This window comes from Streptomyces sp. NPDC002602, assembly GCF_042889445.1.
In the GTDB taxonomy this organism is placed as follows: Bacteria; Actinomycetota; Actinomycetes; order Streptomycetales; family Streptomycetaceae; genus Streptomyces.
In genome coordinates, this window is the sequence record NZ_JBIAQX010000005.1 from 167,636 (window position 1) to 223,000 (window position 55,365).

Genomic DNA, 55,365 nt, shown 5'->3' on the forward strand with positions numbered 1-55,365 from the left:
GGACGAGCACCATGTCGTGGGTGACCTCGACGCCCTGCGCGTCCGGCTGGACAAGCTGGTCGCGACCGTGGAGTCGCGGCGCGAGGAGCGCAAGCTCCAGAAGGCCCGGCAGGCGGACGAGGCCCGTGCGGCCAAGGACGCCCTGGTCGTCGAGGCCGAGGAGCTGGCGCAGAGCGACCAGTGGCGCAGTGCCGGTGAGCGGCTGCGCGCCCTGGTGGACATCTGGAAGGGCCTGCCCCGACTCGACCGCAAGTCGGACGACGAGCTGTGGCACCGCTTCTCGCACGCCCGCTCCGCCTTCTCCAAGCGTCGAAAGGCGCACTTCGCCTCGCTCGACGCGCAGCGCGAGGACGCCCGCAAGGCCAAGGAGAAGCTGGTCTCGGAGGCCGAGTCGCTGTCGAAGTCGACGGACTGGGGTCCGACGGCGGCCCGTTACCGCGAGCTGATGGACAGTTGGAAGGCGGCGGGTCGGGCGCAGCGCGAGTCCGAGGACGACCTGTGGAACCGTTTCCGCGGTGCGCAGGACGTCTTCTTCGCCGCTCGCAGCGAGGTCTTCGCCGAGCGCGACGCCGAGCAGACGGAGAACCTCAAGCTCAAGGAGGAGCTGGCCGACGAGGCCGAGAAGCTCGTCCCGATCACGGACCTGAAGGCGGCCCGTGCCGGCTTCCGCTCCCTGAACGAGCGCTGGGAGGCCATCGGCCACGTACCGCGCGACGCCCGTCCCAAGGTCGAGGGTCGGATGCACGCCGTGGAGCGGGCCATCCAGGAGGCCGAGGATGGCGAGTGGCGCCGTACGAACCCTGAGGCCCGGGCGCGTGCGGCCGGTCTGACGGGTCAGCTGCAGGCGGCGGTCGACAAGCTGCGCGGGCAGATCGACGCGGCGCGGGCCTCGGGCAACAACGCGCGGGCCGACAAGCTCTCCCGGGAGCTGGAGGGCCGCCAGGCCCTGCTGGACCAGGCGCTGAAGGGCCTGGAGGAGTTCGGCGGCTGACGCCGGCTCACCACGTCGATACGGGCACCACCGGAGGATTCCGGTGGTGCCCGTTCGGTGTTCGGCTCCGGGGCCCGCGGGCTACGGCCTGCGGGCCGAGGTGACGCGGTAGACGTCGTAGACGCCCTCGACGCCGCGTACGGCCTTCAGGACGTGTCCCAGGTGCTTCGGGTCGCCCATCTCGAAGGTGAACCGGGAAGTGGCGACCCGGTCGCGCGAGGTCTGTACGGCCGCCGACAGGATGTTGACGTGCTGGTCGGACAGGACCCGGGTGACGTCGGACAGCAGTCGGGACCGGTCCAGCGCCTCGACCTGGATGGCGACGAGGAAGACGGAGGACTGGGTGGGCGCCCACTCGACTTCCAGCATCCGCTCGGGCTGCTGGGAGAGGGAGTCCACGTTGACGCAGTCCGCGCGGTGCACGGACACGCCGCTGCCCCGCGTGACGAACCCGATGATGGGGTCGCCCGGCACCGGGGTGCAGCAGCGGGCCAGCTTGACCCAGACGTCTTCCACGCCCTTGACGACCACGCCCGGATCGGCGTTGGCGCGGCGCTTGGACTTGCCGCGCGCCGGCGGGATGCTCTCCTCGATGTCCTCGTTGGCGGCTTCCTCGCCGCCGAGGGCCTGCACCAGCTTCTGGACGACGCCCTGCGCGGCCACGTGGCCCTCGCCGATCGCCGCGTACAGGGAGGAGATGTCGGGGTAGCGCATCTCGTGCGCCAGGGTGACGAGCGAGTCTCCCGTCAGGATCCGCTGGATCGGCAGGTTCTGCTTGCGCATGGCCCGCGCGATGGCGTCCTTGCCGTGCTCGATCGCCTCGTCGCGGCGTTCCTTGGAGAACCAGGCCCGGATCTTGTTGCGGGCCCGCGGGGACTTGACGAAGCCCAGCCAGTCCCGGGACGGTCCGGCGCCCTCGGCCTTGGAGGTGAACACCTCGACCAGGTCGCCGTTGTCGAGGGTCGATTCGAGCGGCACCAGCCGCCCGTTGACCCGCGCTCCTATCGTTCGGTGACCGACCTCGGTGTGCACGGCGTACGCGAAGTCCACCGAGGTGGCGCCCGCCGGCAGCGCTATGACATCGCCCTTGGGCGTGAAGACGAAGACCTCGTTGCGGGAGAGGTCGAAGCGCAGCGAGTCCAGGAACTCGCCCGGGTCCTCGGTCTCCTTCTGCCAGTCCAGCAGTTGCCGCAGCCACGCCATGTCGTTGACGGTGTCCTGGCCGGCGCTGCCCTTGGCCGCCTGCGGCACGTCGGTGCGCACCTTGGAGGTGCCGGCGACGGTCTGCTGCTTGTACTTCCAGTGGGCGGCGATGCCGTACTCGGCGCGGCGGTGCATGTCGAACGTGCGGATCTGGAGTTCGACCGGCTTGCCGCTGGGCCCGATGACCGTCGTGTGCAGCGACTGGTACATGTTGAACTTGGGCATCGCGATGTAGTCCTTGAACCGGCCGGGGACCGGGTTCCATCGCGCGTGCACGGTGCCCAGGGCCGCGTAGCAGTCCCGGACGGTGTCCACCAGGACCCGGATGCCGACCAGGTCGTAGATCTCCGCGAAGTCGCGACCGCGCACGATCATCTTCTGGTAGACGCTGTAGTAGTGCTTGGGCCGGCCGGTGACGGTGGCCTTGATGCGGGCCGCCCTGAGGTCGGTCTGCACCTCGTCCGTGACGACGGTGAGGTACTCGTCGCGCTTGGGCGCCCGCTCCGCGACCAGACGCACGATCTCGTCGTACATCTTGGGGTAGAGGATCGCGAAGGCGAGGTCCTCCAGCTCCCACTTGATCGTGTTCATGCCCAGCCGGTGGGCCAGGGGCGCGTAGATCTCCAGCGTCTCGCGGGCCTTCTTCTCCTGCTTCTCCCGCTTGAGGTAGCGCATGGTGCGCATGTTGTGCAGGCGGTCGGCGAGCTTGATGACCAGGACCCGGGGGTCCTTGGCCATGGCGACGACCATCTTGCGCACGGTCTCGGCCTGCGCGGCCTCGCCGAACTTGACCCGGTCGAGCTTGGTGACCCCGTCGACGAGCAGCGCGACCGCGTCGCCGAAGTCGCGTCTGAGCTGGTCCAGCCCGTACTCGGTGTCCTCCACGGTGTCGTGCAGCAGGCCCGCCATCAGCGTCGCCGGGTCCATGCCCAGCTCGGCGAGGATCGTGGTCACCGCGAGCGGGTGCGTGATGTACGGGTCGCCGCTCTTGCGCTTCTGGCCGCGGTGCCAGCGCTCCGCGACCTGGTACGCCTGCTCGATCTGACGCAGCGTCGCCGACTCGATCTTCGGGTCGTTGCCGCGGACTATGCGGAGCAGGGGTTCCAGTACCGGGTTGTACGGGTTGGAACGCTGTACGCCGAGGCGCGCGAGCCGGGCGCGCACCCGGTTGGAGGACCCGGCCGGCTTCGCCTGGGCGGGCTTGACCGGTGGGGCCGGCGGGGGCGTGGCTGCGGCCGCCGCGGCCTCCTCGGGCTGCGGATCGGGCTGCGCGGCGGAGATTGGCTGGACCTCGTCTGGCAAGAGCGCTCCTCAAGCGGATCCGGTGCCCCGGTCAGGTCCGGACAACCCATGGTAGCGAGGGTTGCGCCGGCTCGTTCCCCTCGGCCCCGGCTCCCCCGCCGCCGCCCGGGCACGCCCGGATCCGCCGGCTTTCGCAGGCACCGGGCCCGCGGTGGAGTGCGCCGCGCGCCCCCGCGAAAGCCGGAGCGGGCGGGGTACCGGGTCGCCCCGGTACCCCGCCCGCTCCGTGTGACGCGAGGGTCAGACCACGATCAGCGCGTCCAGCGGAGCGCCGTCGAGGCCCGGCTCCAGCCGGGCGCGGCCCGGCAGGAACGACAGTTCCATCAGGACCGCCACGCCGGCGACCTCGGCGCCGGCGCGCCGGATCAGCGAGAGCGAGGCGTCGGCCGTGCCGCCGGTCGCCAGGACGTCGTCGATGACCATGACCCGGTCACCGGCCGACAGGTCCTCGGCGTGGACCTCGATCTCCGCGGTCCCGTACTCCAGCTCGTACGACTGCGAGAGCGTCGCTCCGGGCAGCTTCCCGGCCTTGCGGACGGGCACGAAGCCGATCCCGGCCTGGACGGCCACCGGGGCCGCCAGGATGAACCCGCGCGCCTCCAGTCCGACGATCTTCGTCGCGCCGTACCGGGCCGCGAGGTCCACCAGCGCGTCCGTCAGGGCCGCGAAGGCCTTCGGGTCGGCCAGCAGCGGGGTGATGTCCTTGAACATCACCCCCGGCTTCGGGTAGTCCGGGACGTCCTTGATCCGGCTGAGCAGCAGCTCGCGGACCTCGGGTGCACACGCGGTCATCGGCGCCGCCGTCCGTGGCCCTCGGCCTGGCCCTGGGCCACGACCTGCGGGGAGCCCTCGGAGGCCTGGCCCTCGTCGACGGACTCGCCCTTGGCCGCCGCGGCGGCCCGCTTCGCGAGCACCCGCTTCTTGAGGGCCTTCATGGCGGGCTCGCGCTCCTTCAGGTCCACGACCAGCGGGGTCGCGATGAAGATCGAGGAGTACGCACCGGCCGCGAGACCGACGAACAGCGACAGCGAGATGTCGTTGAGCATGCCCGCGCCCAGGAAGCCACCGCCGATGAAGAGCAGGGCCCCGACCGGGAGCAGCGCCACGACGGTGGTGTTGATCGAGCGGACCAACGTGCCGTTGATGCTGCGGTTGGCGATCTCGCTGTAGGTGTAGCGGGTCTGCTTGGTGATGTCCTTCGACCCCTCCTTGAGACCGTCGAAGACGACGACGGTGTCGTAGAGGGAGTAACCGAGGATCGTGAGCAGACCGATCACGGTGCCCGGCGTGACCTCGAACCCGACGAGCGCGTACACGCCGACGGTGATGGTGAGGTCGTGGATCAGCGCGACCAGCGCGGCGACCGCCATCCGCCACTCGAAGGCGATGGCGAGGTAGATCACCACGAGGACCATGAAGATGGCGAGGCCGGTCCAGGCCTTGTTCGCGATCTGCTCGCCCCAGCTCGGGCCGACCAGGTCCGCGTTGATGTCGGCGGCCGACACCTTCAGCTCGGCCGCCAGGTCCTTCTTCACGTCGGCGGCGGCGGCGGTGTCCAGACCGGAGATCTGGATGCGCATGCCGCCGGTGCCGAGTTCCTGGACGATCGCGTCGTGCCCGGAGGCCTTCTCCGCGATCTCCGTCGTCTGGGCGACGGAGGCGACCGCCTTCGGGGTGGTGAAGACGGCACCGCCCTTGAATTCGATGCCCATGTTGAGACCCTGAACGGCCAGGGCCACGATCGCCGTGATGGTGATCAGGATGGAAACGCCGTACCAGAGGAAACGCTTGCCGACGAAGTCGTAGCCGACCTCACCGCGGTACAGCCTGGCGCCGAGATCTCCCAGCTTCGACATCTCTCACGCCTCCTTCGAGTCGACGGGGGCGGACACGGTGGCGGCACTCGCACCGGTACCGGTGCGGGACCGGCGCAGCGGGGGCTTGGCCCCGAGCCGCTTCGGGTCCAGCCCGGACCACGGGTGACCGCTGGAGAAGAACGTCGTACGGGCCATCAGGGTCATGATCGGCTTGGTGAAGAGGAACACCACGACCACGTCGAGCAGGGTGGTCAGACCCAGCGTGAAGGCGAAGCCCTGGACCTTGCCCACGGTGACGATGAACAGCACCGCGGCGGCGAGGAACGACACGAAGTCGGAGACCAGGATGGTGCGTCGGGCTCGCGGCCAGGCGCGCTCCACGGCCGGGCGCAGGGTGCGACCTTCGCGGATCTCGTCACGGATGCGTTCGAAGTACACGATGAACGAGTCCGCCGTGATGCCGATCGCGACGATGGCACCACAGACGGCGGGCAGGTTCAGCGCGAACCCGATGCCCTTTCCGAGCAGCGCCATGATCGTGTAGGTGAGGATCGCGGACACCAGGAGGCTGACGATCGCGATGAACGCCAGGCCCCGGTAGTAGACCAGCAGGTAGATCACCACGAGGAGCAGGCCGATGGCGCCGGCGATCAGACCGGCCTTCAGCTGCTCGCCGCCGAGGGCGGGGGTGACGGTGGTGACGCTGTCCTCCTGGAAGGAGAGCGGCAGGGCGCCGTACGAGAGCATGTTGCCCAGGTCCGTGGCGGTCTCCTGGTTGAAACCACCACCGGAGATCTCGGCGTTGCCGCCGGTCAGCGCCTGGTTCACGGACGGGTCGGAGATCACCGAGCCGTCGAGCACGATCGCGAACTGGTTCTGCGGCATCTGCTTGGTGGCGAGCTCACCGGTGATCTTGGCGAACTTGTCCGCGCCCTTGTCGGTGAACTGCATCGCGACGATCCACTCGCCGGTCTGCGAGTTGATCTGGGCCTTGGCCTCGTCGACGTCCTGACCGTTCACGACGGCCGGGCCGAGCACCCACTTGCCGCGGTCGCCACAGGCGACCATCGGGTCCTCGGGCTTGGCGCCCTTGCCGGCCTCGGCGCGCTGCGCCGGGTCGGCGCAGTTCAGCGCCGCGAACTTGGCCTGCAGGTCGGCCACGGCGGCATCGGCACCGGACGGAACCGGTGCGGGCGTGGTGGCCGGGGTGGTGGCCTTGTTGTCGTCTGCCTTCTTCGACCCGCTCGCCGACGGCGTGGGAGAGGGGGCGCTCGGGGCCTTGAGGCCCTCGCTGAGCGCGCGGCCCTGGGAAGTGGCGCTGGACGACGGGGTGGCCGACGGCTTGCCGTCTTCGGCCTTGGGGGCGCCGGAGCCGCTCGCGGAGGGCTTCGCGGACGGACTGCCGGAGGGCTTCGCGGACGGGCTGCCGGACGGCTTCGGCGTGGCGTTGGGCGTGGCCGGGTCACTGGGGGTGAACGCCAGGACCGGGCGGAAGTAGAGCTGGGCGGTGGTACCGACCTGCTCGCGCGCCTGCTGCTCGTTCACTCCCTTGGGGATGTTCACGATGATGTGGTCGCGGCCCTGCGTCTGGACCTCGGCCTCCGACACGCCGAGACCGTTGACACGACGGTCGATGATGCCGACCGCGGTGTTCATGTTGGTCTCGTTGATCGCGTCCGGCTTGCCGGGCTCGCTCTTCGCCTTGAGCGTGATGCTCGTACCGCCGGCGAGGTCGATGCCCAGTCGGGGAGTCGTCTGCTTGGAGATGAACATCCCCGCGGTGAGCGCCACCATCGCGATCAGGATGATCGCCAGGGCGCGCCCCGGCCTCCCCTGAGCCCCCGTGGGCCGCCGGCCCTTCTTCGGTGCTGCCACCTTGTCGTATCTCCCTGTCCAACCGTCCCGCGCCGGGTCAGCACGCGGACGGCCACGAAATGTGTGGTGGGGACCCCTGCCCCCCGCAGAAGTGTCACTCACGGGAACCGCGGCGGCCGCCGATCAGGCGCCTCCGCGGTTCCCGGCCGAGCGCTACTTCGCGCCGGCCTCGCCGTCGGTCTTGCCGTCCTTCGGCTCGTCGGCGGGCCCGTCGCCGGGCTCGTCCTTCTTGCCCAGGTCGAGCTTGGGAGCCTCGTCCTCGTCCTTCGACAGGTCGGTCTTCGGCGTCTCGCCCGCGGTCAGCGAGGAGGCGTCGTCCGGGACGACCGGCGTGTCGATGGTCAGATCATCGGTGGCGCCGTGGACGATGCGGTTGTACTCGGCGTCCTCCAGCACGGCGCCGATGGAGTTCTTCGCGTAGATGGCGTGGACGCCGGGGGCCACCTCGAGGGTGACGGTGTCCTCACCGATCTCCTTCACGGTGGCGTACATGCCACCGATGGTGCGGACCCCGGTACCGGGCGCCATTTCGTTGCGCATCTGCGCGGCCGCCTGCTGCTTCTTCTTGGCGGAGCGGGTCATCAGGAACATCGCCCCGATGAGCACGATGAACGGGAGGAGTGTCACGAGATTCACGGGACGGAGATCCTTCGCACGACCGTACGGGAGACGGCCTTCTTCTACGGGGGTGGGCATGCCGACCCGGAGGGTCGGCATCGGCGGAGTCTAGGCGAGTCCGCACCGATGGAACAACGCCCAGCATGGCACCGCAGTTCCTGAGCGGTCGAACCTCCGCGCCGTCAGGCCCTGAACAACCCCTGTTGTCCACTTGATCCACTACCGTCCTGCCGGGGCGGTACAAGCCCCAGGTGGGCCCAGGCGGCGGGGGTCGCGACCCGGCCCCTGGGCGTCCGTGCCAGCAGCCCCTCGCGCACCAGGAAGGGCTCGGCCACCTCCTCGACGGTCTCCCGCTCCTCCCCGACGGCCACGGCGAGGGTGGACAGGCCCACGGGTCCGCCGCCGAACAGCTTGAGCAGGGCCTCCAGCACGGCCCGGTCGAGCCGGTCGAGCCCGCGCGCGTCCACCTCGTACAGCTGGAGGGCGGTGCCGGCCACCTCGCGGTTGATCACTCCGTCGGCCCTGACCTGGGCGTAGTCCCGGACTCGGCGCAGGAGCCGGTTGGCGATGCGCGGCGTGCCCCGGGAGCGGCCGGCGATCTCCGCCGCGCCGGCGGTGTCGATCTCCACGTCGAGGAGGCGGGCCGAGCGGTGAATGACCCGTTCGAGTTCCTCCGGTACGTAGAACTCCATGTGTCCGGTGAAGCCGAAGCGGTCGCGCAGCGGCGGGGGCAGCAGTCCGGCCCGGGTGGTGGCACCGACCAGGGTGAAGGGCGGAAGCTCCAGCGGAATGGCCGTCGCGCCCGGGCCCTTGCCGACGATCACGTCGACGCGGAAGTCCTCCATGGCCATGTACAGCATCTCCTCGGCGGGCCGGGACATGCGGTGGATCTCGTCGAGGAAGAGGACCTCGCCCTCCTGGAGGGAGGACAGGATCGCGGCGAGGTCGCCGGCGTGCTGGATGGCGGGACCGGAGGTGATCCGGATGGGTGCCTCCATCTCGGCGGCGATGATCATGGAGAGGGTGGTCTTGCCGAGGCCGGGCGCGCCCGAGAGCAGGACGTGATCGGCGGTGGCTCCGCGCTGGCGGGCCGCCTTGAGGACGAGGTCGAGCTGTCGGCGGACCTTCTCCTGGCCGACGAACTCGCCGAGGTCCTTGGGCCTCAGGGCCGCCTCGACGGCGGTGTCCTCGCCGCCGGCCGCCGCCGCGACAAGACGGTCGGTCTCGGCTGCGTCGGTCTCGTCGTCCCAGTTCACGGTGTCAGTCTGCCTTCTCGGTCGGTGCGGTGGTCATCGTGCCCCCGTGGGGCGGCCCGGTACGGGGACGCCGTCGGTGCCGCCACCGCGTGTGCCCGCCCGCCGTGCGGGGCGCCGGCGGCCGACCGGGGCCGCGGGGCGCGGCGGTCGCGGTCGGATCGCGGTCGGGTCATGCGGCGGTCCCGGTCGGGTCGTGCGGTGGTCCCGGTCGGTCGCCGTCAGCCGGCCGGGGCCGCCGGTCCGGGCGGGCCGGTGCCCCGCCAAGGTGCGGAGTAGGTGCGGGGCGCCCCCGTACCGGCATCGGTTCGCGTCGCCGGGTCGGTCGTGGGGTCAGCGGGCCCGGTTCAGGGACTGGAGGGCGGCGCGCAGGAGCTGCGGCACGGGAGCCGAGCCGCCGGCGGCGATGGCCTCCTCGGCCTGCGGGGTGACGGCCGAGACCGCCTCCTCCGCGTCCCGGGAGGCGTACCCCAACCCGATCAGCGCCGCGGCGAGTTGCTCCGTCCACGGCGCGGGTCCGGTCGCGGCGGCCCGCTGGGCCCCGACCAGGCCGCTGGTGCCCAGCGGTGCGCCCAGCTTGTCCTTGAGTTCCAGCAGCAGCTTCTGCGCCCCCTTCTTGCCGATGCCGGGCACCGCCATCAGGGACTTCTCGTCGCCCGTGGAGACGGCCAGTCGGAGCGCGTCCGGGCTGTGCACGCCCAGCATGGCCTGAGCCAGCCTCGGCCCGACCCCGCTGGCGGTCTGCAGCAGCTCGAAGACCTGTCGCTCGTCGTCGTCGGCGAAGCCGTACAGCGTCAGCGAGTCCTCCCGTACGACCAGGGAGGTCGCCAGTCGCGCGGGTTCACCCAGCCGGAGCCCCGAGACGGTGTTCGGCGTGCAGTGCACGGCCATGCCCACGCCCCCGACCTCGATCACGGCGAGGGTGGGGGCGAGGGCGGCGACCTGGCCACTGACGAAGGCGATCATCGGGTACGGCCTTTCCGGGCGGAGACGGGGGCGGAGCCGCGCGCGGCGGTCGCGGCGTGCAGGGCGACCGCCTGCTGGAGACGGTTCTGGGCGGGGGCCCGCCAGATGTGGCAGATGGCGAGGGCCAGGGCGTCGGCGGCGTCGGCCGGCTTCGGTGGCGCGTCGAGCCGCAGCAGGCGGGTGACCATGGCTCCCACCTGTGCCTTGTCGGCGCGGCCGCTGCCGGTGACGGCGGCCTTGACCTCGCTGGGGGTGTGCAGGGCGACGGGCAGTCCGCGGCGGGCGGCGCAGAGCATGGCGACCGCGCTGGCCTGCGCGGTCCCCATGACGGTGCTGACGTTGTGCTGGCTGAACACCCTTTCCACCGCGACGAGTTCGGGTCGGTGTTCGTCGAGCCAGCTCTCGATGCCCTGCTCGATGGCGACGAGCCGCAGCCCGATCTCGGCGTCCGCCGGAGTCCGTACGACCCCCACGCCCAGCATCGTCAGCGGGCGACCCGCGACGCCCTCGACCACGCCGATACCGCACCGGGTCAACCCCGGGTCCACACCGAGCACTCGCAACGTCCCCTCCTCCTTCACGCAGGTGTGCAGGCTACCGGCCGGCACCGACAGCGGCGGTGACCGCACGGGACGGGCCCGCCGCGTTCGGCGGCGGGCGAGCGATCGGCGAGCGGCGGTCGAGCGGACGGCAGGCGTCGACGAGCGGTCGGCGAGCGGCCGGAGGGAGGAGACGTCGAGGGAACGGGCGGCCAACGAAACGGCCCGCCGGATGAATCCGGCGGGCCGTTCACGTCTGTTGCGGCGAGAGTCCGCGGCTCAGGCGTCGACCTTCTCCATGACCTCGTCCGGTACGTCGAAGTTGGCGAAGACGTTCTGCACGTCGTCGCTGTCCTCCAGCGCGTCGATCAGCTTGAAGATCTTGCGCGCGCCCTCTTCGTCCAGCTCGACCTGCATGGTCGGCAGGAAGTTGGAGTCGGCCGAGTCGTAGTCGATGCCGGCCTGCTGGAGCGCGGTGCGGACCGCGACCATGTCGGTGGCCTCGCTGATGATCTCGAAGCTGTCCCCGAGGTCGTTGACCTCTTCGGCTCCGGCTTCCAGCACCGTCTCCAGGACGTCGTCCTCGGAGAGCTCGCCCTTGGGCAGGAGGACGACACCCTTGCGGTTGAACAGGTACGAGACCGAGCCCGGGTCGGCCATCGAGCCGCCGTTGCGGGTCATGGCGACACGCACGTCGGACGCGGCACGGTTGCGGTTGTCGGTGAGGCACTCGATGAGCACCGCGACGCCGTTCGGGCCGTAGCCCTCGTACATGATCGTCTCGTAGTCGGCGCCGCCGGCTTCGAGGCCGCCGCCGCGCTTGACCGCGGAGTCGATGTTCTTGTTCGGGACCGAGCTCTTCTTGGCCTTCTGGATGGCGTCGAAGAGCGTCGGGTTGCCATCGATGTCGGCGCCGCCCATGCGGGCCGCGACCTCGATGTTCTTGATCAGCTTCGCGAAGAGCTTGCCGCGCTTGGCGTCAACCACGGCCTTCTTGTGCTTCGTCGTAGCCCATTTAGAGTGGCCGGACATCTGCCTGTCTCCTTCGCGTCACCAACAGTGTTCGCTCAGATCCTACCGGGACGCCGTTACAGCCCCGCGCGCACCATGTCGACGAAGTACGCGTGAACGCGGTCGTCGCCGGTCAGTTCCGGGTGGAAGGACGTGGCGAGCACGTTCCCCTGCCGTACCGCGACGGTGTGACCGTCGTACGTGGCGAGCACCTCGGCCGAGGCGCCGACCGACTCCACCCACGGGGCGCGGATGAAGACACCCTCGACCGGGTCGCCGGCTATGCCCGCGAAGTCGATCCGTGCCTCGAAGGACTCGTTCTGGCGCCCGAAGGCGTTGCGGCGGACGATCATGTCGATGCCGCCCAGCGTCTCCTGGTCCTCGCGACCGTCCAGGAGCTTGTCCGCGAGCATGATCATGCCGGCGCAGGTGCCGTAGACCGGCATCCCGGCCCGCACGCGCTCGCGCAGCGGCTCCAGCATGCCGAACAGCACGGCGAGCTTCGACATGGTCGTGGACTCGCCGCCGGGGATCACCAGGGCGTCGACGTCGGCGAGTTCCTCGGGACGCCGGACCGGCCTGGCCACGGCGTCCGCCGCGGCCAGGGCGATCAGGTGCTCCCGTACATCGCCCTGAAGTGCCAGGACACCAATGACGGGGGTGCTGCTCATGCTTGTTACCAGCCCCGGTTGGCGTAGCGCTCGGACTCGGGGAGGGTGTCGCAGTTGATGCCGACCATGGCCTCGCCCAGGTTGCGGGAGGCGTCCGCGATGATCTTCGGGTCGTCGTAGAAGGTGGTGGCCTTCACGATGGCGGCGGCGCGCTTGGCCGGGTCGCCGGACTTGAAGATGCCGGAGCCGACGAAGACGCCCTCGGCGCCGAGCTGGCGCATCAGCGCGGCGTCGGCCGGGGTGGCGACGCCACCGGCGGAGAACAGCACGACCGGGAGCTTGCCGAGCTCGGCGACCTCCTTGACCAGCTCGTACGGGGCGCGCAGGTCCTTGGCGGCGGCGAACAGCTCGTTGTTGTCGAAGCCGCGCAGGCGGGCGATCTCGTTCTTGATCTGGCGCAGGTGGCGGACGGCCTCGACGACGTTGCCGGTGCCGGCCTCACCCTTGGAACGGATCATGGCCGCGCCCTCGGCGATGCGGCGCAGGGCCTCGCCCAGGTTGGTGGCGCCACAGACGAAGGGGGTGGTGAACGCCCACTTGTCGGAGTGGTTGACCTCGTCGGCCGGGGTCAGGACCTCGGACTCGTCGATGTAGTCGACGCCGAGGGACTGCAGCACCTGCGCCTCGACGAAGTGGCCGATGCGGGACTTGGCCATGACGGGGATGGAGACGGCCTCGATGATCTCTTCGATCATGTTGGGGTCGGACATCCGGGCCACTCCGCCGTCCTTGCGGATGTCGGCGGGGACCCGCTCCAGGGCCATGACGGCCACGGCGCCGGCGTCTTCGGCGATCTTCGCCTGCTCGGCGTTGACCACGTCCATGATCACGCCGCCCTTGAGCTGCTCGGCCATGCCGCGCTTGACGCGGGACGTGCCGATCGCGGACTCAGCGGACTGCGGGGTGGAGGGAAGCGTGCTCACGGATTGACCTCACTCGAAGGAAGACGGGTGCTGCGGTGGTACTGCGGTGAGCAAACCCCCCACGACCAGTCCACTGCAAGGGCCAATGAGGAGCCGGTGGCTCCTTCCGATTTGGCCATTGGGTACAAGTGGGGCCGCTACGGCCGTTCCGCAAGATCCACCGGGGGCTCGTCGTCCATCTCGAAGGCGAGCGGGAAGGGGGCGTGTCCGGCCAAGCGGAACCAGCGGACCTTGCGGTGCCTGCGCAGCGCGCGGGCCGCGCGTACCGCGTCGTTGTGGAAGCGGCGGGCCATCGGCACCCGGCGGACGGCGGCCGCCAGCTCCTCGGTGGCCTCCGCGCCGCCGGGGGCGGCCTTCAGCACCTCGACCTGGTCCACGTCGGAGAACACCGCGCGCAACGCCTGGCTCAGTTCGCTCTCGGCCACCTCGCGGTGCTCCTCCTCGGCCTGTCGGGCCCCGTGCGCGGCCTCGTACAGCACCAGCGACGAGGCCGGGTCGAGCACGCCCGAGGTGGCCACCTCCAGCACCACCGACGCCCGCCGCACGAGCTGCGCGTCGAGGGCGGCCCGGGCGGCGTCCATCCGTGAGTGCAGCCGGTCGAGGCGACCGGCGGTCCAACTGAGGTAGACCCCGATGACGCCGAGGCCCAGGGCAATCCAGACAAGGGTTTCGATCACGGGCCGCGACTCTACCTTTCGCGGGCCCCCGACCCCGGCCCGGCCCGGGGGCGGCCCCCGGCGGCCGGGGGACGCCGCAGACGGCGCGGGTCACGGCACCGGGCCGTCTCTTTCGGATCTTGCCTGACCCGCGCCGCCCGGCAAGATCCGAAAGAGACGGCCTATGGGCTGTCCCGCAATCCCTGGTGGATCAGCGCACGGCGTCGGACGCGGTGCATCGCAAGGCGGAGGGACGTCCTCATACTGGGCGTATTCGGGCGTTCCGACAACGCGGCGAGGTGCCGTGGCCGGTGTCGTGCGCCCGCCAGGGATTGCGGGACAGCCCTTAGTCCCGCGCGAAGCCCAGCCGTGCGCGCAGGCCGACGCGTTCGTCCTCCGCGACCGCCGCCGCGCCGTCGGTCACGGTCTCGTAGACGGCCAGGATGTCCGCTCCCACCGTCGACCAGTCGAAGCGCCGCACGTGCGCGGAGCCGCGGGTGCTCAGTTCCGCCCGGCGTTCGGGGTCCCGCAGGAGGGCGATGGCACCCGCCGCCAGGGAGTCGGCGTCCTCGTTGGTGAAGAGGTCGCCCGCGCGTCCCTGGTCCAGTACCTGCGCGAAGGCGTCCAGGTCCGAGGCCAGGACCGCGGCCCCCGCCGAGAGGGCCTCGACGAGGATGATGCCGAAGCTCTCGCCGCCGGTGTTGGGGGCGACGTACGCGTCGACGCTGCGCAGCAGCCGCGCCTTGTCCTCGTCCGAGACCATGCCGAGGAACTCGACCCGGGAGCGGAGGTCGGCCGGCAGCGAGGCCACGGCCTCCTCCTCGTCGCCGCGGCCGGCCACGAGGAGCCGTACGTCCGGGCAGGCCTCCACGATCTTGGGGAAGGCCGCCATGAGCACGGGCATGCCCTTGCGGGGCTCGTCGATCCGGCCGATGAAGCCGAGGGTCTGACCGCTCCACTCGACCTTGGGTTCGGCCTTGGCGAAGAAGTCCACGTCGACCCCGTTGGGGATCACGACGGCGTCCCCGCCCAGGTGTTCCACGAGGGTCCGGCGCGCGTACTCGCTCACCGCGATGCGGGCGCTGATCTTCTCCAGCGCCGGCTGGAGGATCGGGTACGCGGCGACCATCGCGCGCGAGCGGGGGTTGGAGGTGTGGAAGGTGGCCACGATGGGTCCCTGCGCCGCCCAGCAGGACAGCAGGCCGAGGGACGGCGAGGCGGGTTCGTGGATGTGGATGACGTCGAAGACGCCGTCGTGCAGCCAGCGTCGTACGCGGGCCGCGGACAGGAAGCCGAAGCTCAGCCGGGCCACCGACCCGTTGTACGGCACCGGGACCGCTCGTCCCGCCGAGACCACGTAGGGCGGCAGCGGAGTCTCGTCGTCCGCGGGGGCGAGCACCGACACCTCGTGGCCGCTGCGGATCAGGTGTTCCGCGAGGTCACGGATGTGGAACTGGACGCCGCCCGGTACGTCCCACGAGTACGGGCACACGATGCCGATCTTCACTGAGCGCGTTCCTCCAGGTCGTCCAGCCACAGCCGCTGCAGCATGTGCCAGTCCTCGGGGTGCTCGGCGATCCCCTGGGCGAACACGTCGGCGACGGCCTGGGTCATGACGGCCGTCTTCTCGACCCGGGTGCCGTTCTTCGGCACGGGCACCTCGGGGTGTATCCGGCCGTACATCTTCGGGGTGTCCCCGTAGTACAGGGTGGCCGGGAGCAGCACCGCGCCCGTCTGCTGGGCCAGCAGCGCCGGTCCCGCCGGCATGCGCGCCGTGGAGCCGAAGAAGTCCACCTCGACGCCGGAGGCCGACAGGTCCCGGTCGGCGACCAGGCAGACCAGTCCCCCGGAGCGGAGCCGTCGGGCCAGGGTGCCGAAGGCGGCGCCGCCGCTGTGCGGGAGCACCTCCATGCCGAGGCTTTCCCGGTAGGCCACGAAGCGGTCGTACAGGCTTTCGGGCTTGAGCCGTTCGGCGACCGTGGTGAACGGCACGCCGATGTGGCCGGTGGCCCAGGCGCCGGCGAGGTCCCAGTTCGCGAGGTGCGGCAGGGCGACCACGACCCCGCGCCCGGTGGCCAGCGCCTCGCGCAGGACGTGGTCGTCCTTCATCTCGACGTCCGTGCCGAACCGCTTCGGGTCCATGGTCGGCAGCCGGAAGGACTCCATCCAGTACCGCATGTAGGAGCGCATGCCGGCACGCGACAGTTCCCGCAGGGCTTCGGGGGTCGCGTCCGGGACCACCCGGGCCAGGTTCGACTCCAGGCGCAGCACGCTCTTGCCGCGCCGCTTCCAGGCGTAGTCCGCGATCCGGCGGCCGAGGGCCACCGCCGCGGGCTCGGGGAGCTTCTTCACGCCCGCCCAGCCGAGCCCGTAGAGCCCGTCGACGAGCTTGTCCTGTGCGGCGCCCATCAGGCGGCACCGCCTTCGGCCGCGGCCTCGGCCGCGTCGGCCTCCGCCGCCTCGCGGCGTACGGTGACCACCCGCTGGATCAGCGTGACGAGGGAGCCCGCCGCGACCACCCACAGGGCGATCGGCAGGAGCACCCCGATCCAGGAGGGGACGCCGAAGGTCTGCAGCCCGGACAGGCCGGCCGCGACGAGGGTGATCACCAGGCGTTCGGCTCGTTCGATGAGCCCGTTGACGGCCACCGGCAGCCCGATCGACTCGCCGCGGGCCTTGGTGTAGGAGACCACCTGGCCGCTGGCCAGGCAGAAGATGGACACGGCGCAGAGCACGTTGTGGTTCCCGAAGCCCGCGTACCAGAGCGCGAGTCCGCCGAAGATGGCCGCGTCGGCCACCCGGTCGAGCGTCGAGTCGAGGAACGCCCCCCACCGGCTGGAGACGCCGGCCTGGCGGGCCATGTTCCCGTCGACCAGGTCGGAGAAGACGAAGAGGGTGATGGTGATCGTGCCCCAGAAGAACTCGCCCCGGGGGAAGAAGACCAGCGCTCCGGCCACCACTCCGGCGGTGCCGATCAGGGTGACGGCGTCCGGGCTCACCCCCCGACGGAGGAGAAATGCGGCGAACGGCGTGAGAACACGCGTGAAGAATGCACGCGCGTACTTGTTCAGCATGGCCTTCCCGGAGGGTCGCTGGGCCGTGCGGCCACAGCGGCCACCGGCTGGCCCATCGTAGCCGGCGCCTCGCGCCCCGGGTGCCGCGCACCCACCGGTTCGCCCCGGACAATCCCCGCGCCGGCTCCACGTCGGCTCCGCGCCGGCCGCTCGTCGTGCTCCGGACGGCTGCGGGTACGACGTATGGACGTGGTGTGACACCGGTGCAAAGCTCGAAGGACCCCGATCACCCTCCTCACCGCGACACCGGGAGGCACGAGCATCATGGGAGCCACATCACACCAAGCCGGGGCCGCCGGCAGGGCACTGACGGCCGACCGGCCCACTTCCGTACGGAACGTCGTGTTGGTCGGCCACAGCGGCGCCGGCAAGACCACCCTGGTCGAGGCCCTGGCGCTGACCGCCGGGGCCGTCAATCGAGCCGGCCGGGTCGAGGACGGTTCGACCGTCTCCGATCACGACGAGATCGAACATCGTCGCCACCGGTCCGTCCAGCTCTCCCTCGTCCCCGTCGAATGGGGCGGGATCAAGATCAATATCCTGGACACTCCGGGATACGCCGACTTCGTCGGTGAACTCAGGGCCGGTCTGCGCGCCGCGGACGCGGCCCTTTTCGTCGTCTCGGCCGCCGACGGGATCGACGGCGCCACCCGCATGGTCTGGGACGAGTGCGAGGCCGTCGGCATGCCCCGGGCCATCGTCGTCACCCACCTGGAGGCGGCCCGGTCCGACTACGCCCAGATGGCCGGCGTCTGCGGGGAGATCTTCGGCGCCGAGGACCCGGACGCCGTCGTACCGCTCTACCTGCCCCTGCACGGGCCCGCGGGCCCGGACGGGCACGCCCCCGTCACCGGGCTGCTCGGCCTGCTCTCCCGGCGCGTGTACGACTACGGCTCCGGGGAACGCGTCGAACGCGACCCGGACCCGGCGGAACTCGCCCTCATCGCCGACGCCCGCTCCCGCCTGATCGAGGGGATCATCGCGGAGAGCGAGGACGAGAGCCTCATGGACCGCTATCTCGGCGGCGAGGACATCGACCTCAAGACCCTCGTGGACGACCTGGAGCGGGCCGTTGCCCGGGGCACCTTCCACCCCGTGCTGATGGCGGCGCCCGCGGCCGAGGGAGCCCGTCAGGGCCTCGGGACGGTGGAACTCCTCGAACTGGTCACCGGCGGCTTCCCCACCCCCGCGGAACGCGCGCCGCTCGCCGTCACCGCCCCCGACGGTTCCGACCGCCCCCCGGTCACCTGCGATCCCGACGGGCCCCTCGTGGCCGAGGTCGTCAAGACCTCCTCCGACCCCTACGTCGGCCGCGTCTCCCTCGTCCGCGTCTTCTCCGGCACCCTGCTCCCCGAGGCGACGGTGCACGTGTCCGGCCACGGGCTCGCGGACCGCGGGCACGAGGACCACGACGTGGACGAGCGGATCGGTGCCCTCTCCTCCCCCTTCGGCAAGCAGCAGCGGCCCCTCGGCCGGTGCATCGCCGGCGACCTCGCCTGCGTGGCGAAGCTCACCCGCGCGGAGACGGGCGACACCCTCTCCGCCAAGGACCGGCCCCTGCTGATGGAGCCCTGGTCGATGCCCGATCCCCTGCTGCCCCTCGCCGTCGAGGCCCATGGCAAGGCCGACGAGGACAAGCTCTCGCAGGCGCTGGCCCGTCTCGTGGCCGAGGACCCGACGCTGCGGCTGGAGCAGAACCCGCACACGCGTCAGCTCGTCCTGTGGTGCCTGGGCGAGGCCCACCAGGACCTGGTGCTCGAACGCCTGCGGACCCGCTACGGGGTCCAGGTGGACCCGGTCCCCCACAAGGTCAGCCTGCGTGAGACCTTCGGCGCCGAGGCGACCGGCCGCGGGCGCCACGTCAAGCAGTCCGGGGGCCACGGCCAGTTCGCCATCTGCGAGATCCGGGTGGAGCCGCTGCCGGCCGGCAGCGGCGTGGAGTTCGTCGACAAGGTGGTCGGCGGTTCGGTGCCCCGCCAGTTCATCCCGTCCGTGGAGAAGGGCGTCCGCGCCCAGGCCGCGCGCGGGGTCGCGGCCGGATACCCGCTGGTGGACGTACGGATCACCCTGCTCGACGGCAAGGCGCACTCGGTGGACTCCTCCGACGCCGCCTTCCAGACCGCGGGCGCGCTCGCCCTGCGGGAGGCCGCCGCCGAGGCGACCATGCACCTCCTGGAGCCCGTCGCGGAACTGGACGTACTGGTGCCCGACGAGTACGTCGGCCCGGTCATGAGCGACCTCGCGGGGCGCCGAGGTCGCGTCGTCGGCTCCGACCAGGCCGGGCCGGGCCGGACGCGGGTGCGGGCGGAGATCCCGGAGATCGAGATCGGCCGGTACGCGGTGGAGTTGCGGTCCGTGTCGCACGGCACGGGCGGGTTCCGTCGCAGCTACGCCCGCCACGAACCCATGCCACCACAATTGGCGGAAAGGATTCGCGAACAGGCCGAGAAAGGAACGTAGTTGACAAAGCGCTGCGGCGACCGCCCACCCAAGCCGCTTGCGGTGGGCGGTATTTCCCTGTCCCATGACCATGGGGCAGGCCGCGCCGCTAGGCTTTTCGGCGGCGCGGGGCAGGACGACGGCAGGCGCGAGCCGGCAGTGGGCACAGGCGCACGGTGATGGGGGCAACGGTGGCGGACGACGGTTTCGACTTCAGGCCCGGGGCGCAGGTTCCGCTCCAGGGAGGCGGTGGGCAGACCGCCGCGACCAACGCGTTGGCGTCCGCCGCGTACCGCGACGGCAAGCTGGAGGAGATCCTCAAGGCCAACAACGACCTCCACGAGTCGAAGGTCAAGGCCCCCAGGATCTCCCTCTTCGAACCCAACCTGGGCGAGGCCTTCTGCCGCGCGGTCGAGGTACGCACCCTCGGCGCCGGCCGCAAGCCGCTCATCCAGTCCTTCGGCGCCGACCCGCAGACCGTCGTCGAGCACTGCCTGGCCGCTTCCCGCATCCGCAAGGAGCGCGACCGCAAGCTGCGCATGATCGTGCTGGTCTGCGGGGTGGTCTTCCTGCCCGGGCTGCTGCTGTGGCTGGGCCTGTTCCAGCTCCGCAAGTCCCTGGGCAAGGGCGAGGGCAAGCGGTCCTGGCTGGTCACCGCCCTGCTCGTGGGCGTCGCCGTGGTGGTGGCGGTGTTGATGTTCCGGTTGCCCTTCACCGGGTTCCTCGGGATATACCTGCGGGCGATGATCATCGCTCCGGCTCTGGGCTGGTTCCTGGCCCGCCGGATCTGCGAGGCCACCGCGGTCGACATGCGGTCCCGCTGGGACGGGCTGCTGGGCGGCGGGGGCGTCGCCGCCAAGATCCCCGAGGCGGTGCCGGGCAACCCCGACGAGAAGGCGCGTGAGGACCTGCGCCACCAACTGGCGAAGCTCACCGCCGAGGACCGCAGCAACTCCGCCTTCTACGCCGGCCCCAAGGGGATCCTCGGCATGGGCACCCGCTGGGGCAGTTGGCAGATGGCCGAGGAGCTGACCCCGAGGACCGAGGGCGCCGACATCCACCCCTTCCGCAGTTGGGACGTCATACGCGCGATCGACACCCAGCTCCGCAAGCTGGAGCGCGGCCCGCTGCACACGGGGGGCTTCCCGACCGCGTCGATCCAGCACTGGATCGTCACCCCGATCGGCGAGGGCGCGGCCGAGGTGGCCCGGCCCACCGGCGAGGACGTGGACACCTTCCTGGTGAAGCCGCACGAGATCACCCGGATCTGCAACGAGCAGCAGTTCAGCGCCGGCAACCGGCACTATCTGGGCATCCAGTACCCGCTCTGGGACGGGCAGCTCGTCATCACGATGCTGGTGACGGTCACGGTGCTGTACAAGACCCTGCGGGTGGACGTCACCGCCCACGCCCTGGGTCCCGTGCACGGCCTGTTCACCACGAAGTCCGCGCCCAAGACGGTCGAGGTGGCCAAGTCCGTCCGCTTCTGGGAGACGGTGGAGCGACAGCTCCCGCTGGTGGACGCGACGGAGGTCGTCCGGCTGGCCGTGCGTGCCTCGCTGACCTGGTACCCGCCGGTCCTGGAGTACTTCGGCGGCAAGCTGATCCTGCCCGAGCCGTTCGGGTTGCGGCACGTGTGGGCCGGTTCGATGTGGCGCCACCGCTTCATGGCGGACGACGCCCTGCGCACCGTGGCCCCGGTCCTGCGGTCGGTGCACACCGCCGCGTTCAAGGTCCTGGAGGAGAACGGCGTCGACACGGACCGCTTCACCAACCGCTCCTCGATCATGAGCGGCTTGATCCAGGAGCCGTCGCCGCGCAAGGCGGACGTCTACGACGCGTAGGCGCGGACGGTACGACGCGAGGGCCGGGGGGGGGGGGGGGGCCCCCCCCCCCCCCCCCCCCCCGGCCCTCGCGTCTCAGTCGGTGGGCCAGGCGTCCGCGAGCATCTGGCGGGTGTCCGCGAGCAGTTGCGGCAGAACCTTGGTGTGGCCGACGACCGGCATGAAGTTCGTGTCCCCACCCCAGCGCGGCACGATGTGTTGGTGCAGGTGCGCGGCGATGCCGGCGCCGGCCGCCGCGCCCTGGTTCATGCCGATGTTGAATCCGTGCGCCCCGGACGCCTTGCGCAGGGCGGTCATGGCCCGCTTGGTCAGGTCGGCGAGCTCGGCGGTCTCGGCGGCGTCGAGTTCCGTGTAGTCGGCGACGTGCCGGTAGGGGACGACCATCAGGTGGCCACCGTTGTACGGGTACAGATTGAGCACGGCGTAGACGTGCCGGCCCCGGGCGACCACGAGCCCGTCCTCGTCCGACATGTCCGGAATCCCGCAGAAGGGACAGCCGTCACCGGCCTCCGGACCGGTCGGCTTGTTCTCCCCCTGGATGTAGGCCATCCGGTGGGGCGTCCACAGACGCTGGAACGCGTCCTGCGTGCCCACACCGATCTGCTGCTCCGGCTCAATCGTCATGGGATGCAGCATATGACCTTGCCCCCGCAGGGCGTGTCGCCGGGGCGAAGACGGGAGGCGGGCCCGCGATGCTGGGTCCATGCACGCAGAAGCCGAGAGCCGCGACGTCGCCTGGGAACGCCGCACCGAGATCCCGCTCTTCTACCTCTCACTGGTGTTCCTCGCCGGGTACGCGGTCCGCGTGCTCGCCCACGCCCACTCCCTGTGGCGCGACATCGCCGCGATCACCGTCGCACTGACCTGGCTCTGCTTCATCGTGGACTACGTGGTGCGGCTGGTCCTGAGCCGCCAGCGGCCGCTGCGGTTCGTCCGCCGCCACTGGCTGGACACGGTGATCGTCATCCTGCCGACGCTGCGGGCGCTGCGCATGGTCAAGGTCCACGACGCGGTCATGGCCAAGAGACGGAAACGCCCGCGCCGCGGCCTGTACCCGCGCGTGATCACGTACGCGGGCCTCTCGTCGCTGCTGCTCGGATTCTCCGGCTCGCTGGGCCTGTACGACTCCGAGCGGCGGGACCCGCACTCCCCGATCCAGACGTTCGGGGACTCGCTGTGGTGCGTGGTCCAGACGCTGACGACGGTCGGTTACGGAGACGTGGCCCCCGTGACCATGTCGGGGCGGCTGATCGCGACCACTTTGATGATGTTCGGTCTGGGTCTGCTGGGGGCGGTGACCGGTTCCTTCTCGTCCTGGCTGATCCAGATCTTCCGCCGGGACGACGAGGAGGAGCCCCCGGGGGACGAACCGTCCCCGGGGGCTCCTCACTGATCCGACCGCGTCGGTCAGACCTGGACGCGGTCCGCGACGACCTTGGCCAGCTTGGCCAGGGCCTCGTCCTTGGCCACGCCGTTCTCCTGCGAACCGTCGCGGTAGCGGAAGGAGACGGTGCCGGCGGCCATGTCCTCGTCACCGACGATGATCATGAACGGGACCTTGAGCTTCTGGTGGTTGCGGATCTTCTTCTGCATCCGGTCCGAGGAGGCGTCCACCTCGACGCGCAGCCCCTGCTTCTTCGCCTCGGCGGCGAACTCCTGGAGGTACTCCACGTGCCCGTCGCCGATCGGGATGCCGACGGCCTGGACGGGGGCCAGCCACGGCGGCATGGCCCCCGCGTAGTGCTCCAGCAGCACGGCGAAGAAGCGCTCGATGGAACCGAACAGCGCACGGTGGATCATGACCGGGCGCTGACGCGAACCGTCGGGGCCGGTGTACTCCAGGTTGAAGCGCTCCGGCAGGTTGAAGTCGAGCTGCACGGTCGACATCTGCCAGGTGCGGCCGATCGCGTCACGGCACTGGACGGAGATCTTCGGGCCGTAGAACGCGGCGCCGCCCGGGTCCGGGACCAGGGGCAGGCCCTGCTTCTCGGCGACCGACTGGAGGACGGCGGTGGCCTCCTCCCAGACCTCGTCCGAGCCGACGAACTTCTCCGGGTCCTTGGTCGACAGCTCCAGGTAGAAGTCGGTCAGACCGTAGTCGCGGAGCAGGTTCAGCACGAAGGTCAGGGTGCGGTCGAGTTCCTCCGCCATCTGCTCCTTGGTGCAGTAGATGTGCGCGTCGTCCTGGGTGAAGCCGCGCGAGCGGGTCAGACCGTGCACCACACCGGACTTCTCGTACCGGTACACGGTGCCGAACTCGAAGAGGCGCAGGGGCAGTTCGCGGTAGGAGCGGCCGCGCGCGTCGAAGATCAGGTTGTGCATCGGGCAGTTCATGGGCTTGAGGTAGTAGTCGGTGCCACCGTCGAGCTGCATGGGGGGGTACATGCCCTCCGCGTACCAGTCCAGGTGCCCGCTCTTCTCGAAGAGGGCGCCCTTGGTGGCGTGCGGGGTGTAGACGAACTCGTAGCCCTCTTCCTCGTGCCGCTTGCGCGAGTAGTCCTCCATGGTGCGACGAATGACGCCGCCCCGCGGGTGGAAGACGGCCAGGCCGGAGCCGATCTCGTCCTGTACGGAGAACAGGTCGAGTTCGGTGCCGAGCCGGCGGTGGTCGCGCTTCTCGGCCTCGGCGAGGAAGTCGAGGTGGGCCTTCAGCTCGTCCTTCGACGGCCACGCGGTGCCGTAGATGCGCTGGAGCATCGGGTTCTTCTCGCTGCCGCGCCAGTAGGCGGCCGCGTTGCGCATGAGCTTGAAGGCGGGGATGTTGCGGGTGGTGGGCAGGTGGGGACCGCGACAGAGGTCCTTCCAGCACAGTTCGCCGGTCTTGCCGTCGAGGTTGTCGTAGATGGTCAGCTCGCCGCCGCCCACCTCGACGTTCGCACCGTCGTCGGTCGAGGCCGAACCCTTGATGCCGATGAGTTCCAGCTTGTACGGCTCGTCCGCGAGCTCCTCGCGGGCCGCCTCGTCGGTGACCACGCGGCGGGCGAACTTCTGCCCGCGCTTCTGGATCTCCTGCATCTTCTTCTCGATGGCCTTGAGGTCATCGGGGGTGAAGGGGCGGGCGACGTCGAAGTCGTAGTAGAAGCCGTCGCGGACCGGCGGGCCGATGCCCAGCTTGGCCTCGGGGAAGAGTTCCTGCACGGCCTGCGCCATGACGTGCGCGGTCGAGTGGCGCAGGATGTTCAGGCCGTCCTCGGAGGAGATCTCCACCGGCTCGACGGTCTCGCCGTCCTTCACCTCGTACGCGAGGTCCTTCAGCTCCCCCGCGACGCGCGCGGCGACGATGGTGCGCTCGCCGGCGAAGAGCTCGGCCGCCGTAGTGCCCGTGGCCACCACGCGCTCGTCCCGCTCGGAATCGCGTTGGATGATCACACGGACGTCTGACACCGGTCTCTCCTGACTCAGGGGGTGCGCGAGCGAACACTGCGCGCCTGAATCGTACCGAGCCGGGGGGCGCCATCGCTAAACGGTTGTTCGCCGGAGCCGGACGCCCACCTCGGCGGCGACCGGCCGGGGTACCGTTTCGCCGCGTCCCGACCCCCTGGAGCGAACCGCCATGCCGCTCGTGCTCGTCCGCCCGCTGGACCTTGACCACGACCCCACCGCCGCCGCCGTCCACCGCGTGGGTCGGGCGGCGTACGCCGTGGAGGCCGCGCTCATCGGCTTCGACGGCATCCCCGCCCTGCGGGAGAGCCTCGCCGAGATGCGGGAGCGGCCGTTGAACTGGATCGGCGCGGTCGCGCGGGACGGCGCGGTCGCCGGGTTCCTCGCGTGGGAGGACACGCGGGACGGCGGCGTGTGCGTCGACCGGCTGTGCGTGGATCCGGCCTGGTTCCGTCGGGGCATCGCCTCGCTGCTGTGCGCGCGGCTGCCGGCCGACCGCCGCGTCACCGTCACCACCGGCGCCGCGAACGCCCCCGCCGTGGCCCTGTACGAACGCCTCGGCTTCCTGCGCGGCGAGGACTTCGAGCCCGTCCCGGGGCTGCGGATGGCCTCGTTCTCCCGCCGTTCCACTCCCCCCGCTCCCCCGACCCGTTGACATCCCAAAGTGTGAGTGGTTTATTACTCACATGAACACGGAACGACGTCGACAGCTCTCCTCCGCGGAGGAACGCCGGGACACGGTGCTGCGCACGGCCATCGGGGCCTTCGCCTCGCGCGGCTACTTCGGCACCACGACCACGGAGGTGGCCAAGGCCGCCGGCATCTCGCAGTCGTACGTCTACCGGCTCTTCCCCAACAAGGAGGCGCTCTTCACCGCGGTCGTCGACCACTGCTTCACCCGGGTGCGGGCCAGCCTGGAGGAGGGCGCGGCGAACGCCGCCGGCAGTGCGCCCGAGGCGGTGCTCAGCGCCATGGGCGACGCCTACGCCCACCTGATCGCGGACAAGGACCTGCTGCTCGTCCTCACCCACGCCCAAGCGGCGGCCGTGTCGGAGACCGCGGTCCGGGACGCCGTGCGGGCCGGCTACGCCCGCCTGGTGGAGTACGTGCGCGGCGCCTCGGGCGGCAGCGAACCCGAGGTGCAGCGGTTCTTCGCGACCGGCATGCTCTGCCACCTGCTGGTGTCGATGGACACGCAGGCAGTGGACGCGCCATGGACACGAACCCTCTCGGCCGGCGTCCGGCACTACTGACGACACCGACGCCCGAGGACGAACGACGGAACAGGGCGGGCCCCGGAGCCCGCCCTTCTTCCGACCCAAAGAGTGAGTGGTCAACCACACACACCATCCGGCGACCACCTGCCGACCGAACCCTGGAGCACCGTCATGACCACGAACAACACCCGCCCCACCAGGATCGACGAGAACGCCCCCGCCGTCGTCCGTCTGGAGACCACCGTCGCGGCCCCCCTCGCCACGGTGTGGGACCTGCACGCCGACATCGCCGGCTGGTCCGACTGGCACACCGGCATCGACCGGGTCGAGTTCGTGGGTCCCCTCGCCGCGGGCACCCGTTTCCGCTGGCTCACCCACGGGCTCGACATCACCTCGACCGTCCTCGACGTGACGCCCGGCGAGCGGATCGCCTGGGGCGGCCCCGCCCACGGGATCGACGGAGTCCACGTCTGGACCTTCCACGAGAACGCCGCGGGTGTCACCGTCCGCACCGAGGAGTCCTGGGCCGGCGCCCCCGTCGAGGCGCGCCCCACCGAGATGGAGGCGGCGCTGCGCCAGTCGCTGGAGGAATGGCTCCACCTCCTGAAGACCACCGCCGAAGCCCGCTGAAGCCACCGAGGCCGGCCGAACACCCCGCCGGCGCCCCGCCCCGCCCCACCCATCGAGAGCCGAGGCCCTCCGTGCCGACCACACAGGACGTGAAGACGATGAACGAAGCCAAGAAGCCCTACCTGACCGGCCACTACGCCCCCGTGGTCGACGAGGTCACCGCGACCGACCTGACGGTGGAGGGCACCCTCCCGCCCGAGCTGACCGGCCGGCTGCTCCGCAACAGCCACAACCCCAAGCCCGGCATCACCCCCACCCACTGGTTCAAGGGCAGCGGCATGGTCCACGGCATCCGGCTGCGGGACGGCCGCGCCGAGTGGTACCGCAACCGGTGGGTGCACACTCCCGCCCTGGACGGCGCCCCCTACATGACCGAACACGGCCCCGACCTGACCGCGAGCACCGCCGGCACCCATGTGATCGAGCATGCCGGCCGGCTGCTGGCCCTCAGCGAGGCCGCCCTGCCCTTCGAGCTCACCGCCGACCTGGAGACCGTGGGCGCCTACGACTTCGGCGGCAAGCTGACCTCGGCGATGACCGCCCACCCCAAGGAGGACCCCGTCACCGGGGAGCTCCACTTCTTCGCCTCCTCACCGTTCCCGCCGTTCCTGATCCACCACGTGGCCTCGGCCGACGGGAAGGTCCTCGACAGCCGGGAGGTGCCGGGGGCGAGCGCGGCGCTGAAGCACGACTTCGCGCTGACCGCGCACCACGTGGTCTTCCTGGAGGGGTCGGTGACCTTCGACCCCACCGAGCACTCCGGCATCCCGTACGGCTGGAGCGAGGACCAGGTCTCCCGGATCGGAGTGATGCCCCGGGGCGCGGGCGGCGCGGCCCGCATCCGCTGGTTCGAGATCGCCCCCGGCTACGGAATGCACTTCGCCAACGCGTTCGAGGACGCGCGCGGCCGGATCGTCGTGGAGGGCCCGACCGTCGGCCGCACGGGCTGGCAGCGCTCCTGGAACTGGTGGGTCGGCGCCCCCGACCGCGGCGCCGAGCCCAACTCGGGCTCCCGTGGCCGCCGCTGGACCGTCGACCTGGCCGCCGGGAGGGTCACCGAGGAGCAGACGGACGACCTGACCGTGGAGTTCCCCACCATCAACGACGCCTACCTGGGCCGGGAACACCGCTACCAGTACGCCCTGTCGTTCCCGGACGACCTCGGCGTCGGCAACCACAGTCTGGTCAAGTACGACCGCACCACCGGCGAACGCCAGGTCCTGCCCTTCGGTACCGGCCGGTTGCCCGGCGAGGCCGTGTTCGTGCCGGCCGCCGACGCGGGCGCCGGCGACGAGGACGCCGGCTACCTGCTGACCGTGGTCAGCGATCTGAACGCCGACGCCTCGCAGTTGCTCGTCCTGGACGCGACCGACCTCGCCCTCCCGCCGGTCGCCACCGTGCACCTCCCCCGCCGGGTCCCCGCCCAGATCCACGGCTCCTGGATCCCCGACACCGCGCGAGGGTCGGAGGCGGAGGCGGAGGCGGAGGCGGCCTAGTCGTCGGAGGGAAGCACCTCCGAGGGGTCGAAGGCCTCGTCGAGCGACTTCATCAGCCGGTCCCGTTCGACCTCGTCGAGCGGGACCGGCCGCACGTCCACCGCGTCCGTCAGCCTCCGGAACCCGCCCCGCCGCTGGAGCCGCCCGCTGACCCGGATCGGCAGTCCCACCAGGTGGGCGTGGCCGGCGACCCGGTACGACTCCTCGTCCAGGGCGGCCCGTACGTACGGCACCTCGGCCCCGGACAGCACCCGCAGCCGCACCGTCCCGCCGCCGCCCGCCGCCGAGCGCCGCATCCGGACCACGGCCCCGGCCAGCCGGACGGGGATCGCCGGCTCGTCCCGGGTGTACCGGTCGGCCGCCTCGCGCAGCACCGGCAGGTCGCCCGGGGAGAACTCCACCGCCTCGGGCCGGGCCGCGCACCCGGCCGGGACGCCCGCCGCCGGAGCCCATGCCAACGCGATCCGGGCCCCCTCCGAGCCCCGTACGAGGGCGATCAGGGCGTCGGCGAGTTCGCGGCTGACGCCGGCCTCCACCGCCGCGTCGAAGGCCTCCATGCCGCCGGTGGCCCGCCGGTAGTCCACGGCCTCGCGGGCGGCGTGCAGCGCGTGGTGCAGCCGGGCGGTGATGCCCCGCCCGCCGTCCACCGGGACGTACGCGGCGAGTCGCCGGCCGCCCGGCGAGGGCCCCACCAACACCCCGTCCAGGGCCCGTTCGGCCTGCGCCCGGTGACGCGCCCCGTAGTACCCGGCGCGGGCGTGCGCCGCCAGGGCGCCGGCGAGCAGCAGTTGCCGGGCCGCCGAGCGGAGTTGCTCCTGCACGGGCCAGGCCTCGGCGCCCCGCGCCGGGTACGTCCCCTCGGGGAACTCCCGTTCCCAGCGGATCTCGTCGCTCGGCACGCTCAACCCGAACAGCACCTCCCGCGCCGAGGGCAGCCCGCTGTGCGCCAGCGCGGCCAACGCCTCGTCCAGCAGGTCCGCGCAGTCGGGGAAGGTCCGGCTCTCGGGGACGAGCAGGCTGGTGCCGGGGTGCCCGGGCGGCGCCCACCTTCCGTACCGACCGGCGGCCCCGCCGCGCCGCAGCCAGCCGTGCCGGTGCAGCAGCGCGCCCAGCACGGCGGGATCGACCTTCGCGGGGTCGGGCGTGGCGGCGTCCGCGTACCCGGTGGGATCCGGGGGCGTCAGCGGCTCCGGGCGCGGTGAGTACCGTTCCATCAAGGTGTCCCTCCCGACCCGACCCGGGTCATGATCTCGCACAGCGCCCGGTCGTCGAAGATCCGCGCGGTCGGGATCCGTACGGTGGTCCGGCGCCGGCCGGTCACGGGCTGTCCGGCGAGGTTGGTCCAGTAGCAGCAGTGCCGCAGGTCGAGCCGGTCGTGTCCGGCGGCCAGCCACTGTTCGCGCTCCCTCGGTACGAGCATCACCACGAGGATCTTGTGGACGGCGACGGGAGTGCGCGCCAGTTTCACGAGGTGCTCGTTGTCGAGGGTGAAGCCGAAGGTGGCCCCGGCCGGCCGGGGCGGTGTCTGGTAGGTCGCCTTCAACTGCACCTTGATGGTGACCTCGTCGTCGACGACGTGCTCGGGGGCGCCGTGGCTGACGTGCCAGTCGATGCCGTTGTCCGGAAAGGGCTGGGACAGCGAGCAGCCGGCCGCGGCCGCGACGGCGTGCAGGTATCCCACCTGGAGGGTCTCCATGCAGGCGGTGGTGGCGAGTGTGCCGCGCAACGGTCCGGTTCCCGCGTCCGACCGCGGGCCGATCCGCGCCGGCGGCACCCCGAACGGTTCGGGCTGTGTGAGCGCCATGGCGGCTCCCCCATGCCTTCCGGGCTCCGCGGAGTGAGGATGTCGGGGTGACGACCGGTCATGCGTGCGTTCCCCCGCAGAAGTTGTCTCCGCAGCGGACGCGTCGCAAACGGCGTACGGGGCAAACAGCCCGGGTATCACCGATTCGGGCAAGGGCGGCGTGAACCGGGTGCGCCCCACCTGCCGACCGGGGACGAGGAGTTCGCCATGACACGCTGGTACGAGGGCCCGCTGGCCGCATTCGACACGGAGACCACCGGAGTGGACGTCGAGCAGGATCGGATCGTGTCCGCCGCGCTCGTCGTGCAGGAGTGTGCGGGCGGTCGTGTCCGCTCCACGCGCTGGCTGGTCAATCCCGGCGTCCCGGTACCCCCGGGCGCCACGGAAGTGCACGGTCTGACCGATGAGCACCTGCAGCGCCACGGCCGTTGGCCGGCGCCGGTGGTGGAGGAGATAGCCCGCGCGCTGGCCGAGCAGCAGGTGGCGGGCCGGCCGGTGGTGGTGATGAACGCGCCCTTCGATCTGACGCTGCTGGACCGGGAGTTGCGCCGGCACCGGGCGTCGTCGCTGGGGCGCTATCTGGACAACCGGCCGCTGACGGTGCTGGATCCGCGGGTGCTGGACAAGCACCTGGACCGCTACCGCAAGGGTCGCCGGACGCTGACGGACCTGTGCGAGCACTACGGCATAGAGCTGGAGGGCGCCCACGACGCGTCGGCGGACGCACTGGCCTCGCTGGAGGTCGTCCGGGCGGTCGGGCGCCGGTTCTCGGGTCGGCTGGAGCGGCTGACACCGGCCGAGCTGCACACGCTGCAGGCGGTGTGGCACGCGGCGCAGGCGCGGGGGCTCCAGGCCTGGTTCGCCCGCCAGGGCACTCCCGAGTCGGTGGATCCGCACTGGCCGCTGCGACCGGAACTGGGGGCGGCGGCCTGAGGGCCGGGAATGCGGAAGGCCGGTCCGTCAGTGACGGACCGGCCTGTCCCGGTGGGCGATACTGGGATCGAACCAGTGACCCCTTCGGTGTGAACGAAGTGCTCTCCCGCTGAGCTAATCGCCCGGGAACGGACTGAACAATACAAGAGCCTCGGGGTCTGTTCAAACCGCTTCCGGTCGGGCCTCGGGCCGGCGGCTCGCGGCGCCCGATCCCGTTCCGCGCACCGGGTGTACTCAGGCGGATCTGAGTACGCACGCCCATGCCCCGACGGAGTGACGGGCACCACACTCCGAGCATGAACACGCCCCTGTCGCCCGCCGAGGAACTGGCGCTCATCGCCGGTGAACTCGCCCGACTCGACGCCCGTCGGGCCCATCTGGCGGCCCGCCGCGACTGGTTGCTGCGCCTGCCCCCGATCCCGTGGCCGTCGGCGCCCGCTCCCTCGCCGCCCTCGCTCCCCGTCAAGGACGCCTCGGGACGGGGCGCGCAGAACGTACTGCTGACGTTGGGCGCCGTGCTGCTCTCGGTGGCCGCGCTCACCTTCACCCTGGTCAGCTGGGGTTCCCTCGGCATCGCCGGGCGGGCCGCCGCGCTGGCCGTGGTGACGGCGGGGGCGCTCGTCGCGCCGCTGCCGCTGCTGCGTCGCGGGCTGCGGTCCACGGCCGAGTCGGTCGCCGCGCTGGGGCTGTTGCTGACGGTGCTGGACGCGTACGCGGTGCACGCCGTCGGGCTGTCGACGGTCGACGCCGCCGCGTACGCGTCGGGGGCGGCCGGTGTCCTGGCGGCGCTCTGGGCCGGGTACGGGTTCGCGTTGCCCGGGTTGTGGCTGCCGCTGCCCGTCGCCGTGGCGGCGGCGCAGCTCCCGCTGCCGCTGGCGGCGCTCGCCTGCGCGGCGAACCCGGTGGGGCTCGGTTGGGCGCTGCTGGCGACGGCCGCGCTCGACGTGGTGGCGGCGATGACGGTGCCCCGGGCGCGGGCCGCGTGGCCGGCGGGGGCCGCGCTGGGCGTGGCCGCGCTGGGGGTCGGGTGGGTGGAGTCGGCGGCCGGCCCGGGCGCGGCGGCTCCGGCGCTGTTGCTCGCGGCGGGTGCCGCGCTCGGCGTGGCGGTGGCCTGGCGGGTGCCCCGGGCTTCCGCCGCCGCCCTCGCGGGCGGTCTGGCCGCGGTCGTGGCGGTGGCCGGCCCGCTCTCCCCGCGCGGGGACACGGGCTGGGCGGCGCCGACGCACCTGGCGGTGGCCCTGGCGCTGACCCTGCCGGCGGTGGTGGGGACGGCCTCGGTCCCGGCGGCGGTGCGGCGGGGCCTGGCCCGCGCGGGGCTGGGCGTGGCCGCGGTGGCGGCGCTGTGGGCCCTGGCGTCGGTGGTCCCGGTGCTCGCGGCCCGGCTGCGGGGGCTCGGCGAGGTGTGGGCGGCGACGACCCCGGAGGTGGACCGGCCCGGTACGGGCGCGGCGGTGGCGGTGACGCTGCTGGTGACGGCGGGCGCGGCCGCCGGGGCGGCCCGGCTGCTCCCGGCCCGACCCGAGCCCGGGGTGCTCGCGGTGGTCCTGGGCTGGGCCGGGCTGTTCGCGGCCCCGGTGCTGCTCGGGTTCCCGGTGGCGGCCGTGCTCGCGGCGCAACTGTCGGTGACGGTGGCCGCGGGGGCGCTCGCGCTGCGACCCCGGCCCGACGGTTCCGGTCCCGGTTCCGGCCTCGGCATCGCGGCTGCCGGGTGCGCGCTCCTGGGGGCCGGGAACGTGGCTGTGGGGGCGCTGGACGGCCGACTGGCCACGGTCCTGGTGCTGGGGGCCCTGACGGCCGCCGGTGCGGCGGGAGCGGCGTACCGGCCCGGGCCGGGGTGGGCGCGGTCCGGGGCCGCCGTGCTCGCCGTCGGTTGGGCCACGGCGCTGGTGGTGACGCTGTGCGCCCTGTCGGACCTCGCGGTGGTGTGGTGGGCGCCGCCGGTGCTGGCGGTCCCGGCCGCGGTGGTGGCGTTCGGCCCCCGGTGGGGGGCGGTACGGCTTCCCGCCGAGGCGGCGTCGATCGCGCCGGGGATGCTCGCCCTGGCGTTGGCGGCCCCCGACCGGCCCGCGCTGGCCGTGGCGCTGGCCCTGGCCGGGGTGGTCTGCGCGACCGCGGCGGTCCGTGCGGACCGGCGCCGGCTGGGCTGGGCGGCCTGGGCGCTGTTCGTGGCGGCGACGTGGGTCCGGCTGAGCGTGTCCGGGGTGGTCTGGCCGGAGGCGTACACGCTGCCCGTGACGATCCCGGCGCTGGTGGTGGGCTTCGTACGGCGCCGCCGGGATCCGGCCGCATCGTCCTGGACGGCGTACGCGCCCGGACTGGCGGCGACCCTGCTGCCCGCCCTGATCGCGACCTGGGGCGACCCGCACTGGCAGCGACCGCTGCTGCTGGGTCTGGCATCGCCGGCCCTCACGCTGCTCGGAGCGCACCGGCGGCTCCAGGCACCGCTCCTGCTGGGCGGGGCGACGCTCGCGGCGGTGGCCCTGCACGAGCTCGCCCCGTACGTGGTCCAGGTCGTCGGCGCGCTGCCCAGGTGGCTGCCGGCGGCGCTGGTGGGCCTGTTGCTGCTGGCGGTGGGGGCGACGTACGAACGGCGGTTGCGCGACGCCCGCCGGCTGCGGGCCGCGTTCGGCCGGCTGGGGTGACGCCGCCGGGAAACGCAGAAGGCCCGGAGACGGTGAAGTCTCCGGGCCTCTGGTCCGGGTGGGCGATACTGGGTTCGAACCAGTGACCCCTTCGGTGTGAACGAAGTGCTCTCCCACTGAGCTAATCGCCCGGACGCACCGCAAACATTACCGCATGTCAGCGGTGCTCCCCGCCATCAGGGACGGATCACTGGTCCTTGATGTTCCACGGCAGCATCAGGCCGTACTTCCACAGGTAGAAGCCGACCAGCACGCCGGCGATCACGAGGCCGACGCTGGTCAGGATGATGTTGCGGCGGCGCACCTTCGGGTCGAGGGCCTTCTGGGCCGCCTCGTCCACCTTGCGCTTGGTCCAGCGCAGCACGACCTGCGCCCAGGCGAACTCGGTGCCCCAGATGAGCAGGCCGGCGAAGATCGCGAACCAGCCCGGGCCCGGCAGGACGAGCATCGCCACGCCGGCGGCGATGACGGCCAGGCCGACGATGAAGACGCCGACCTGCCAGCTCAGGTGCAGACTGCGCCGGGCCTTGATGAAGGCCGGCGCCCTCGACACGTGCGGCTGCTCTTCCGATTCCGTCTCACTGGTCGCGGACTCATGGGTCTCGCGGTCACTCCCCGTATTCATGCCACCGAATCTACCCGAGCGGGATACACGCGTGAACGGTGGTTTGGATCCGCCGTTCGAGGGACCCAGAGGTCCGCAAAACGGTCAGAGGGGTTTACAACGGCACCGTAGGTGGCATGTCGATTTCGCCGACGTGCGAATCCCCGAGCGCACACTGAGCGAAAGGCCCTGGCGCTTATGAACACCACGGTCAGCTGCGAGCTGCACCTGCGCCTCGTTGTGTCGAGCGAGTCCTCACTGCCTGTTCCCGCGGGCCTGCGGTATGACACGGCCGACCCCTACGCCGTGCACGCCACCTTCCACACCGGCGCCGAGGAGACGGTCGAATGGGTATTCGCCCGTGATCTCCTCGCCGAGGGCCTCCACCGGCCCACCGGTACCGGCGACGTCCGCGTCTGGCCGTCCCGCAGCCACGGTCAGGGCGTCGTCTGCATCGCCCTGAGCTCACCGGAGGGAGAAGCGCTGCTCGAAGCACCCGCCCGAGCACTCGAGTCGTTCCTCAAGCGGACGGACGCCGCGGTCCCACCCGGGACCGAGCACCGGCACTTCGACCTCGACAAGGAGCTCTCCCACATCCTGGCCGAAAGCTGAGCCAGGCCCACACCGGCGCGACACCGTCCGACTCGGGGCGACGGTGCGCGTCGGACAACCACATACGGTCGTGCCGGCGCTGTTCTCGCGGAAGCCAACCGCGAGAGCGGCGCCGCCGCGCTGCACGGGGGACCCGCTAGAGTCGGCCCCCAAGTGACGGCAGGCCGGTCGTCGCAGGCCCGCCCTCCAGGGAGACCTCGTGCAGATCCCCCACGACACCCGTCGCGCGCTCGACGTCGTCGTCGCGCTGGTGAACACCGCGGCCGAGCCCGGCCGCACGGACGGGCTGTCGGACCTGGGCGCACTGCGCGGATTCGTCCGCGAGTACGCGATCAGCGACGTCGGCGAGCTCGGCGCCCGCGACCTGTCCGGGGTGCGCACGGTACGCGGGAAGTTCGCCCAGGTGTTCGCGGCACCGACCTCACGCGCGGCCGCCACGCAGATCAACGAACTGGTGGCCACGGCGGGCACCACCCCCCGCCTGACCGACCACGACGGCTACGACTGGCACGTGCACTACTTCGCGCCGGGCGCCTCGCTGGGTGACCACCTGGCCGCGGACGGCGGCATGGCGCTGGCCTTCATCGTGGTCTCCGGGGAACAGGAGCGGCTTCGCCGCTGCGAGGCCCCCGACTGTCGGCGCGCCTTCGTGGACCTGTCCCGGAACCGTTCGCGTCGCTACTGCGACAGCCGGACCTGCGGGAACCGGTTGCACGTGGCCGCGTACCGGGCGCGCCGAAAGGAAGCGGACGCGCACGGCTCAGAGCAGGAAGAGGTCGTGCACGGCGGCGAGCAGCAGCAGCGTTCCGATCACCCCTAGGAAGATCATCAGGGGCGGCTGGGAGAGCGCGTAGAGACAACCGCGTCCTTCTTCGGCGACGGGGGCCTCGGCGACGGGGGCGGGAGCCTGCGGCTCACCCTGCGATGTGTCGAGCATGTCGGGGCGATGATCGCGCAGCGCGACCCGATCCGGCGATCAACACGCCAACGAACACGCGGGAGTTCGTCAGTTCCCGTCCGTTCGTACACGCCCCGTCCTCACCCCCGGGGCCGGCCCCGGGGGGGCCCGACCGGATCAGATGCCGTGCTTCTTGAGGATCGCCTCGATGTCGGAGAAGTCGTCCGCGGGCGCCGCCGGGGCCCGGCCCGCGGCGGGTCGGGGCGCACCGGCGCCGAGGGAGGGTGCGGAGGCGTTCGGGGCGACGGCCTCGGGCGCCTGCCGCCCCTTGGCGGCCCTGGGCTCCTTCGGCGGCTTCCCGCCCTTGGCGAGCGCACGGCGTTCGACGGCGCGGGTGGTCATGAAGAGCAGCCAGGACAGGCCCAGGAGCCCGAAGCCGATCCAGACGGACGGCTTGAAGACCATCCCGGACACCCACTCCACGACGCCCGTCAGCACCAGGGCCACCGGGACCAGCGAGTAGGCGGCGATCCGGGTGGCGGCCAGGAAGCGCTTGCGGTAGGCCGTCACCGCGGCCAAGCCCAGGCCCGCCGCGGACACCGCGGAACATATGGTCTCGGCAAGCATGCTGTCCTCCAGGGCAGGGCTGTGAGTCAGGCTTGGGCGTTCTGTCCCTATCCATCCTGCACCGGGCGGCACCGCCACGGCCACGCCCGGAACGGATCCCGCGCCGATCTCCGGGACATCTCCGGGTCGCGCCTCCTCCCCGGGTACCGGTGGGTGGGGGTGCTCGGAGGTCCGGACCCTGCTGGGAGACTGTCCCCATGACCGATTCCCACGCCCCCGCCGCCACCTCCGCCACCGCCTCCGTCGTCCTGGAGGTGTGGTGCGAGCTCCAGTGCCCGGACTGCCACGCCGCCCTGGACGACGTGCGCGCCCTGCGGGCCCGTTACGGCGACCGGCTGGACATCGTGCTGCGCCATTTCCCGCTGGAGAAGCACAAGCACTCCTTCGCCGCCGCGCAGGCCGCCGAGGAGGCCGTGGAGCAGGGCCAGGGCTGGCCGTACGTGGAGGCCGTACTGGCCCGCACCGCGGAACTCACCCGGGTCGGCGAGCCCGTCCTGCTGGACGTGGCACGCGAACTCGGCCTGGATGTCGAGGAGTTCGACACCGCCCTGGTCGACGGGCGGCACATCCTGATCGTCGACGCCGACCAGGCCGAGGGCAAGGCGATCGGCGTGACCGGCACCCCGACGTACGTGATCGGTGGCGAACGCCTCGACGGCGGCAAGAGCCAGGACGGGCTGCGCGCCCGCATCGAGGAGATCGCCGACCGCCTGCTGGCCGTCTGACCGAGCTCCGGCTCAGATCAGGTCCTTGGCGAGGTTGAGACGGGTCGTGCGGTAGCCGAGGGACTCGTAGAGCCGTCGGGCCGGGGTGTTGGTGGTGAAGACGTGGAGCCCCAGGGTCCGTTGGCCGTCGGCGAGGGCGACACGCTCGGCGAGCAGCATCAGGTCCCGGCCGTGACCGCGCCCGCGGTGCTCTTCGGCCACCTCGACGTCGAAGACGTACGCGCCACCGTCGAGCCGCGCGACCCACAGCGTCCCGACGGTGGCGTCGCCCGCCTCCAGGACGGACAGCGAGACTCCCGGACTGGCCAGTCCCCGGGGCAGGTTGGTGTCGTGGTCGGCCTCCGCCTTGGCGGCCGCGGCCTGCGGGGACATGCCGCGCTCGACCCAGAGCGCGGCGTAACTCGCGCGGGCGAGGGCCTCCCACTCCTCGTACTCGGCCGGCGTCATGGGCCGGCCCGTCACCCCCTCACGCGCGGCGGGCGGCTCGGCGGGGAGTTCCTTGACCATGTTGCGGCCGTACTCGACGTACCCGAGGATCTCCGCCAACCGCTGCCCGCCCGCCGATTCGACGGGCGCCGAGACGCGGACCCGACGGCAGCCCCAGCCCCGCAGCACTTCCTCCGCGGCGAGCGCCGCGACCGTGGCCCGACCCCGCCGGCGGTCGGGCTCGTCGACGGCGAGGTCGCGGATCTGACCGACGGCGGGTCCGAAGGAGGGGTCCGTGGCGATCGTCAGCGCGCCGACGCGCCTGCTGTTGACGCGGATCTCGTACGGGCGCGAGCGCGCGCCGCCGTCGCTCTGCTGAAGCGGCCCGCTCGGCCGCAGGGTGGTGGTCATCGTCGAGTTCTACCCGCCGGGCGGCCTCCGCGACAGTGCCCGTCCCCGAGGGGGCCACGCGCCGGCGCGGGCGGGGGTCACGGATCGAGGTCCTCGCCCGCCTGCTCGTCGAAGATCCGCATCGCGCGGGCGGTGACCGGCCCGGGGGCGGCGAGGTCTCGTCCGTCGATCCGGTGGACGGCCTGAACGTCGCGCAGGGTCGAGGTCAGGAAGACCTCCTCGGCGTACTCCAGGGCGTCGAGGGGCAGATCGGTCTCCTTGGCGCCGATCCACCGCACGGTCAGCTCCCGGGTGATGCCCGCGAGGCAACCCGAGGAGACCGGCGGGGTGTGCGCCTGTCCGTCGAGGACCACGAAGACGTTGGAGCCGGTGCCCTCGCAGAGCCGCCCGACGGTGTTGCCGAACAGCGCCTCACTGGCCCCGGCCGCGTGCGCGCGGGCGAGCGCCACCACGTTCTCGGCGTACGAGGTGGTCTTCAGCCCGGTCACGGCCGAGCGCTCGTTGCGCACCCACGGCACGGTGATCACGGCGGTGGTGTCCGGGCGGCGGGTCGTCGGGCCGACCGCCACGATCAGGGTGGGACCCGCCTCGCCGCGATCGGATCCGAGCGGGGACACCCCGCCGGTGTAGGTGATCCGCAGCCGGCCGAGCGGCATCGGGTTGGACTTCAGCACCTCGGCGCAGGCGCGGCGCACCTCGTCGAGGTCGGGGTCGGGCAGGCCGAGGCCGCGCGCCGAGCGGGTCAGTCGGTCCAGGTGGCGGGTGAGCGCGAAGGGTTGTCCCTCGCTCGCCCGGAGCGTCTCGAAGACGCCGTCCCCCACGGTCAGCCCGTGGTCCAGCACCGACACCTTCGCATCGTCCACGTCCCGCACTGTGCCGCCGAGCCAGATCTTCACCGCACGCTCCCCGCGCTCAGCCCGTGCTTCTCGGGCGTGCCGGAGGCGACGCCGAGCAGCCGGGCGGCCTTCAATTCCGTTTCCGCCCATTCCCGGTCCGGGTCGGACCCCCAGGTGATCCCCGCGCCGGTGCCGAAGCACAGGCGGGGTCCGCCCGCTGCCGCGCGGTCGATCCAGAAGGTCCGGATGCCGACGGCGAGCTCGGCGGTGCCCTGATCGGCGTCGACCCACCCGATGCCGCCACAGTAGGGGCCGCGCGGGGCGGTCTCCAGCTCTTCGATGATCCGCAGCGCGGAGGATTTGGGGGCGCCGGTCACCGAGCCGGGCGGGAAGGTCGCCCCGAGCAGCTCCGCCCAGCCCGCGCCCTCGGCGAGTTCACCGCTGACGGTGGACACGAGGTGGACCAGCCCGGGATGCTCCTCGACCTCGCACAGGGCGGGGACGGCGATGGAGCCGGTGGCGCAGACGCGGCCCAGGTCGTTGCGCACGAGGTCCACGATCATCACGTTCTCGGCGTGGTCCTTGGGGAGCAGGTCGGCCACCGTCCGGCCGGTGCCCTTGATGGGGCCCGACTCCACGTGCCGGCCGCTGCGGCGCAGGTACAGCTCGGGCGAGGCGGTCGCGATCTCGACGCCGCGCGCCGGCAGCCGAATCGTTCCTGCGTAGGGCGCCGGATTACCGCGCGCGAGCAGCGCGGTGAGGGCGTCGACGTCGGCGGTGGCCGCGTCGGGCAGCGGCGCCGACATCACCCGGCACAGGTTCGCCTGGTAGACCTCGCCCTTGGCGATGTACTCGCGCACGCGCCGGACGCCGGCCACGTACGCGGCGCGGTCGAGCGAGGAGACCCAGCCGTCGGCGGCGGGACCTCGCCAGGCGCCGGGCACCGGCGCGGGGACGGGGTCGGGGCGTACGTCGCCGAACCGCGCGCAGACCAGTCGCCCCTCGAAATCGGCGGCCACGGCCCAGAAGCCGGTGGAGTCGAGGGCGCAGGGGTCGCTGGTGACATCGCGGAGATCGGTCGCGAGGCGGCCGCCGAAGCGGGCCAGGGGGGGCAGGTCGTGCACGGCTGCGAGTCTATGACCGGTGACGGGATCCCGCCGGTGCGGTGACGTCCGGGTGACCGGCGGTGATCGACCGGCAGCACGCTGCGGAAACGCGTTTTTGAGCTGGCCCGGGAATCCGCTAGAGTTCAACACGTCGCCAGGGAGCGAAGGGGCAACACCCCGGAGCGAACACGGTGACCTGCGGACGTAGCTCAGTTGGTAGAGCACCACCTTGCCAAGGTGGATGTCGCGAGTTCGAGTCTCGTCGTCCGCTCGAAGTGGGGGATCATCTTCCCGAGAACCCCTGCGACTCCATGGTGGAGTGGCCGAGAGGCGAGGCAACGGCCTGCAAAGCCGTCTACACGGGTTCAAATCCCGTCTCCACCTCCAAGGACGATTAGCTCAGCGGGAGAGCGCTTCCCTGACACGGAAGAGGTCACTGGTTCAATCCCAGTATCGTCCACTGATCCGCAAGGATCCCCGCGCGATTAGCTCAGCGGGAGAGCGCTTCCCTGACACGGAAGAGGTCACTGGTTCAATCCCAGTATCGCGCACGCAGTATCATCGCAACACGTGCTTCACCTGCGGCCATCAAGCCGTTCCCGCGCGATTAGCTCAGCGGGAGAGCGCTTCCCTGACACGGAAGAGGTCACTGGTTCAATCCCAGTATCGCGCACCATCCGCCAAGCCCCGACCGTCTCGACGGTCGGGGCTTTCGCGTTGTCCCGGCGGGTGCGCCCGTCGGGTCGGCGGCCGGTCGGGGCCCGTGTGCGTACCGGGCCCCGGACTCGGCGCGCGGCGTCAGGAGGAGAACAGCATCCGGCCGAAGCCGCCGCGGTGGTGCTTGCCGTGACCATGGCCGTGGCCGTAGCCGCCGTGCTGCTGCGGGGCGCCCCAGGCCGGCGCCGGTGCGGGGGCTCCGTGCTGGGCCGCCGGGTAGGGGGCGGGCGGCGCGGCGGGCGGCGGGACCTGGCCGTACTGCTGGGAGGTGTACTGGGACTCCAGGCGGGTCAGCGCCTCCAGCTCGCCGTAGTCGAGGAAGATGCCGCGGCAGCCGCTGCACTGCTCGATCTGGACGCCGTTGCGGTTGTAGGTGTGCATCATCGCGTGACACTTCGGACACTGCATGACCGGATCAACTCCTCGCCGTGTACGTCGCCACCGGAGGGGTGCCCCGGTGGCGTGGGGCTCACCCTACGACGGAGGCTGCGGCTCCAACTCGGGCGGGAGGGCGGAAATTCGGGCACAGGAGTCCACCATCAGCCGCTCCCCCTCGTCGAGGTCCCGGTTCCCGGCCGCCGCCTTGGCCAGGGCGAGGGCGGCGGTCTGCACGGTCAGGGCCCGGGCGACGACGTCGAGTTCCGGCCAGGGGTCGGTGCCGGGGGCGCCGGCGGCGGGCCCGCCGGCGGCCCGGTAGGCGTCGAGGAAACACAACCAGTCCTCCGGGGCGAGCAGGCCGGCGGCGTACCAGGCCGCGGGGCGGGCCAGGTCCCAGGCGGGGACGCCGACCCCGAGGTCGTCCACGTCGATGAGCCGCCAGGCGCCGTCCGGGGCCGGGCAGCGCACCAGTTGCCCGAGGTGAAGGTCCCCGTGGCACAGGACCCCGCCGCGGGGCGGCTCCCCCTCCCCGCGCGCCCACCCGGGCAGGGTCCGCGCGGCGTTCCACACGGCCCGGGCGTCGACGGGGCACGGGAGGCCCCGGGGAACCCGCGGCGCGGCTTCGGGCAGGGCCTGGGCGAGGCGGTTCAGGGCGCGGGCGACCTTGGCCGGGCCGCGCATCGGCGGAACCGGTCCGGGGAGCGTGTGCACGGGGACGCGGTGGAGGGCCGCCAGGAGTCGGGCGACCTCCTCCCACGGGGCGTCCTCGGGGCGCGCGGGATCCACCGGGGCTCCGTACGGCCACAGCGAGACGGGGCGTCGAAGGACGTGGCCGGCCTCCACGGACAGCGGCGGCAGCAACACCTCGGCCAGCGCCCGCTCCCCCGCGATCCGCATCCGTACGGCGAGGCCGCCCCGGTCGGTGTCCTCGGCGTGCGCCTTGACCACGGCGGCGCCGCAGCGCACGACGGTGCCGTCGTCCCGATCGGCGAGGAGGACGTACGGGTGGGGCGGGGTGTCGGGCCAGACGGTGGAGGCGTACGCGGCGAGGGCCGCGGGCAGGCCCGCCGGCCGGTCGTTCAGCGGAACCATGCGGTCGTCCCGTCGATGTGGAGCAGGAAGTCGGCCACCGGCCCCGAGGGGGAGACGAGGGTCAGCGTCCGTGCGATGGGGGCGTACGCGGCGTCGAACCGTTCGCCGTAGACCTCGGCGGCCATCGTCTCCCGGACGGCGTCGAACCACGGCTTCACCTCGGCGAAGGCGGGCTCGGCGGTGAAGCGGCCGTACATCCAGGGGAAGTCGGTGTCCTCGACGGTGATCGTGCCGAGCAGCACGTCCTCGCGCATCAGGCGCCAGGTGGTGTCGTCCTGGGTCATGGTGGCCGGCTCCGGTGTCGCCCCGCCGCCGCCGGGCGCGACCGCGGTCCCAGGAGGAGGTTACGGACTCGGGTGCGGGTGTGGGCGTCCGGAGCGGTTCCGTGTCCCGCTCGTCGGCGGGGCCGGTCGCGTGAAAGTCGCGTGGTGTCGGGCACGTGGTGTCGGGCACGTGGTGTCGGGCACGTGGCGTCACCTCGCGTGGCGTCACATGGAAAGGCCCGTGAAAAAGGGTGCTGCCCGTCCGACTCCCCAGCCGTACGGGCAACACCCTTCACCTGCCGTCCGTCGCGCCCCCGTCCCCACGGGGTTCGACAGGCCGATGTCCCGGCCCGGGCCGCTCTCCCGGACCCGGGGCGCCGCTCAGCGCCCCAGCATCGCGCCCACGGACGACGCCTGTGCCGCCACCTGGTCAAATCCTCCGAAGACGAAGAGCAGGACGGCGGCCAGGGGGAGGACCATGGCGGCGGCCACCAGCGGGTGCCGCTTGCCGGACTCATGGCCGTTGAACGCGAATGCCTTGCGTCCCTGCCGTGCGATGTCCGCCATGGCCCTCTCCCTGTCGTTGGCAGCGGCGGGCTTGTGACCTCGGGGGACGAGTGCGCCACCCGCCGCTTGTCTTCAACACTAGGCGGCCGGCGGGCGCCTGGCCTCATGCCTCCGTACCCATTGGCAGGCCTCCAGGAGGATGACGGGGTCACCCCCCGCCTACTCCCCTGGGTGGAGATCGGCCACCCACTGTGAGGGTCATCCCGGAGGGGATGACCGGAGGGTAGTGACTTCGCTCACTTCCGTCACTCCCCGCACACGTGTGTCCTCCCGCGCGATGTGGATCAAGCCGGCGGCGACTCCGTGCGAGATCCGCTCCGGCACGGCTGCCGGATCCGCCCGGTTCGGGGCCAATCCCCTTGCGCGTACGGCCGTTTGGGCTTCCGTCGAACGGTGGGACGAAGCGCCGACGATTCGTCTGAACAACCCTCAAGTGGCTTGCCCCGCACTGACAATCGAATCTCCCGACGAGGGCGCGGCCTCTGAGCGCCGATGGCGGATGGTCCGTAAGCTGTGGCACGTCAGCAGGACGACCGGGCGGCGGGGTGGACATGGCGATGATGCGGCTCCGGCGCGAGGACCCGCGTGTCGTCGGTTCGTTCAGGCTGCACCGGCGCCTCGGCGCCGGCGGCATGGGCGTGGTCTACCTGGGATCCGACCGGCGTGGGCAGCGTGTCGCGCTCAAGGTCATCCGGCCGGATCTGGCCGAGGACCAGGAGTTCCGCTCCCGTTTCGCCCGCGAGGTGTCCGCCGCGCGGCGGATCCGGGGCGGGTGCACGGCGCGGCTGGTCGCCGCCGACCTGGAGGCCGAGCGGCCCTGGTTCGCGACCCAGTACGTTCCGGGACCCTCGCTGCACGACAAGGTGGCCGAGGAGGGCCCGCTCACGGCCGCGCAGATCGCCGCGATCGGCGCCGCGCTGTCGGAGGGCCTGGTCGCCGTGCACGAGGCCGGTGTCGTCCACCGCGACCTCAAGCCCTCGAACATTCTTCTGTCCCCCAAGGGGCCGCGGATCATCGACTTCGGGATCGCGTGGGCCACCGGGGCGAGCACCCTCACCCATGTGGGCACCGCCGTCGGCTCCCCCGGTTTCCTCGCGCCCGAGCAGGTGCGCGGGGCGGCCGTCACCCCCGCGACCGACGTGTTCTCCCTCGGCGCCACCCTCGCCTACGCGGCGACCGCCGACTCGCCCTTCGGGCACGGCAGTTCCGAGGTCATGTTGTACCGGGTGGTGCACGAGGAACCCCACCTCCAGGGTGTTCCGGACGCGCTCGCGCCGCTCGTGCGGGCCTGCCTGGCCAAGGATCCCGAGGAGCGGCCGAGCACCCTCCAGCTGTCGATGCGGCTGAAGGAGATCGCGGCGCGCGAGGCGCAGGGGCTGGGCGAGGCCCGGCCGCCCGTGCAGCGCCGTACGGAGCGCTCGCCCGCCGAGGAGTACGTCGACCAGCGGACCGAGCGTACGGGCGGCAACACGATCCCCCGGGCGACGGGGCCGCACGGCGGACCGCACTCGCGGCCCTCGTCCCCCCGCAACCCGGGCTCCACGGCGGGCCGTACGGGCGGCCGGCCGGCGCCGCGGACGACCGGGACGGGTCGGCGGCCGTCGCGGCCGGACCCGAGGCTGATGCGGCAGCGGCTCATCGTGTTCATCGTGGTGACGCTGGTCGTGGCGCTGGGGATCGCCGCCGCGCAGAAGCTGTAGCGGGGTCCCGCGGGGCGCCGGCCCGGCGGAACCCCGGGCGCTACGCCTGCGGGGACACGGGCGGGCGGGTCGCGTAGAAGGCGACGGCGGAGGCCGCCGCCACGTTGAGCGAGTCGATGCCCTCGGCCATGGGGATGCGTACCCACTCGTCGGCGGCCCGCAGGGCGTACGTGGACAGGCCGTGTCCCTCGGAACCGAGCATGATCGCGGAGCGCGCGAACCGCTCCGGCGGCACCTGGTCCAACGGGGTGGCCTTCTCGCTCGGCGTCATGGCGAGGATCCGGTAGCCCGCTTCGCGGACCTTCTCCAGGTCGGCGGGCCACTGGTCCAGGCGCGCGTACGGCACCGAGAAGACCGAGCCCATCGAGACCTTGATGGCGCGCCGGTACAGCGGGTCCGCGCAGTCCGGGGAGAGCAGTATGGCGCTGATGCCGAGGGCGGCGGCGCTGCGGAACGCGGCGCCCAGGTTGGCGTGGTCGACGAATCCCTCGAACACGCCGATCCGCTGCCCCGTCGACTCCCGCGCGAGCAGTTCCTCGGCGGTCGGCAGCGGCTTGCGCTGCATCGAGGCGAGGGCGCCGCGGTGCACGTGGTAGCCGGTGACGCGTTCGGCGAGCTCGGGGGTGACCGCGTAGACGGGGGCCGGGAGTTCGTCGATGACGTCGCGCATGACGTCGACCCACTTGGCGGACAACAGCATCGAACGCATCTCGTAACCGGCGTCCTTGGCCCGTCTGATGACCTTCTCGCCCTCGGCGATGAAGAGGCCTTCGGCGGGTTCTCGTCGACGTCTCAGTTCGACGTCGGTCAGGCCCGTGTAGTCGCGCAGGCGGGGGTCGTCGGGGTCTTCGACGGTGAGGAGATCTGCCACAGGGTGATACTGCCTTGTCCTGGGTGTGGTGCCAACGGCCCGGTCAGGCGCTGGGGGTGTGAACCGCGACGACCGCGCCGATCACGATGACCGCGGGCGGGCGGATCTCCTCGGCGCGCACCGTCTCCCCGACCGTGGCGAGGGTGGCGTCGACCCGGCGTTGGGCGGCGGTGGTGCCCTCCTGGACGACCGCGACGGGGGTGTCGGAGGGGCGGCCGTGGCGGATCAGGGCCTCGGCGATCAGGCCGATCTTGTCGACGCCCATGAGGATCACCAGGGTTCCGGTGAGCTTGGCGAGGGAGGCCCAGTCCACGAGCGAGCGCGGGTCGTCGGGGCCGACGTGGCCGCTGACGACGGTGAACTCGTGTGCCACGCCGCGGTGGGTGACCGGGATGCCGGCCGCGCCCGGGACGGAGATGGAGCTGGAGATGCCCGGCACGACGGTGCAGGGGATGCCGGCCTCCGCGAGGGCCTGGAGTTCCTCCATGCCGCGGCCGAAGACGTACGGGTCCCCGCCCTTGAGCCGGACCACGGCCTTGCCGGCCTTGGCGTGCTCGACCAGGGCGTTGTTGATGGCCTCCTGGGCCATGAAGCGGCCGTACGGGATCTTCGCGGCGTCGATGACCTCGACGTGCGGCGGGAGTTCGTCGAGCAGGTCGCGGGGGCCGAGCCGGTCGGCGATGACCACGTCGGCCTCGGCGAGGAGCCGGCGGCCGCGCACGGTGATCAGGTCGGGGTCGCCGGGACCGCCACCGACGAGGGCCACGCCGGGGGCGGACCGGTGTCGGTGGCCGGGGGCGGCCAGGGTGCCCTCGCGCAGGCCCTCCACGATCGCGTCGCGGACGGAGGCGGAGCGGCGGGGGTCGTTGCCGGTCAGCACGGCGACGGTGACGCCCTCGACGCGGCCGGTGGCCGGGGTCCAGGCGGTGGCCGCGGAGGCGTCGTCGGCGCGCACGCACCAGACGCGTTCGCGCTCGGCCTCGGCGGAGGCCCGCTCGTTGTCCTCGCGGTTCTGGGTGGCGATCAGGGCGTACCAGGCGCCGGCGAGGTCGCCGTCCTGGTAGCGGCGACGCTCCCAGCGGATCTCGCCCGTCTCCGCCATGGCGTCCACGGAGGGCGTGGCGGACGGGGAGATGAGCAGGACGTCGGCCCCGGCCGCGATGAGCGCGGGCAGGCGTCGCTGGGCGACTTGGCCACCGCCGATGACGACGACGCGGCGGCCGGCCAGGCGGAGTCCTACGGGGTAGGCGGGATGTGCCATGGCGGTGCGGCTCCTGATGCGGCGGGGTGAGGGCCGCTGCGGCGCTGAAGCGGCTGGTGGGGCGGGGTGTGGTGTGCCCGGGTCCACGATACGACCCGGTCGCCGACCGGTCCTTCCGGGGGCCGGTGCCCGGGCCCGCGGGGCGGGGTCGCATCGGAACCGCCCGGGTGGGCCCGGCGGGGGCGGACCGGGCCGGGGGCGGACCGGGCCGGGGGCGGACCGGGCCGGGGGCGGACCGGGCCGGGGGCGGACCGGGCCGGGGGCGGACCGGGCCGGGGGCGGACCGGCCCCGGCGCCCCGGGCGGGGCGTCGGGGCCGAGGCGGGCCGCTCCCCGGCCGGGGCCGGCTACTTCTCGGTGACGCCCGCCGAGTCGAACGTGGCGACCTCGTGCATCGCGCGGGCCGCGCTCTGCACCAGGGGCAGGGCCAGCAGGGCGCCCGTGCCCTCGCCGAGACGGAGGTCCAGGTCGACCAGGGGGCGCAGGCCCAGCTTGTTCAGGGCTGCCACGTGGCCCGGCTCCGCGCTGCGGTGGCCCGCGATGCACGCCGACAGGGCCTCCGGGGCGATGGCCCGGGCGACCAGGGCGGCCGCGCCGGCGCTCACGCCGTCCAGGATGACCGGCGTACGGAGCGAGGCCCCGCCGAGCAGGAGTCCGACGATCGCCGCGTGCTCCAGGCCGCCGATGGCCGCCAGGACGCCGATCGGGTCGGCCGGGTCGGGCTGGTGGAGTTCCAGGGCGCGCCGTACGACCTCGACCTTGCGGGCGTGCGTCTCGTCGTTGATGCCGGTGCCGCGTCCGGTGACCTCGCCGGGGTCCACGCCGGTGAAGACGGAGATCAGCGCCGCCGACACCGTGGTGTTCGCGATGCCCATCTCGCCGGTGAGCAGGGCCTTGTTGCCCGCGGCCACCAGGTCGCGGGCGGTCTCGATGCCGACCTCGATGGCGGCGATGGCCTCTTCGCGGGTCATCGCGGGGCCGACGGACAGGTCGGCGGTGCCCGGCCGCACCTTGCGCGGCAGGAGCCCGGGAGTGGCGGGGAGGTCCCCGGCGACACCGACGTCGATGACGCAGACCTCGGCGCCCACCTGGTTGGCGAAGGCGTTGCAGACCGCTCCGCCGCCGAGGAAGTTGGCCACCATCTGGGTGGTGACCTCCTGCGGCCAGGGGGTCACGCCCTGGGCGTGCACGCCGTGGTCGCCGGCGAAGATCGCGACGGCCGCGGGCTCCGGGATCGGGGGCGGGCAGACCCGCGACAGGCCGGCGAGTTGCGCGGAGATGATTTCGAGCATGCCCAGGGCCCCGGCGGGCTTGGTCATGCGCTTCTGTCGCTCCCAGGCCTCGCCGAGCGCCTTCGCGTCGAGCGGGCGGATGCCGGCGACCGTCTCGGAGAGCAGGTCGTGCGGTTCCGCGCCGGGCAGCGCGCGGCGCCCGTACGTCTCCTCGTGGACGACCCAGGCCAGCGGCCGGCGCTGGGACCAGCCGGCCTGTGCCAGCTCGGGCTCCTCGGGGAACTCGTCGACGTACCCGACGCACAGGTAGGCGACGACCTCCAGGTGCTCGGGCAGGCCCAGTTCGCGGACCATCTCGCGCTCGTCGAAGAAGCTGACCCAGCCGACGCCGATGCCCTCGGCGCGGGCGGCGAGCCAGAGGTTCTCGACGGCGAGGGCCGAGGAGTACGGGGCCATCTGCGGCTGCGTGTGGCGGCCCAGGGTGTGGCGGCCGCCGCGGGTCGGGTCGGCGGTGACGACGATGTTCACCGGGGTGTCGAGGATGGCCTCGATCTTGAGTTCCTTGAACTGCTTCGCCCGGCCCTTGGGGAGGGACTTGGCGTAGGCCTCGCGCTGGCGCTGGGCGAGTTCGTGCATGGTCCGGCGGGTCTCGGCGGACCGGATGACGACGAAGTCCCAGGGCTGGGAGTGACCGACGCTGGGGGCGGTGTGGGCCGCCTCCAGGACGCGCAGCAGCACCTCGTGCGGGATCGGGTCGGAGCGGAAGCCCTTGCGGATGTCGCGGCGTTCGCGCATGACCCGCTGGATGGCGTCGCGCTCGGCCTCGTCGTAGCCGGCGGGGGCGGCGGCGCGGGGCTCGAGGGCCCCGGACTCGACGGGTTCGACGGCCTCGGGGGCCTCCGGACTCTCGTCGGGCGCGACCGCGGCGGGGTGCTCGGGCTCGACGGGGTGTCCGGCCGCGTCCGGCTCCGGCTGTTCGGCGGGGGCGGCGGATTCGGCGGGTTCGGCGGGAGCCTCGGGCTGCGCGGGCTCGCTCGGCGCCTCGGGCGCGACCGGCGCCTCCGGGGCCACGGGGGCCTCGGGCTGGGCCGGCGCCTCGGGCGTGACGGCTTCGGCGGGCTCGGCCGGGAGCTCGACCGCCTCCGCGGCCTGGGGCTCGGCGGGCGCCGCCGCGGCTTCGGCGGTTTCCACGGCTTCGGCGGGCAGCGGCTCGGCCGGCGCCTCGACGGCCGCGGGTGCCTCGGGCTCGGCCGGCGCGGTCTCGACGGGCTGCGGGATCTCGGGCACGGCCTCCATCACCACGGGCTGGGGCTCGACCGCGACCGCCGGTTCCGGGGCGGCCTCGGGCTGCGGTGCGGGGGCCGTGGCGGCCTCCGCGGGCGCCGGGGCCTCCAGGACGTGGACGGGTGCGGGGACCTCGGCGGGCTCGGCCGGCTCGGCGGGGTCGACGGCCTCGGCCGCCGGCTCCGGGACGACGACGGGCTCGGGCTCGTTCGCGGTGACCGGCTCGGGGTCGGTCCGCTCGGCGACGGCCGGTTCGGACTCGGCGGGCAGCGCGGTCTCCGCCGGGGTCTCGGGGTCGGACTCCGCCGGGGCGGCGACGGCGGACTCCGCCTCGGGGGCCGGGAGCACCGGCTCCGCGGCCCACGGGGCGCCGGCCTGCAGCGGGATCTCGCCCGGCTCCGGCGCGGCGGGGGCGTCCTCGGCGCGCGGGATGTCCAGGTACTCGGGGCCCGTGGTCGGCGGTCCGGCCTGGCGGACCGGCATCGGCGTCACGGGGGTCTGCGGCGGGGCGGCCGGGCCCCGGTCGGCGAGGGAGCGTACGAGTCCGCCGGCCTCGGGGACGGGCGGGCCCATGTGCAGGGGGCGCCGGGAGGGGGTCGCGGGAGCCGGGGGGACGGGCGGCGCGGCCGGCGACGGGATCAGGAGGCCGCCGAGGTCGAGCGAACCGGAGTCCCGGCCACCGGCCTCGTGGGCGCCGGCGCTGTAGAAGGGCTCGGGCTGTCCGGCGTCGGGGAAGCCCGGGTGCGCGGGCTCGGCGTACGCGGGCGCGGCGGCGGCCTCGGTGTAGACGGGCGCGGGCTCGGTGTGCGCGGGCGCCGCCGGCTCGGGGAACCGGGGTGCGGCGGCGGGCTCGGCGTACAGCGGGGCCGCCGTGGAGTCGGCGTACGGGCCGGTCGGGGCCGCGGACTGCTGCGCGTACTCGTCGTACGCGGGGGCCGACTCGATCGGGAACGCCGGCGGCGGGACCAGTTGCGGATCGCTCCACGCGCCCTGGCCGCTCGGCATCAGCAGCAGTTCCTCGTCCTCCGGCTCGGCCGGATTGTCCACGAGGTCCTGGAAGGCGTAGCCCGCCGGGATCTGCGGCGGGACCGGGGCGGGGATGCTCTGCTGATCCACCATGCCCGCGTTGTCCGGGTGGCCCTCGCCCGGAACCTGGCCGGTGTCAGTCATGCGTACCCCTCGCCCATCGGTGTTGCCTTTTCGATCGCCCGACGCCCACGTGACCAACGAGCGGGGCCGCCGTGCGTCGCGTTCGCGTCTCGCCCGTACGCACGACAACCACTGAGCATTGTCGCGCCAGCCGGCCGCCGTGTCGGCCGGAAATCACCGCGGTCCGTTGTGGACTGCGCCACGTCGCGCGGTCCGCGGGCGGTACAGCCGATCGGTCAGCCTACCCCGGCCCCTTCCTCAGGTCCTGTCCGGGCGGTTCGCCGGACGTTCGGCGGCCAGCAGGAAGACGACGGAGCGCTGCCGTTCGGTCCAGGAGCGGGTGTCGAGGCCGACGGACTGGAGCAGCGCGCACTCGACGGCGTACCCGTGTTCGGTGAGGGTGCGGCCGATGGCCTCGGCCTCGTCGCGGGTCGAGGCGTGGCTGACGATCCGCTCGGGGCGCCGGTCCGCGACGGCGGCGACGACCTCGGCTCCGCCTCCGCCGACCCGGACGACGTCGGGTTCGGGAAGGTCTTCGAGGACGTGGGGCGCGCGGCCGTTCACGATCTGGAGCTGTGTGCCCCGGCCGCGTGCGGCGGTGACGAGGCGGGCGCAGGCGTGCGGGTCCGCGTCGACGGCGATGACGGCGGCCCCGAACGCGGCGGCGTCCAGGGCGAGGGTGCCGGAGCCGGTGCCGATGTCCCAGACGAGGTCGCCGGGGCGCGGCCCGAGTCGGGCGAGCTGGGCGGCCCGCAGCAGGGCGGACTCGCCCTCTCCGGTGTCGGCTTGCGGTCGGGCCCAGCCCCGGTCGCCTCCGGAGGGGACGCCCTGGCCGAGGAGCCAGCCGGGGTCGGCCGCGCCGCCGGCCTGGGCGGCGCCGCCGATGACGATGACGACGTTGGGGTCGCGCCAGGTGTGGTCGGCGACCCGGTCGGAGGTGAGGACGGTGACCCGTTCCCGTTCGGTGCCGAGTTCCTCGCAGATGACGAAGGTCCGGTGGACTCCGCCGAGCAGCAGGGCCAGTTCGGCGGGGCCCGCTCCGGGTGAGGTGAGGACGGCGACCTTGCCGTGGGCGCGGCAGACGTTGACGGCGCGGCGCAGGGTGCGGGGGTGGGCCACGACGACCTGGGCGTCGTCCCAGGGCATTCCGGCGCGGGCGAAGGCGGCGGCCACGGCCGAGACGGCGGGGACCACCTCGACTTCGAGGCCGTGTTCGGGGGCGCGCAGGGTGCGTACGACTCCGAAGAAGCCGGGGTCGCCGTCGGCCAGGACCACGGCGGTGCCGCGGTGGCCTGCGATCCGGCGGGCGGCGAGGCCGAGGCTGCCGAGGCGGATGCGTTCCGCGCCCGGGGGGACCTCGGGGAGCGCGAGGTGGTGGGCCGCGCCGGCCACGAGGGTGGCGGCGGAGAGCGCGGACCGGGCGGCCGCGGTCAAGGGCGAACCGTCCCAGCCGATCACCGTGACCCGGTCGGCCATCGTCGTCAGTCTCCTGGGATGTGTCGGGGGGCGGGCACGGTGAGACTACCTGGTCATCGGGTCAGTTCCAGTCGGCCCCGACGGGGTATCCGCTCGCGTCGGCGCGCCGCCCGAACGCGTACTGGTCCCCGTGGCCGGGGTAGCCGTCGTAGCCCTCGCCGTCGTCGAGGTCCTCGGGGACCAGGCCCCAGACGATGAGGTCGCTGCGGGTCCCGGTCCAGCCTCCGGCGCCGGTCTGGGTGCGCACTATGCAGGCGTTGCGCAGGACGCCCTCGCTGATGCAGCCGATCTTCTGGGCGACCTGCTGGGAGGCGGCGTTGTCGGCGGCCGTGCGCAGTTCGAGGCGTTCGAACCCCCGGTCGCGGAAGAGCCATTGGGCGACGGCGAGCACGGATTCGCTCGCGTAGCCCTCGCCCCGGGCCCAGGGGGCGGTGACGTAGCCGACCTCGGTGGTGAGGGTCCGCCAGTCGGTGTTCATCAGGCGGACGAAGCCGACGAGGCGGTGGGTGAGGAACTCGGTGACGGCCAGGACGATCCCGCGGCCCTCGGTGCGTTCGGCGTGGGAGTCGCGGGTGGCCCAACGGTGCGCGTCGGCATGGGTGTAGGGCTGCGGGGCGCTGGTCCAGGCGGTGACGTGCTCGTCGTTCATCATCTCGGCGAGTGCGGTGACGTCCTCCACCTCGAAGGGGCGCAGCACCAGCCGGTCCGTGCTGATGGTGACGTCCGGGAAGGTGGTAGTCATGCGCAGCTCCATGCCTGAGACCGTGGTGCGACCGTGGTGCAGTGCGCCGTGGGGCAGTGCGACCGTGTTGCGGGACCGTTTGTGCGGGTCGTAGGCCACAGCATGCAGCATCGGCCGCGGGTTGTGCAGGGCCGGGTTGCCCGGAAGCGGGCAGCGCGCGGCCCCGCACGCCGGCGGGGGCGTGCGGGGCCGAAGTACCGCTGTGGGTCAGGCCTTCGGGGCGCCGAAGGCGGAGACGACCGAGCCCTGGTACTTCTCCTCGATGAACTTCTTGACCTCGTCGGAGTTCAGGAGCTTGGCGAGCTTCTGGACGCGCGGGTCGTTCTGGTTCCCGTCCTTGACGGCGAGGAAGTTGGCGTAGGGGTTGCCCTCGGGCTTCTCCAGGACCAGCGCGTCCTTGGCGGGCGCCAGGTTGGCCTCGATGGCGTAGTTGCCGTTGATGACGGCGGCGTCCACGTCGTTCAGGGCGCGCGGGACCGTGGCGGCCTCCAGCTCCTTGAACTCCAGGCCCTTCTTGTCGGTGATGTCGGACAGCTTGGCGCTGGTGCCGACACCCTCCTTGAGGGTGATCAGGTTGTTGGTGGCGAGCAGTTGGAGCGCGCGGCCCTCGTTGGTGGTGTCGTTGGGGACGGCGATGGTCTGGCCGGCCTTGATGTCACCGATGGCCTTGATCTTCTTGGAGTAGAGGCCGAGGGGCTCCAGGTGCACGTTCACGACGGGCACGATGTGCGTGCCGTTCTTCTTGTTGAAGTCGTCGAGGTACGGCTTGTGCTGGAAGAAGTTGCCGTCGACCTGGCCCTGCTCGGTGGCGGTGTTGGGCAGGACGTAGTCCGTGAACTCCTTCACCTCCAGCTTGAGGCCGTCCTTGGCCGCCAGCTTGTCCTTGACGAAGTTCAGGATGTCGGCGTGCGGGCTCGGGGACGCGGCGATGACCAGCGCCTTGCTCTCGTCCGCCTTGCCGCCGTCGGTCTTGGCGGAGGACGGGTCCGAGGAGCTGCCGCAGGCGGTGAGGCCGAGGGCGAGCGCGGCGGACGCGGCGGCGAAAGCGGTGAGCTTGATGTTCTTACGCACGAAGAGTGCCTTTCATTGCTTGCAAGGGCGCGGATCGCGCGCGGTTCTTGCGGGGTGGTGGCCCAAGCACGACAAGTGCGGGCTCTCTGGGGGTGGGGGGTCTGGGGGGGGTCAGGCCGTGCGGCCGCGGCGGGCGAGGAGGCGTACGGCGCCGTCGCCGATCAGCTGGATCACGGTGACGAGGGCGATCAGGACCACGACGGTGGCGACCATGAAGCCGGTCTCGAACCGCTGGAAGCCGTACGTGATGGCCTTGGAGCCGAGCCCCTCGCCGCCGACGGCGCCCGCCATGGCGGAGTAGCCGACGAGGGTGATCACGGTGGTGGTGACGCCGGCGATCAGGGAGGGCAGGGCCTGGGGCAGCAGGACCTTGCCGACCAGGGTCGGTACGCCGCCGCCCATGGACTCGACGGCCTCGACGAGGCCGTGGTCCACCTCGCGGACGGCCGTCTCGACGAGCCGCGCGAAGAAGGGGATGGCACCGATGGCGAGCGGGACGATCATGGCGGTGGGGCCGATGAAGGTGCCGACGACCGCCGTGGTGACCGGGATCAGGAAGATCAGCAGGATGATGAACGGCAGCGAGCGGCCGATGTTCACGATCACGCCGAGGACCTTGTTCAGCGGCTGGTTGCGCAACAGGCCGCCCTTGTCGGTGAGGACGAGGAGGATGCCGATGGGCAGGCCGCCTACGACGGTCACCAGGGTGGACCACAGGACCATGTAGAGGGTGTCGTACGTGCCCTGGGTGAGCAGGGGCTGCATTTCGGACCAGGTCACTTGGCACCTTCCTTGACCAGTGCGTCGGTGATCGTGTTCACCGCGGTCTGTACGTCCTCGACCTCGTCGACCACCTCGATCTGGAGGCCCTGCTCCCGGAGGAAGCCCACGGGGACCACGTTGTCCTCGTAGCGGCCGGGCAGCTCGATCCGCATGCGGCCGATCTGCTTGCCGCCGACGGTGTCCATCGCGGCACCGAGGATCGATATGTCGATGTTGTAGGTCCGCGAGAGCTGGGAGATGACCGGGCGGGTCGCCGCCTCGCCGTGGAAGGTGACGTCGACGACCGTGCGGTCGGGGCCGGTGGCGGCGCCGCTGACCGGGAACAGCTCGGTGGCCAGCTCGGAGCCGGGGGTCGCCAGCAGTTCCGAGACGGTGCCGGACTCGATGACCCGGCCGTTCTTCATGAGCGCGGCGGAGTCGCAGACGGCCTTGACCACGTCCATCTCGTGGGTGATCAGGAGGACGGTCAGGCCGAGCTGCCGGTTGAGGTCGCGCAGCAGTTGCAGGATCGAGCGGGTGGTCTCGGGGTCCAGGGCGCTGGTGGCCTCGTCCGAGAGCAGCACCTTGGGGTCGCCGGCCAGGGCGCGGGCGATGCCGACGCGCTGCTTCTGGCCGCCGGAGAGCTGGGCGGGGTAGGCCTTGGCCTTGTCGGCGAGGCCCACGAGGTCGAGGAGCTCGACGGCCTTGCGCGAGCGCTCGCGGCCGGAGATCCCGAGGATCTCCAGGGGCAGCTCGATGTTGGCCTGCACGGTGCGCGAGGACAGCAGGTTGAAGTGCTGGAACACCATGCCGATGCGGCTGCGGGCCTCGCGGAGTTCCTTGCCGGCTCGCCGGCCGCGGCCGGCGAGGGCGGTGAGGTCCACGCCGTCGACGGTGACGGTGCCGGCGGTGGGGCGCTCCAGCAGGTTCACGCAGCGGATGAGGGAGGACTTGCCGGCGCCGCTCTGGCCGATGACTCCGTAGACCTCGCCCTCGCGGACGTGGAGATCGACGCCGTCCAGGGCGGTGACCTCGCGGTCACGGGACTGGTAGACCTTCGTGAGGCCCGATGTGGTGATCACAGGGAATTCCGTCGCTGTCGAGTGCACGGCGGTGCGGTGTGCCGTGCACGGGGCAAACATCAGGGGGCGCGTCACGGGACGAACCATCACGAATCGGCGATGGCGGCGCGTGCGCGGGGCAGGAGCGTTCCGGGTGTCACACGGTGGTGCCGGACGGGGCTCGGCCGGTCTCGCTTCGGGGCGCGAGAC

The 55,365-nt window shown here is 72.3% G+C and carries 50 protein-coding genes, 7 tRNA genes and 1 pseudogene (1 of these 58 running past the window's edge); 19 read left to right on the plus strand and 39 right to left on the minus strand.

Translation table 11 applies throughout. From position 1 onward, the window contains the following. Positions 1-991: the 3' portion of a DUF349 domain-containing protein gene (locus tag ACFYW3_RS16890; protein WP_351761960.1), read on the plus strand. The gene continues 239 nt to the left of window position 1, outside the view; 991 of the gene's 1,230 nt are visible here — the last part of the coding sequence; its start codon lies beyond the left edge, outside the window; the stop codon is at positions 989-991. Positions 992-1,072: 81 nt separating this feature from the next. On the opposite strand, the gene ACFYW3_RS16895 is transcribed toward ACFYW3_RS16890, so the two are convergent. The 15 genes from ACFYW3_RS16895 to pgsA all read right to left on the minus strand — a co-directional run bounded on the left by ACFYW3_RS16895 (position 1,073) and on the right by pgsA (position 16,899). After that, positions 1,073-3,496: a bifunctional (p)ppGpp synthetase/guanosine-3',5'-bis(diphosphate) 3'-pyrophosphohydrolase gene (locus ACFYW3_RS16895; RefSeq protein ID WP_351761962.1), complete on the minus strand. Its 2,424-nt coding sequence runs from the start codon at positions 3,494-3,496 to the stop codon at positions 1,073-1,075. 240 nt (positions 3,497-3,736) lie between these two features. Further along, positions 3,737-4,288, minus strand: a complete 552-nt coding sequence (locus tag ACFYW3_RS16900; RefSeq protein ID WP_053676646.1) for an adenine phosphoribosyltransferase — start codon at positions 4,286-4,288, stop codon at positions 3,737-3,739. Next, on the minus strand, positions 4,285-5,352 hold the full coding sequence (gene secF, locus ACFYW3_RS16905; RefSeq protein ID WP_351763427.1) for a protein translocase subunit SecF: 1,068 nt from the start codon (positions 5,350-5,352) through the stop codon (positions 4,285-4,287). Before secF ends, ACFYW3_RS16900 begins: the two co-directional genes overlap by 4 nt. A 3-nt stretch (positions 5,353-5,355) precedes the next feature. After that, positions 5,356-7,188: a protein translocase subunit SecD gene (gene secD, locus ACFYW3_RS16910; RefSeq protein ID WP_389386652.1), complete on the minus strand. Its 1,833-nt coding sequence runs from the start codon at positions 7,186-7,188 to the stop codon at positions 5,356-5,358. Positions 7,189-7,341: 153 nt separating this feature from the next. Then, the gene (gene yajC, locus ACFYW3_RS16915) at positions 7,342-7,824 is read right to left on the minus strand and encodes a preprotein translocase subunit YajC (protein ID WP_351763423.1); all 483 of its coding nucleotides are present in this window, start codon (positions 7,822-7,824) and stop codon (positions 7,342-7,344) included. Between the two features lie 164 nt (positions 7,825-7,988). Next, a complete protein-coding gene (ruvB, locus tag ACFYW3_RS16920) occupies positions 7,989-9,062 on the minus strand; it encodes a Holliday junction branch migration DNA helicase RuvB (protein WP_351763421.1) in 1,074 nt (357 codons plus the stop codon). Positions 9,063-9,392: 330 nt separating this feature from the next. Then, on the minus strand, positions 9,393-10,025 hold the full coding sequence (gene ruvA / locus ACFYW3_RS16925; RefSeq protein ID WP_351763419.1) for a Holliday junction branch migration protein RuvA: 633 nt from the start codon (positions 10,023-10,025) through the stop codon (positions 9,393-9,395). Then, on the minus strand, positions 10,022-10,588 hold the full coding sequence (gene ruvC / locus ACFYW3_RS16930) for a crossover junction endodeoxyribonuclease RuvC (protein WP_351763417.1): 567 nt from the start codon (positions 10,586-10,588) through the stop codon (positions 10,022-10,024). Before ruvC ends, ruvA begins: the two co-directional genes overlap by 4 nt. Positions 10,589-10,843: 255 nt before the next feature. Further along, on the minus strand, positions 10,844-11,596 hold the full coding sequence (locus ACFYW3_RS16935; protein WP_267797473.1) for a YebC/PmpR family DNA-binding transcriptional regulator: 753 nt from the start codon (positions 11,594-11,596) through the stop codon (positions 10,844-10,846). Between the two features lie 56 nt (positions 11,597-11,652). Continuing rightward, positions 11,653-12,246: a pyridoxal 5'-phosphate synthase glutaminase subunit PdxT gene (pdxT, locus tag ACFYW3_RS16940; protein ID WP_351763415.1), complete on the minus strand. Its 594-nt coding sequence runs from the start codon at positions 12,244-12,246 to the stop codon at positions 11,653-11,655. 5 nt (positions 12,247-12,251) lie between these two features. Then, positions 12,252-13,169 (minus strand): pyridoxal 5'-phosphate synthase lyase subunit PdxS, encoded by a 918-nt coding sequence (gene pdxS / locus ACFYW3_RS16945; protein ID WP_053676654.1) that lies wholly within the window; start codon positions 13,167-13,169, stop codon positions 12,252-12,254. Positions 13,170-13,306: 137 nt separating this feature from the next. Further along, positions 13,307-13,846 (minus strand): hypothetical protein, encoded by a 540-nt coding sequence (locus ACFYW3_RS16950; protein WP_351375324.1) that lies wholly within the window; start codon positions 13,844-13,846, stop codon positions 13,307-13,309. 325 nt (positions 13,847-14,171) lie between these two features. Further along, positions 14,172-15,332, minus strand: coding sequence for a glycosyltransferase family 4 protein (locus ACFYW3_RS16955; RefSeq protein WP_351763628.1), 1,161 nt, complete (start codon positions 15,330-15,332; stop codon positions 14,172-14,174). Next, complete coding sequence (locus tag ACFYW3_RS16960; RefSeq protein ID WP_351763630.1) at positions 15,329-16,234, minus strand: phosphatidylinositol mannoside acyltransferase; 906 nt, start codon at positions 16,232-16,234, stop codon at positions 15,329-15,331. The genes ACFYW3_RS16955 and ACFYW3_RS16960 overlap by 4 nt, the downstream gene beginning before the upstream one ends. Continuing rightward, on the minus strand, positions 16,234-16,899 hold the full coding sequence (gene pgsA, locus ACFYW3_RS16965; protein WP_351763632.1) for a phosphatidylinositol phosphate synthase: 666 nt from the start codon (positions 16,897-16,899) through the stop codon (positions 16,234-16,236). Before pgsA ends, ACFYW3_RS16960 begins: the two co-directional genes overlap by 1 nt. 264 nt (positions 16,900-17,163) lie before the next feature. Between pgsA and ACFYW3_RS16970 the strand changes: the two genes are divergently transcribed. Both ACFYW3_RS16970 and ACFYW3_RS16975 read left to right on the plus strand, forming a co-directional pair. Further along, positions 17,164-19,359, plus strand: coding sequence for an elongation factor G-like protein EF-G2 (locus tag ACFYW3_RS16970; RefSeq protein ID WP_351763634.1), 2,196 nt, complete (start codon positions 17,164-17,166; stop codon positions 19,357-19,359). Positions 19,360-19,517: 158 nt separating this feature from the next. Beyond that, complete coding sequence (locus tag ACFYW3_RS16975) at positions 19,518-21,182, plus strand: hypothetical protein (RefSeq protein WP_351763636.1); 1,665 nt, start codon at positions 19,518-19,520, stop codon at positions 21,180-21,182. A gap of 75 nt (positions 21,183-21,257) precedes the next feature. On the opposite strand, the gene ACFYW3_RS16980 is transcribed toward ACFYW3_RS16975, so the two are convergent. Then, entirely contained in the window at positions 21,258-21,818 is a 561-nt protein-coding gene (locus tag ACFYW3_RS16980) for an HIT domain-containing protein (protein ID WP_053676661.1), read from the minus strand. Between the two features lie 67 nt (positions 21,819-21,885). Between ACFYW3_RS16980 and ACFYW3_RS16985 the strand changes: the two genes are divergently transcribed. Continuing rightward, entirely contained in the window at positions 21,886-22,575 is a 690-nt protein-coding gene (locus ACFYW3_RS16985; protein ID WP_351760913.1) for an ion channel, read from the plus strand. A 14-nt stretch (positions 22,576-22,589) separates the two neighbouring features. Here ACFYW3_RS16985 and thrS read toward each other — a convergent pair whose 3' ends face one another. After that, positions 22,590-24,566, minus strand: coding sequence for a threonine--tRNA ligase (gene thrS / locus ACFYW3_RS16990; RefSeq protein ID WP_351375342.1), 1,977 nt, complete (start codon positions 24,564-24,566; stop codon positions 22,590-22,592). Positions 24,567-24,735: 169 nt separating this feature from the next. Here thrS and ACFYW3_RS16995 point away from each other — a divergent pair, with 169 nt between their 5' ends. The 4 genes from ACFYW3_RS16995 (at position 24,736) to ACFYW3_RS17010 (ending at position 27,906) form a co-directional block, all read left to right on the plus strand. Further along, positions 24,736-25,218: a GNAT family N-acetyltransferase gene (locus tag ACFYW3_RS16995; RefSeq protein ID WP_389386653.1), complete on the plus strand. Its 483-nt coding sequence runs from the start codon at positions 24,736-24,738 to the stop codon at positions 25,216-25,218. 31 nt (positions 25,219-25,249) lie between these two features. Then, positions 25,250-25,816, plus strand: a complete 567-nt coding sequence (locus tag ACFYW3_RS17000; RefSeq protein ID WP_351760908.1) for a TetR/AcrR family transcriptional regulator — start codon at positions 25,250-25,252, stop codon at positions 25,814-25,816. A 135-nt stretch (positions 25,817-25,951) separates the two neighbouring features. Next, on the plus strand, positions 25,952-26,410 hold the full coding sequence (locus ACFYW3_RS17005) for an SRPBCC family protein (protein WP_389386654.1): 459 nt from the start codon (positions 25,952-25,954) through the stop codon (positions 26,408-26,410). Positions 26,411-26,508: 98 nt separating this feature from the next. After that, a complete protein-coding gene (locus tag ACFYW3_RS17010) occupies positions 26,509-27,906 on the plus strand; it encodes a carotenoid oxygenase family protein (protein WP_389386655.1) in 1,398 nt (465 codons plus the stop codon). On the opposite strand, the gene ACFYW3_RS17015 is transcribed toward ACFYW3_RS17010, so the two are convergent. Beyond that, positions 27,903-29,120, minus strand: coding sequence for a hypothetical protein (locus tag ACFYW3_RS17015; RefSeq protein ID WP_351760901.1), 1,218 nt, complete (start codon positions 29,118-29,120; stop codon positions 27,903-27,905). The two genes, ACFYW3_RS17010 and ACFYW3_RS17015, sit on opposite strands and share 4 nt — an antisense overlap. Beyond that, positions 29,120-29,710, minus strand: coding sequence for a DUF4365 domain-containing protein (locus ACFYW3_RS17020; RefSeq protein ID WP_351760898.1), 591 nt, complete (start codon positions 29,708-29,710; stop codon positions 29,120-29,122). The genes ACFYW3_RS17015 and ACFYW3_RS17020 overlap by 1 nt, the downstream gene beginning before the upstream one ends. Before the next feature lie 207 nt (positions 29,711-29,917). On the opposite strand from ACFYW3_RS17020, the gene ACFYW3_RS17025 reads away from it, so the two are divergent. Beyond that, a complete protein-coding gene (locus tag ACFYW3_RS17025; protein ID WP_351760895.1) occupies positions 29,918-30,643 on the plus strand; it encodes a 3'-5' exonuclease in 726 nt (241 codons plus the stop codon). 52 nt (positions 30,644-30,695) lie between these two features. Here ACFYW3_RS17025 and ACFYW3_RS17030 read toward each other — a convergent pair. Further along, positions 30,696-30,767: transfer RNA gene (locus ACFYW3_RS17030), tRNA-Val, on the minus strand. 172 nt (positions 30,768-30,939) lie between these two features. On the opposite strand from ACFYW3_RS17030, the gene ACFYW3_RS17035 reads away from it, so the two are divergent. Then, entirely contained in the window at positions 30,940-33,285 is a 2,346-nt protein-coding gene (locus ACFYW3_RS17035; protein ID WP_389386656.1) for an SCO7613 C-terminal domain-containing membrane protein, read from the plus strand. 59 nt (positions 33,286-33,344) lie between these two features. On the opposite strand, the gene ACFYW3_RS17040 is transcribed toward ACFYW3_RS17035, so the two are convergent. Together ACFYW3_RS17040 and ACFYW3_RS17045 are read right to left on the minus strand one after the other, a co-directional pair. Then, positions 33,345-33,416 (minus strand) — tRNA-Val (locus ACFYW3_RS17040). 56 nt (positions 33,417-33,472) lie between these two features. Next, positions 33,473-33,910, minus strand: a complete 438-nt coding sequence (locus ACFYW3_RS17045; RefSeq protein WP_351760889.1) for a TIGR02611 family protein — start codon at positions 33,908-33,910, stop codon at positions 33,473-33,475. A gap of 177 nt (positions 33,911-34,087) precedes the next feature. Between ACFYW3_RS17045 and ACFYW3_RS17050 the strand changes: the two genes are divergently transcribed. Both ACFYW3_RS17050 and ACFYW3_RS17055 read left to right on the plus strand, forming a co-directional pair. Beyond that, a complete protein-coding gene (locus ACFYW3_RS17050) occupies positions 34,088-34,501 on the plus strand; it encodes an SsgA family sporulation/cell division regulator (RefSeq protein ID WP_030011909.1) in 414 nt (137 codons plus the stop codon). 199 nt (positions 34,502-34,700) lie between these two features. Then, a complete protein-coding gene (locus ACFYW3_RS17055; protein ID WP_351760886.1) occupies positions 34,701-35,321 on the plus strand; it encodes a CGNR zinc finger domain-containing protein in 621 nt (206 codons plus the stop codon). Here the strand turns inward: ACFYW3_RS17055 and ACFYW3_RS17060 are convergent. Both ACFYW3_RS17060 and ACFYW3_RS17065 read right to left on the minus strand, forming a co-directional pair. Further along, positions 35,262-35,438, minus strand: coding sequence for a hypothetical protein (locus ACFYW3_RS17060; RefSeq protein ID WP_351760883.1), 177 nt, complete (start codon positions 35,436-35,438; stop codon positions 35,262-35,264). The genes ACFYW3_RS17055 and ACFYW3_RS17060 overlap by 60 nt on opposite strands. Before the next feature lie 138 nt (positions 35,439-35,576). Next, positions 35,577-36,026, minus strand: coding sequence for a hypothetical protein (locus ACFYW3_RS17065; protein ID WP_389386657.1), 450 nt, complete (start codon positions 36,024-36,026; stop codon positions 35,577-35,579). 197 nt (positions 36,027-36,223) lie between these two features. On the opposite strand from ACFYW3_RS17065, the gene ACFYW3_RS17070 reads away from it, so the two are divergent. After that, complete coding sequence (locus ACFYW3_RS17070; RefSeq protein ID WP_389386658.1) at positions 36,224-36,751, plus strand: DsbA family protein; 528 nt, start codon at positions 36,224-36,226, stop codon at positions 36,749-36,751. Positions 36,752-36,763: 12 nt separating this feature from the next. On the opposite strand, the gene ACFYW3_RS17075 is transcribed toward ACFYW3_RS17070, so the two are convergent. The 3 genes from ACFYW3_RS17075 to ACFYW3_RS17085 all read right to left on the minus strand — a co-directional run bounded on the left by ACFYW3_RS17075 (position 36,764) and on the right by ACFYW3_RS17085 (position 39,548). Then, positions 36,764-37,588, minus strand: coding sequence for a GNAT family N-acetyltransferase (locus ACFYW3_RS17075; protein ID WP_389386659.1), 825 nt, complete (start codon positions 37,586-37,588; stop codon positions 36,764-36,766). Between the two features lie 77 nt (positions 37,589-37,665). After that, positions 37,666-38,484, minus strand: coding sequence for an aminodeoxychorismate lyase (locus tag ACFYW3_RS17080; RefSeq protein WP_351760872.1), 819 nt, complete (start codon positions 38,482-38,484; stop codon positions 37,666-37,668). After that, positions 38,481-39,548: a chorismate-binding protein gene (locus ACFYW3_RS17085; RefSeq protein WP_389386660.1), complete on the minus strand. Its 1,068-nt coding sequence runs from the start codon at positions 39,546-39,548 to the stop codon at positions 38,481-38,483. The genes ACFYW3_RS17080 and ACFYW3_RS17085 overlap by 4 nt, the downstream gene beginning before the upstream one ends. A gap of 180 nt (positions 39,549-39,728) precedes the next feature. Between ACFYW3_RS17085 and ACFYW3_RS17090 the strand changes: the two genes are divergently transcribed. The 5 genes from ACFYW3_RS17090 (at position 39,729) to ACFYW3_RS17110 (ending at position 40,206) form a co-directional block, all read left to right on the plus strand. After that, positions 39,729-39,801: transfer RNA gene (locus ACFYW3_RS17090), tRNA-Gly, on the plus strand. A gap of 42 nt (positions 39,802-39,843) precedes the next feature. Continuing rightward, positions 39,844-39,917 (plus strand) — tRNA-Cys (locus ACFYW3_RS17095). A 1-nt stretch (position 39,918) separates the two neighbouring features. Further along, positions 39,919-39,990: transfer RNA gene (locus ACFYW3_RS17100), tRNA-Val, on the plus strand. 19 nt (positions 39,991-40,009) lie between these two features. Then, positions 40,010-40,081 (plus strand) — tRNA-Val (locus ACFYW3_RS17105). 50 nt (positions 40,082-40,131) lie between these two features. After that, positions 40,132-40,206, plus strand: a tRNA-Val gene (locus ACFYW3_RS17110). 122 nt (positions 40,207-40,328) lie between these two features. Here the strand turns inward: ACFYW3_RS17110 and ACFYW3_RS17115 are convergent. From ACFYW3_RS17115 to ACFYW3_RS17130, 4 genes are all read right to left on the minus strand, one after another. Beyond that, entirely contained in the window at positions 40,329-40,655 is a 327-nt protein-coding gene (locus tag ACFYW3_RS17115; protein ID WP_351760867.1) for a zf-TFIIB domain-containing protein, read from the minus strand. A gap of 66 nt (positions 40,656-40,721) precedes the next feature. Then, complete coding sequence (locus ACFYW3_RS17120; protein ID WP_351760864.1) at positions 40,722-41,717, minus strand: phosphotransferase; 996 nt, start codon at positions 41,715-41,717, stop codon at positions 40,722-40,724. After that, entirely contained in the window at positions 41,705-42,001 is a 297-nt protein-coding gene (locus ACFYW3_RS17125) for a hypothetical protein (RefSeq protein ID WP_389386661.1), read from the minus strand. The genes ACFYW3_RS17120 and ACFYW3_RS17125 overlap by 13 nt, the downstream gene beginning before the upstream one ends. 360 nt (positions 42,002-42,361) lie before the next feature. Then, positions 42,362-42,547, minus strand: a complete 186-nt coding sequence (locus tag ACFYW3_RS17130) for a hypothetical protein (RefSeq protein ID WP_053684373.1) — start codon at positions 42,545-42,547, stop codon at positions 42,362-42,364. Between the two features lie 551 nt (positions 42,548-43,098). Here ACFYW3_RS17130 and ACFYW3_RS17135 point away from each other — a divergent pair. After that, positions 43,099-44,269, plus strand: a pseudogene (locus tag ACFYW3_RS17135) (serine/threonine-protein kinase); the annotation flags it as partial. A gap of 18 nt (positions 44,270-44,287) precedes the next feature. On the opposite strand, the gene ACFYW3_RS17140 reads toward ACFYW3_RS17135, so the two are convergent. From ACFYW3_RS17140 to ACFYW3_RS17175, 8 genes are all read right to left on the minus strand, one after another. Next, positions 44,288-45,118, minus strand: coding sequence for an RNA methyltransferase (locus ACFYW3_RS17140; RefSeq protein ID WP_351760859.1), 831 nt, complete (start codon positions 45,116-45,118; stop codon positions 44,288-44,290). A 43-nt stretch (positions 45,119-45,161) separates the two neighbouring features. Continuing rightward, complete coding sequence (gene cobA, locus ACFYW3_RS17145) at positions 45,162-46,379, minus strand: uroporphyrinogen-III C-methyltransferase (RefSeq protein WP_389386662.1); 1,218 nt, start codon at positions 46,377-46,379, stop codon at positions 45,162-45,164. 346 nt (positions 46,380-46,725) lie between these two features. Further along, complete coding sequence (gene cobT / locus ACFYW3_RS17150; RefSeq protein WP_389386663.1) at positions 46,726-50,064, minus strand: nicotinate-nucleotide--dimethylbenzimidazole phosphoribosyltransferase; 3,339 nt, start codon at positions 50,062-50,064, stop codon at positions 46,726-46,728. Positions 50,065-50,301: 237 nt separating this feature from the next. Further along, the gene (cbiE, locus tag ACFYW3_RS17155) at positions 50,302-51,519 is read right to left on the minus strand and encodes a precorrin-6y C5,15-methyltransferase (decarboxylating) subunit CbiE (RefSeq protein WP_351760851.1); all 1,218 of its coding nucleotides are present in this window, start codon (positions 51,517-51,519) and stop codon (positions 50,302-50,304) included. Between the two features lie 61 nt (positions 51,520-51,580). Next, positions 51,581-52,261, minus strand: a complete 681-nt coding sequence (locus ACFYW3_RS17160; protein ID WP_351760917.1) for a GNAT family N-acetyltransferase — start codon at positions 52,259-52,261, stop codon at positions 51,581-51,583. A gap of 207 nt (positions 52,262-52,468) precedes the next feature. Then, positions 52,469-53,332, minus strand: a complete 864-nt coding sequence (locus tag ACFYW3_RS17165) for a MetQ/NlpA family ABC transporter substrate-binding protein (RefSeq protein WP_351760848.1) — start codon at positions 53,330-53,332, stop codon at positions 52,469-52,471. Between the two features lie 111 nt (positions 53,333-53,443). Continuing rightward, positions 53,444-54,112 (minus strand): methionine ABC transporter permease, encoded by a 669-nt coding sequence (locus tag ACFYW3_RS17170; RefSeq protein ID WP_351375401.1) that lies wholly within the window; start codon positions 54,110-54,112, stop codon positions 53,444-53,446. Then, positions 54,109-55,176, minus strand: a complete 1,068-nt coding sequence (locus ACFYW3_RS17175) for an ATP-binding cassette domain-containing protein (RefSeq protein WP_351760845.1) — start codon at positions 55,174-55,176, stop codon at positions 54,109-54,111. The genes ACFYW3_RS17170 and ACFYW3_RS17175 overlap by 4 nt, the downstream gene beginning before the upstream one ends. Positions 55,177-55,365 lie beyond the last annotated feature (189 nt).

Coding starts and splice junctions, on each gene's coding strand:
- ACFYW3_RS16900 (WP_053676646.1), bottom strand. CDS start 4,288: ATGACCGCGTGTGCACCCGAGGTCCGCGAGCTGCTGCTCAGCCGGATC.
- secF (WP_351763427.1), bottom strand. CDS start 5,352: ATGTCGAAGCTGGGAGATCTCGGCGCCAGGCTGTACCGCGGTGAGGTC.
- ruvA (WP_351763419.1), bottom strand. CDS start 10,025: ATGATCGCCTTCGTCAGTGGCCAGGTCGCCGCCCTCGCCCCCACCCTC.
- ACFYW3_RS16935 (WP_267797473.1), bottom strand. CDS start 11,596: ATGTCCGGCCACTCTAAATGGGCTACGACGAAGCACAAGAAGGCCGTG.
- pdxT (WP_351763415.1), bottom strand. CDS start 12,246: ATGAGCAGCACCCCCGTCATTGGTGTCCTGGCACTTCAGGGCGATGTA.
- ACFYW3_RS16960 (WP_351763630.1), bottom strand. CDS start 16,234: ATGGGCGCCGCACAGGACAAGCTCGTCGACGGGCTCTACGGGCTCGGC.
- pgsA (WP_351763632.1), bottom strand. CDS start 16,899: ATGCTGAACAAGTACGCGCGTGCATTCTTCACGCGTGTTCTCACGCCG.
- ACFYW3_RS16970 (WP_351763634.1), top strand. CDS start 17,164: ATGGGAGCCACATCACACCAAGCCGGGGCCGCCGGCAGGGCACTGACG.
- ACFYW3_RS16975 (WP_351763636.1), top strand. CDS start 19,518: ATGGGGGCAACGGTGGCGGACGACGGTTTCGACTTCAGGCCCGGGGCG.
- ACFYW3_RS16980 (WP_053676661.1), bottom strand. CDS start 21,818: ATGCTGCATCCCATGACGATTGAGCCGGAGCAGCAGATCGGTGTGGGC.
- ACFYW3_RS16985 (WP_351760913.1), top strand. CDS start 21,886: ATGCACGCAGAAGCCGAGAGCCGCGACGTCGCCTGGGAACGCCGCACC.
- ACFYW3_RS16995 (WP_389386653.1), top strand. CDS start 24,736: ATGCCGCTCGTGCTCGTCCGCCCGCTGGACCTTGACCACGACCCCACC.
- ACFYW3_RS17000 (WP_351760908.1), top strand. CDS start 25,250: ATGAACACGGAACGACGTCGACAGCTCTCCTCCGCGGAGGAACGCCGG.
- ACFYW3_RS17005 (WP_389386654.1), top strand. CDS start 25,952: ATGACCACGAACAACACCCGCCCCACCAGGATCGACGAGAACGCCCCC.
- ACFYW3_RS17010 (WP_389386655.1), top strand. CDS start 26,509: ATGAACGAAGCCAAGAAGCCCTACCTGACCGGCCACTACGCCCCCGTG.
- ACFYW3_RS17015 (WP_351760901.1), bottom strand. CDS start 29,120: ATGGAACGGTACTCACCGCGCCCGGAGCCGCTGACGCCCCCGGATCCC.
- ACFYW3_RS17020 (WP_351760898.1), bottom strand. CDS start 29,710: ATGGCGCTCACACAGCCCGAACCGTTCGGGGTGCCGCCGGCGCGGATC.
- ACFYW3_RS17025 (WP_351760895.1), top strand. CDS start 29,918: ATGACACGCTGGTACGAGGGCCCGCTGGCCGCATTCGACACGGAGACC.
- ACFYW3_RS17035 (WP_389386656.1), top strand. CDS start 30,940: ATGAACACGCCCCTGTCGCCCGCCGAGGAACTGGCGCTCATCGCCGGT.
- ACFYW3_RS17045 (WP_351760889.1), bottom strand. CDS start 33,910: ATGAATACGGGGAGTGACCGCGAGACCCATGAGTCCGCGACCAGTGAG.
- ACFYW3_RS17050 (WP_030011909.1), top strand. CDS start 34,088: ATGAACACCACGGTCAGCTGCGAGCTGCACCTGCGCCTCGTTGTGTCG.
- ACFYW3_RS17060 (WP_351760883.1), bottom strand. CDS start 35,438: ATGCTCGACACATCGCAGGGTGAGCCGCAGGCTCCCGCCCCCGTCGCC.
- ACFYW3_RS17065 (WP_389386657.1), bottom strand. CDS start 36,026: ATGCTTGCCGAGACCATATGTTCCGCGGTGTCCGCGGCGGGCCTGGGC.
- ACFYW3_RS17070 (WP_389386658.1), top strand. CDS start 36,224: ATGACCGATTCCCACGCCCCCGCCGCCACCTCCGCCACCGCCTCCGTC.
- ACFYW3_RS17075 (WP_389386659.1), bottom strand. CDS start 37,588: ATGACCACCACCCTGCGGCCGAGCGGGCCGCTTCAGCAGAGCGACGGC.
- ACFYW3_RS17115 (WP_351760867.1), bottom strand. CDS start 40,655: ATGCAGTGTCCGAAGTGTCACGCGATGATGCACACCTACAACCGCAAC.
- ACFYW3_RS17120 (WP_351760864.1), bottom strand. CDS start 41,717: ATGGTTCCGCTGAACGACCGGCCGGCGGGCCTGCCCGCGGCCCTCGCC.
- ACFYW3_RS17125 (WP_389386661.1), bottom strand. CDS start 42,001: ATGACCCAGGACGACACCACCTGGCGCCTGATGCGCGAGGACGTGCTG.
- ACFYW3_RS17130 (WP_053684373.1), bottom strand. CDS start 42,547: ATGGCGGACATCGCACGGCAGGGACGCAAGGCATTCGCGTTCAACGGC.
- cobA (WP_389386662.1), bottom strand. CDS start 46,379: ATGGCACATCCCGCCTACCCCGTAGGACTCCGCCTGGCCGGCCGCCGC.
- cobT (WP_389386663.1), bottom strand. CDS start 50,064: ATGACTGACACCGGCCAGGTTCCGGGCGAGGGCCACCCGGACAACGCG.
- cbiE (WP_351760851.1), bottom strand. CDS start 51,519: ATGGCCGACCGGGTCACGGTGATCGGCTGGGACGGTTCGCCCTTGACC.
- ACFYW3_RS17160 (WP_351760917.1), bottom strand. CDS start 52,261: ATGACTACCACCTTCCCGGACGTCACCATCAGCACGGACCGGCTGGTG.